This window comes from Marinilabilia rubra, from assembly GCF_003121985.1.
Taxonomy (GTDB): Bacteria; Bacteroidota; Bacteroidia; order Bacteroidales; family Marinilabiliaceae; genus Marinilabilia; species Marinilabilia rubra.
This window is the reverse complement of record NZ_QEWP01000013.1, coordinates 1-57,671: the sequence shown is the minus strand read 5'-3', so window position 1 is coordinate 57,671 and position 57,671 is coordinate 1. Positions and strand designations below refer to the sequence as shown.

Sequence of the window (57,671 nt, the reverse complement as noted above, 5' to 3'; positions counted from 1 at the left end):
GCCCATCCTTCATGGTAGACATCAGCAGGAATTGAATGAGTCGTGGATGAAGCCGCCATGATATAGGTAATCAAGGCCTCATTGTAGCCTTTAATTTGCATATCCATCTCCCAACCATGATTGGGCGACCAGTGCCAGTAAAGCACATTCTGTCCTCCACGGGTATACCAGTCCCACTCGATGCCATCCAGCAATGCATTAATTTTTTCTATTAATGTACTTTCTCCAGGAGTGGCTTCCTTTAAATACTGACGGGCAGCCATTATTCCGGCAGCCATAAAAGAGGTCTCCACCAAATCGCCACCATCATCGTAGGTACTGAAAGGTGTGACGTCCCCGTTAGCTCCATTTAACCAATGCGGCCAGACCCCATGGAAACGATCTGCCGTTCCCAAAAAGTCAACAATTTTGTTCAACCGGGTCACTCCTTCTTCGCGGGATATAAAACCTCGTTCGATGCCCACGATAATGGCCATCACGCCAAAACCGGAACCGCCAATGGTAACTGTTTCACCGGATGAATCTCGCTCGCGGGCCAGGCCACTTACCGGATGACCAAAATCCCAGAAATATTTAAAAGTTTGCTGTTGTATCTTAGTTAATAGTTCCTCATCAGAGATTTGAGGAAATTTGGGCGTAGAGTCCAGTTGGGTATAGAATTCCAGATTCAGGCCTTCGAAAGGCTTGTTTATGCGGTTTTCTATATCTGACGAGATCGTAAATTGAAACCTCTCGTAATCTTCTAATAATTGATTTACAGAAAGTGAAATTGTATTTTCGTTGACCTGAGTTAAAGAGTATCCAACTGAAGCACCACTATTACTAAGGGAGGAATAATCAGAAAGATCCTGGGCTGTAATAGAAGAATTAAAATAAAAATCGATACGTGGATTTCTATCAATGTCTTTTATTCTTTGGGCCGGGTTAATTTCCGTATCATCAATTTCAATGGTTTCCAGAACAAGCGGAGGGGTAAATGTGGTGAAATTGTAAACCTGCCCTTCGAAGGTTTCATTGCTTTCTCCTTCCAGAGAGCCTGAAATGGTAAGGGTATATGAACTGCTTTCAGCCAATGGAGGATGACTGAGCTTTAATAATTTATTCTGATCGAATGAAGAAAAGGTCAAATTAATCTCCTGATCGGAAGAATTAAGAAGTGTGATATTATCCTCAGCAGAATTGAGATTAACCGGGTTATTGAACCTGATTTCAATGGGTTCGTTGGTTGAAATGCCTGTGTTTTCTCCAGTAACAGAAAGTGATTGTTCTCCTATATAAACATAGGAAACCTGTAGCCGTTCCGGTTGTTCTTCAGCCCCGGGCTCATCATCTTTACATGCCTGAAAAAGCACAAAAACCAGTAATAATAAAAAAGGGAAGTATCGCATTGGATAATAATTTAGAACTCAAGTGTCGATTAGGGATAAAACAAACTCATCGTTGAATGGCATAGATGTCAGCAAGAACAGTTTGATAACAGATGGTAAATTATGCCCCACCGGTTTCCCGGTGGGGCATAGAAGGTTTTATCAGTTGTGCTTTTTTACATTCCGTCGTTCATTAGCGAAGCAACTTGTTCTGCAGTAAGAGCCTTATTAAAAAGATAGAGTTCATCCATATAACTAAGGTCATAAAGATGATTCCATCCTGTGAAATGCGGAGATCCTGACATGATGGACATGATATCGCATCCCGTCCAGTCAATAGGATTAGTATCTCCTTCCAGCGCTAATTCACCATTGATATAAACAGCAGTTTTCGATTCAGAGATGGTAAAAGCCAGATGTACCCATTCATCAACAGAAGGATCAATGGTACCACCATCGTTCCAGGCCTCTCCATCTCCTGTTCCCACATTAAGTTTAAACCGCATTTCAGTGGCATTTCCTTCCCTGAAAAAACGGAAACCAGAAGTACGAACATTCTGTGCATCCGGATTATCAGTATCCTCAGGACCAGCCACTAAAATTCCGGCATTGGTGGGATCAGGATTGCATTTATACCAAAATGCTGCACTGAACTCATTGGAGGTCAAACCATCAGTAGGATAAGTTAAATATGAATCTACAGCTCCGGCATAGGCATTGATCCCCTCAATACTTTCTCCTGCAAAGCCAGGGTTGCCAACCTCAGAAGCCATGGTTTCAGTTATTTTCTCTTCATAACTACCATCAAAAGGCATATAAAAAGTTTCACCCTCATATTGGGCTTCATAAGGCGGAACTTCACCTTCATCGGCCATCACTTCTTTCAATTCTTCCTGAGAAAGCGCTTTGTTAAATATTCTCAACTCATCATATAAGCTTTGATCGGCACCATGTCCCCAATAAGTAAAATTGGGGGCTCCCGAAGCAATGGAAATGCCTTCACAACCTGTCCAGTCAATTACTCCTCCATCGGTTGAATGAACAGGTTCTCCATTGAAGTAGATAATGGTGGCATTTTCTGAAACAGTAAAGGCCATATGTACCCATTTGTCCTCTGATGGATCTAACACATTACCATCGTTCCATATTTCGCTACTACCGGTACCAACGTTGAGTTTGAATCTCTGCTCGGTAGCATCCCCCTCACGGAAGAAACGTAATCCTTTAGTGCGGTCCTCTCCGCTTGGGCTTATTGAAAACAAACCTGCGTTACCCGGATCCGGATTCACTTTATACCAGAACGCTGCTGTAAATGAGCCCGTATTTAAAATGTCAACAGGGAACGACACATATGAATCTGCAGCACCTTCATACGCCTGAAGTGAAATACCTTCATCTACAAAGCCGGGAGAACCAACAACCGTTCCCATTTCCTGAGACATCAATTCCATAAAATCACCATTAAATGGCATGTAGAAGATTTCTCCGTCAAATTTGGCTTCGTAAGGAGGTACTTTCTCAAATGTTACAGAAACTGATGTAGATTTCCCCTCAAGGTCGTTGGCTGTAATAGTAAGAGTATGTTCACCATTACCCAGACCTTCATAGGATATTTCTTCCAAAAAGCGACGATAGTCCTTGAACTCATTAAAAGAAGCAATTTCTGAACCGTCAAGAGAAACAGTAACTGTACCAATCTCAATATCATCGGTAACCTCAAAGTCAATATTTATCGTCGTGGTTGGCTCTGTTACCTGAATTCTTGTACCCTCGCTGGGATAATTCAGAGTCACCTGAGGGGCCGATTCATCAGGCCCCGGATCCATTTTGGAAATTCCATCAATATAATCTTGCTCGCATGCACTAAACAACAAAAGTGTAAATGCAAAAACTATAATTTTACTAATTGCTTTCATGTCAATAAGTTTTTATTGAATTCCTTCTTCCAATTGCGGTAATTCAGAAACCTGATCAGCCGGGAATGGTAAATAGGCATCGTCCATTGTAAAGGTTCTTCCACCATAACTCAGCCCAGAAGTATTTTCGGTGCGCACCATGTCATAAAACCTAATCCCCCACTCAGTAGCCAACTCTGCAAGTTTTTCATCCAACACATTTTCGGTTGTCACGTTAGACAGGTCAGACAAACCAGCTCTTGAACGAACAAGATTAACCGCATCTGTTGCACTCAAAGATATGCCACTGGATGCCCCTCTTGTCAGGGCCTCTGCATACATTAAAAGCATCTCCGAATAACGAATGACAATTAAATTCTTATTACTTCCCGGGGCTGTTCTTCCAGGAATCAGTTCAGTAGAGGGCTGAATAAACTTTGCACTACCAAAATTCAAACGGGCATTGTTGTTAAAGATATCTCCTTCCCGGTTGGTATTACTTATCCATTCAGGGATAGCCCCGTATTCATTCTGAAGTTCGGAGATTCCATCGGGTGTAAATGCAACACTTGTTTCCAAACGAACTGTTTCGTCCCTGTCGAGCATGAAAGTGATGTATTTCAGAGAAGGCTCATAGAATCCCCAGCCAGCTCCTGCTCCGGTTACAACTGGGGTCCAACCTCCAATTCCATAAGGTGCAAACAAGAAGCCGAAACGGTCTCCTTCCCCCTGATTAAAGTCGGAATATTGAAACTCAAGGATATTTTCATTATTCAGCTTTCCGGCTTTCTTGAAAAGATGGTAATAGTCATCATAAAGCTCATACTCTCCAGAACTGATAATAGCAGAAGTGGCCTCTGCTACGCCCTGATAATCCTCCATCTCCTGATAAGCTAATGCCTGGAGTGCATAGGCAGTATATTGGGTCATACCCCCTTTTATATCCGTTCGTTTATTGGGATGCACACCAGGTAAATCCGGAATTACAGCGGACATTTCATCCACTATGTATTGCATCACGGTTTCCTTGTTGCTCAAAGGTGTACTCTGAATATTATCCAATTGATCAACCACAATAACGCCACCGAATGATCGGGCAAGATTTAAATATAAATAAGCCCTAATCACGCGACATTCAGCAAGATATTGATCTGCCAGGGCATCATCACCGGCTCCAGGACGGTATTTCTCAATCTCTTCCATAGCGGTGAAAGTGGTAATAATATCATTGTAATGGCCCTGCCATAAAGCATTCAGATTCCAATGACTTGGCAAGTACGTGTAGTTATCCTGTTCCTGCATGGGGACCTGGTCACCCGCTGCATTTACATCATCACCACGTACACCTAAAGTAATGGGCTCTTCCCAGCCACGGGTATACAATGCCTGATAAGCCCCCAGAAGAGGCAATATCATATTCTCTCCTTCAGAATAGTCCACATCACTGGTAAACGCCTCATCCTCGAATGGCTCATCCAGCTTATCTGTACAGCCAAAAAGCAAGGTCATTGCCAATCCAATTACAATTACTGGCGTACAGTATTTATATATTTTATTTATTTTCATCATTAATGAGTTTAGAATTTAACATTTAAACCAACAGTATAGACTGATGGAACCGGATAAAACTGACGATCAATACCGTTTGGAACTTCGGGATTAAATCCATTGTAGCTAAATACGGTCAGGGGCCTTTCGGCAGTGACAAAAATTCTGGCATTTGGCATTCCCTTACCAAATAACCTAGAACCATTAAGGTTATACCCTAATTGAACATTTTGAATTCGGAAGAACGATCCGTCTTCCACAAGAAAGTCACTGAAGTTTTGGTTCCAGCCCCGCCTCAACCCGGAGGCAGATGGATAACTATTGGAAGTGCCTTCACCATTCCAAAGGCCTGTGGCAAGGTCAGCATCAATATTTGTATCATTGGTCCAGATGATTTCTCCCCGCTTACGGTTCAAAATTTTATTTCCCATCTGGCCCATAACGTTCATACTGAAATCCAAATTCTTATATCTGAGCCCCAATGTTGCTCCATAAGTAATATCAGGAAAATAAGAACCAAGAAATACTTTGTCATCATCATTTATTACATCGTTTCCATCCTGATCTTTAAACTTCAAATCTCCAGGAACCAACCCATTCTCAACAGCAACAGGATCAGATTCAATTTCAGACTGGTTCTGATAAACACCAGCCACCTCGTATCCATAAAATGATAACAGAGGCTCTCCTACCTGAGATCTCTGGCGGAATTCGGCCGAACCACCGTTAATGTAAGACTGGCCAAAAAGGTCACGAACCTCATTTTTTAGAGTTGAGAAATTTACTCCGAGGGAATAGCTTAAGTCATTGGTAATTTTATCATCCCAATTAGCAACAACCTCTAAACCTGAATTCCTGATTACTCCAACATTTCTGGTAACACTTCCTGACTGGAGCTTCAGACTAACCGGAATAGCTGCATTTTTTGTGTCACGAATAAAATAATCTGATTCCAGACTTAATCTGTTATCTAAAAAGCGTGCTGTTATACCAAGATTGGTCTCTTCTACAGTTTCCCACTCCAGGTAACCAAACGTACTGGTAGTTATGGTACCATCCACCTGTGAATCATCAATTGCCAGGAAAACCGGATTGGTTGTATCAGCACCATCCTGTCGGTTGATTTTATCATTTCCTAAGCGGCCCCATCCGGCTCTGAACTTGAAGAAATCTACAAAATCAACACCACTAAAGAAAGATTCTTCCGATACAACCCAGCCTAAACCAAAAGCAGGGAATGTACCCCATGTCTCCTGGTACTTGGAGGTTCCTTCCCTTCGTAGTGTAACGTAGGCAAGATACCTGCTGTCATAGTTGTAAGATATTCGTCCAAAATAAGACAATCCATAAAGTCGTTCTGCCGAATCATCTACCTGCTTTGAGGATTCAGATTGAGATTGTCCGATGTACCATGAGTTTTCCTGCATAGGAATATCTTCGGCCGAGCCCCATAGCCTGTCATACCACTCATCCCGGTAGGATTGCCCCAACATCACTGTTAGGTTGTGGCTATTAAAACTATTTGAGTAAGTTAGTACGTTATCGATAAACTGATCATAGTTCATTACCCTGTCTGTGCTAATAGTGGAAAGGGGTCTGTTGGTTTCATTGGAAATGTAATATGGCAAACCCACATTCCTGTTCTTTAAAAACCTAAAAGCTATATTGTAATTCGTTTTGAAACGGAGTTTATTAGGAATAATGGAAACCTCACTATAAATACCTGTAAGCACTTTCTTAGCATCCTGACGATTGTTTCTGTAGTCAAGACTTAAAAATGGATTTTGTGACCCCCTATACCCGAGAAGTTGTGCACTTGCGTAATGGCTTGCATTTGGTATTTCATTAGCAAGAAGGGATTCGTAGTTTTCCAGGTCATATTTGGGCAAAATAGGTACCGCATGATATGCTTTGAACCAAGCCCCGTCGTCAGCCGTGTATCTTTGCCCGCTGCTCAAATTAAGATTAATACCTGCTTTTAACCAGCTATTAATTTCCTGATCAAGCTTTCCTCTGATATTCAAACGTTCGTAAGAGTTTTTAGACGTTTCCAGCAAACCTTGTTGTTCAAAATAACTAACACCCAAAGAGTAAGCTGTTTTTTCGCTACCCCCGGTTATGGTTAATGAATGGTTTTGCTGTCTGGCGGCTTTTTTCATAATCTCTGCATACCAATCAGTGTTAACAGATGGAATATTGGGATTAATTCGGCTTCTTCCAAAACGTTGCATTGCATTCTCCACAAATTGCATATCAGCTTCCGCCCCTGTTTGATCTATATAATTAACAAACTGCTCGGCATTTGCCATTTTTAAAACATTCTGCGGAACCTGAACGCCAACGTATCCTTCATAAACAACCTTTGCTTTTTCATTTTTGGAACCTTTTTTGGTGGTGATAAGCACAACACCATTGGCTGCCCTGACTCCGTAGATAGCTGATGCAGAAGCATCCTTTAGAACGGACAACGATTCAATATCAGACGGGTTCAGGAAATCAATATTATCAAAATACATTCCGTCAACCACGTATAAAGGCTGAGAGTTACTACTTCCCGGGTATGAACCAATACCTCTGATTCTTACAGTAGGCTCAGCTCCAGGCGCACCGGCACTAACAACCTGCATACCTGCAACCTTGCCCTGCAGAGCCTGCATGGTTTGACCGGCGGGGGTTTTAACCAGCTCTTCCGATTTTACTGTGGTAATGGAAGATGTCAGGTCTTTGGCTTTTATCTCACCATAACCAACCACCACAACTTCTTCCAAATCCACCATGGATGATGTCATATTAACATCAATCACATTTCGACCATCAACCGGAACGGTAACTGTTTCCATACCAACAAAGCTAAACACAAGCGTTGCATCTGATGGTACAGAAATATTATAATTACCATCCATATCGGTAATTGTACCCTGCGATGTTCCTTCTATAACGATGGAAGCACCAGGGATCCCCATATTTTCCGAATCTGTGACAGTTCCCCGGACGGTAATTTCTTCCTGACCGAAGAGAAAGACAGATATCATTAGGAAATAAACTAACAATAGAGTTTTTCTCATGACTTTATTTTTTTTGTTTCGTTGATGTAAAATTAGGGTGAGATATACCACCGAGTAAAGAAAAAGACCACACTAACAACTCTCATTGTTAAAAAATGTGATTTTAATTTTCACATTCACCTCATCGCACTATCCCCAGGACATCCTTAAATCCTGTTTTACTGATTTTTAAAAATGGCCATTTTTTAAAAATGCTATTTGTATTATTTTAATTTTCGTCAAAAAAGTGAGGCATTTTCTGGTATTATTGGTCCATTTCTGGTAATTTAAAACCTGAAACAAGGATTCCGAAAACATTTTTTTGCATAAAATGAACTAATTTCACCCTCCCTGAGAGAAAAATATCTCGCTTTCAAAATCCGAACATGACAAATTGAGATGAAAAGATTCCTTCTAATAGTTTCACTTTTTATTTATTTATCTGCACAAGCTGCTAATAGTCAGGGAAGAACCGTTAATGTATTAAACTTTAACAAAGAGCATTACAATGGGGCCAACAAAAACTGGTCGGTAGCTTTTGATCAAAACGGGTACACTTATTTTGGCAACAGCATAGGGCTAATTGAGTTTGATGGCGTTTCCTGGCATCTTAACCCATCGCCTAATGGATTCGCCATAAGGTCTATTGCCATTGATAAAAACAACCGGGTTTACACCGGCGGTTACCGGGAACTGGGATATTGGGAAAGAAACGACAAAGGAAATCTTGAGTACACTTCGCTAACCCATATGGTCGAAGATTTTTTCCCCAGGAATGAAGAGTTCTGGCACATATTCATTATAGATGAGAAAATTTACTTTCAATCTTTTACGAAAATTTACATCTACAATCAGGGCAGATTTAAAGTAGTAAACTCCAACGGGTTCATCACCCAGGCTAACAAAGTGGGTAACCAATTGCTAATTGCAAAAAAATTTCATGGAATTTATGCAATCACCAACAATGAACTCAACCCTTTTATTGAATCGGATTTCTTTGCAGATAAATCCATCAACTTTCTTGGAGAAATTGGAAAAGACTCCCTTTTATTTGGAACAGAAAACCATGGCATGTTTTTCTACAACCCCGAAAAACAATCATTTAAACCCTGGGCCAATGATCAGGACAGCTGGTTTATTCGCAATAATATTAACAACGGTACCATCACCCATGGCAAAAATGTGATTACCGGAACCATTCTGGGAGGTTTAAAGGTTTTCAATAAAAACGGTGAAATAAAGCATCACATTACAGTAAAATCAGGACTTCAAAGCAATACCGTTCATTCTTTATCCTGCGACAGTTTGGGAAATATCTGGGTAGTATCCGACAAAGGAATAGATTTTGTTTCTTTTGCAGGCACCCCTGAGTCCTATACCCATTTTCAAAATGATGAGCTTGGGGCAGTTTATTCCGTTGCTCTATACAAGGACATGGTTTATGCAGGCACAAACCAAGGGCTTTTTAGAAGAAAATGGGATGCCGACAATGAAACATTTTCTCTGATAACGGGAACTCAGCAACAAGTTTGGGATTGCGAAGTCATCGATGATAAAATTTTTGTAGGTCATAATTCAGGTACATTCCTGGTGGATGATCATAAAACCCAAAAGATATCTGATCACGCCGGCGGATACTCTATTACTACTATTCCGGGGCATCCAGAGTTTCTTTTGCAATGCACCTACAACAATCTTATTGTTTTTTCGAAAGAGGGCGGCCAGTGGAAACCCCGAAACACTATCAAAGGCTTCAACGACCTAATCAGATTTGTAGAATTTGATCACCGGAATCACCTGTGGGCCAGTCACCGGTATCAGGGGGTATATCGAATCAGACTCAACGAAACCCTGGACTCTGCTGAGCAGGTTACTTATTTCGGAAAGAATTCCAAAATATGGAGAAATGATGCAAGTTTAAGAACTTTTAAAATTGAGAACCGGATTGTTTTTACCAATGAAGAGAAACTGTACACCTATGATGACCTGAACAATGAAATTGTACCTTATCAATTTCTCAATGAACACCTGGGGGAATATTCCACCTCATTCAGAATTTCGGAGGGTCCCGATCATCACTATTGGTTTTTAAACGACAACGGTATAGCTTTATTCCGAATATTAGGGACCGACATTGAAAAGATAAAAGAGTTTCCAATGTCTTTGTTTAAAAACGACATCATTCCCAAAGAAGAAAACATCGTTCCAATAAAAAGCAACCAAGCCATACTTTGTCTGGAAAATGGCTACGCTCTGTTGGATGCAAGAGCTTCCACGAGCGGGAGCCGGATTATTCAGAAGAAACCACATCTTCGGGAAGTTTCCATTGAGAGTCAATCAGGAGATAAAGAGGCCTTATCTCCTTACACTTCCAACCTTAGTATTCCTTATGCCAAAAACAATCTGGTTTTAAGATATTCGTTTCCGCTTTTCTCCTGTGAAGACATCAAATACCAGTTTAAAGTTGAAGGACTCTCTGATGAGTGGTCAATCCCCGATGAATCACCCAAATTAACCATTAACCGACTACCTGCAGGCAATTATACAATACTGGCACGAACGATCAATAACTGGGATAATACCTCCCTAACTCACCAGTTACAAATAGAGGTGAACCCACCCTGGTATCAGTCACCCCTGGCGATTGTTTCTTACGCCCTGGTTTTTATGGGTTTATTTTTCATGGGTCGCCAAATTACCGTTAAACGGGTCAAACTTAAAGAGAAACATATTCAGGAAGAAAAAGAACGGGAATTGATTCAGCTAAGAAATGAAAAGTTAAAGAATGAATTGTCTTTCAAAAGCCATCAGCTGGCCAATTCGGCTATGGGCATCATCAAAAAGAATGAATTTCTGATTTCGCTAAAAGATAAACTCAAGAAACAAAAGCAGCAACTGGGAACCAGGTTTCCCGACAAATATTACAATGAATTGATTAAGAAAATTGACACCAACATATCGGGTGATGATGACTGGCGATTGTTTGAACACAACTTCAACCAGGCTCATGAAACATTCCTGCAAAACCTGAAAGGTGAATATCCCGAATTGACGCCAAGTGATCTTCGGCTTTGTGCGTTTTTAAGAATTAATCTTACCTCCAAGGAGATTGCACCATTATTGGGTATTTCTGTAAGAGGTGTGGAAAACCACCGGTACAGGGTTAGAAAGAAATTGAATTTATCGGCAGACACTGATTTAACTGAGTTTATTCTGGAATGGCAGAACGGGAGCAATCAGTAATGAAAGCCTAAGGTGCATCCCCTGCCACCTCATCACAACCCCTGCCGCGACAAAAGTTGCCCCTGCCGCCTGATCAGACGCTCCTGCCGGGTTTTCATACTCTCCTGCCGGGTTTTCACACTCTCCTGCCGGGTTTTCACACTCTCCTGTCGACTGATGACCTTCTCCTGTCGACTGATGACCTTCTCCTGTCGCCTTATCATCCTTTTCTGGTGGGTGAATTGAGCTCTCCTGCCGGGCAGGAAGGTGCAGTTGACCGGCAGGAAGGCGTAATTGACCGGCAGGAAGACGCGATTGACTGGCAGGAGCCAATCGGATAGGAAAAACAGATTAATTCCTCTGCTAATGCGAATTTCTTTGCAAGCAAAGCAGTGGAACCAGCTAATGCGGATTTGTAATCCGCATTTCCTTAACCCAGGATTTCTTTGCAAGCCGAGCGGCAATCCTGTTAAGCAAACCGGTAAAATTAAGCAGCAATCTTATTTGAAAAGAAAACAAAATTTCATTCAAAGGTGGATTGCAAATCCACTGTTAAAAGGTGCGGATTGCAAATCCACACCAGCGGCAGCTGTAAAAACACTAATTCCCAATCAGCACAAAGCCGGCCCAGTCGATGGGCAGGAAGCCTTTTTCAATGCAATCCAGTTTGGCCAGACGAAGGGCTTCAGCATATGTCACCTCTTTTTCCAAAAGATGCTTGTAAAAGGAGATCATCAGCGTTTTTGTTTTCTGGTCGTGTACTTTCCATAGGCTGCCAATAACGTTAGAAGCTCCGGCATAAATAAAACCTCTGGGAAGAGCCATTACACCCTCTCCTTCAAATACTTTTCCGGTTCCCGACTTACAGGCCGAAAGCACTACCAGATCTGCCTTTATTTCGAAATTGTAAAGTTCCTGAAGGCTGAGAAATCCATTATCCTCTTCGTTTTTGGAGAAAAACAACCCGCTGTTAAATTTATCGCGACTGATGCCATGAGTGGCAATATGAACAATGCCCGGATTGGAGAGATTTTTGGCCAGGTTTTCTTTAGTTGCTTTTTTAGCTGTATAAATATGGTTATTCAGGGATCTTTCATTAAAAAGTTGTCCGATTTCCTGAACCTCATCCGTAGAAAAAGGGATGGGTGCCAAAGAAACACCTCTTTCCGAATTTCTTGTAATGAAGCTGTAATCTTCAATCACATCCCGTGTAAGGCTTTGGGAGGAATAACTGTTTTCTTCAGTGAATCCGGGAGCCACTGCCAAAAAATTATTGGTTTGCGGCAATGAATTAACTTTTGAAACCTTTGAAGAATAGGAATAATTGATGGCATACTGGTTAATCAAAAACTGACCCTCTTCGTTTTTTAAAAGCTCAAAGGGAATGCCTTCAAGTCTTTCATCCGACAGTATGGTTAACCGCTCAACCCCTTCCAGCTCTTTCTCAACGGGCTTGATTAACAAATCGTAAAACCTTTGAAGTTCGGCATTGCTAACAGACTGACTCTTTATCCCCCGTTTAAGTTGCAGTATCTTTTCGTGGTAGTTTATCGTCTCAAGTCTTTTCCACCCTTTATGGCTTTCAGTGTAATAAGTGACATACAAATCGGTGAATGACATAAAATATTTAACAACAGCCTGGTCACCTTCAGCAATATCGGGTATAACATCATTATAGACCAGTTGCTTTAGCTCATCCGACTTTTTATTCCAAAGTTCTGCTTTGTATTTTAATAAAGCGAGGCGTTTACGAACATTCCCGGTTTTCAGGTAATCATTTCTTTGTTGGGCATTGGTCAACTCCAGGGTTAGATTACTAATTTTATCAAACGCATCACTTTTTCCCTTATTCTTCCTGAGCTCCATCAGGTAGTTGAGGTAGAAAGAGCTGGCTTCCGTTTTTAAAAGATAAACCCGGTCGACTACATCATCAAAACGGTCCTGGTAATCCCAAAGTAAATCGATGGCATTGCTGTTGCTTTTCTTAATTAGCTTGGTGGCGCGTAAAAGGGTTTCTTCATCAGCAGCTTTCAGAAACCACGACTTAATGAGTTGGTTCGTATATTGTGTTAACTCCAGGACCTTCTTCAACTCCACCGATGCAGGGTCGTTAATGATCGCCATCTTATTGAAGTACTGTAATCTTAAATAGCACAAAACAAGGTTGTAAGTACTGTTTTTGCCATTCATTAGGTCGGGTGGAATTAACTTAAGCGGTTCTTCTACGGAAGAATAATGCTCACTTTGAAGAGTTTTTATGGAGCGTTCCATAAAATCAATGGCCTTGAGATATTTTCTTTGTTTCACATAAACGGCCCCAAGGTATGCATACGGCAATTCCAGATCATAATTCAAATAGGAAGCAGACTCTCCTATCTCATCAATGGCATTCTTAAAGTGAACCTCCGATTCCTCCATTTGACCGTGGATATAGGCCTTCACCCCGTACAACATTTCAGCATATGCTTCAGTTAATTCAGGGTGGTTGTAAAATTGTTTTTGCCCCGTTAATCGATTAATGTAGGTATCGGCCAGCGAATCTTTCCCCAGCCAAAGTAATGATTCGGCAGCAATTCGATAGATGCTTGATGATGCATTACGCTCAGTTATTTGAGAGGCAGGATCGGTTAAAAGGAGGTGTGCTTCGTGACTGTATTGTTGAGCCTTAATATCCAGATCCTGAAACTCCCCGTCATCTTCTACCTGCGAAACCAGAAGATGAACAATGGCATTTAAACAACTATACTCAAGTGATTTGCCACCACCTTGTTGTGAACGCGAAACTTCCAGTGCTTTTTGTAACAAAATAAAACTGGTAAAACCATCACGCTCGCCCAGGGATGTTCCAATGACGAAACAGGTTTCAGCAATAAAATTTTCGAACTCCGGATGATTTAAGCAGGTATTCCATTTTCGCCAGGCTTCCAGAGGACGGTTCTCTTCTATTAGTTCTGCCCCCTCCTTCAGGTTCATAAAAAAAACAATAGCTCCCTTGTTTAAAGCAGAGTATTTTTCCATGGCGGATGGAGCATAATTTACATTGGTAAAAACACTGCGCTTCACAAAGTCAACAACCTCATCGCCTTTATTGGTATAATCTGTAGTGGCTTCAGACTGGAAAATGGAAAATACGCTGTAAACAACAGCAATTAAACATACAATGCAAAAAAGAAGAAAACCCGACTTTTTATTCATTAAAACCCCATCTTAAAGTGATCGAATACCTGAAATATTTGGACCTGTAAACATTGTTTTCGAACCTGTCCACTTAAAGGTTACAAAAATAGTAAGTTTCAACCAGAATAGATCGTTAGATTTTTCCCGAACCATCGGGATTAGATTTAAGTGACCAAAAGGCAGAGCTGAGCGGCAAATCCGCACCAGCGGTAGCGGAAGATAAACATCTGTTTTTCAAACGAAAAGATTCTTCAGTAAGCTCAGAATGACATCCAACTTCGCTAAGGCGGATTTCTTTGAAATTAAAGCGGCAGAGCCGAGCGGCAATCCGCCTTCCTTTAACCCAGGATTTGTAATCCTGAAGAACAAGGCTAACATCCACAATACGTATTCACTCATCCAATATTGATGGCTTGCAAACCTGGTGCTTAAATGGAACAGATTCATTGTAAACAAATTAGCAACCACACCTCTGGATAAACCAAGCCACAACCTACCAAAACTAATTACCTATCAGAATAAACCCTGCCCAGTCGAGAGGCAGCTCTCCTTTACGGATGGCTGCCAAACGCGCATCCCGAAGAGCATCGGCATAAGTTTTTCCATCAAGCAGCGCGTTGTAAAAGGTTACCATCAATTCTTTGGTCCTTTTATCGTGCACTTTCCACAAAGAGGCAATGACATTTGGGACGCCAGCCAGCATAAATCCGCGAGGTAATGCAAGTACCCCTTCACCTCTGACTTTATCACCGGTATTGGTTTTACATGCGCTCAACACAACCAGGTTGGCATTGGTTTTAAGGTCATAAATTTCGTTTAACCGCAGAAAGCTTTCAGCACCTTTTCCGGCTGAAAAGAACAAGCCCGAATTCCGGTAATCGCTGACATCAGAATATCCATGTGAGGCGATATGCAAAATATCGGTATTCCGGGCCATTTCAAAGAAACGTTGTTTGGTGGCATTTTTTAGTTCCACGCTGGCCACTTTATTTCCCTCCTGTTTAAACAACTTCTCAATTTCCAGCACCTCTCTTCTGGCCTGAGGAAGTGGCAGCAAATGCTCTCCGTCTCTCATTATATCAGGATTGTGAGCCATCAGGGAGTCGGCGGTGGCATCAATATTCTCAGAAATGATCATACCCTGATTACCTGAAAAATCTGGGGCCAGGGCAGATAACGATTTAGGATTCGGATCGGCATTGGATTGGCTCCTTTCCCACAACCCCAGTGAGTAATTGTAACTGGTTGAAAACTTTTCGCAAAGCCATTTTTCATCATTGCCATAAGGCAGACTTTCAAAAGAAATATCAGATAACTCTGCATCAGGAATAATCACCAGGTGGGATTTTTCTTTCAATCTGCTTTCAAAGGGGGCCAACAGCCTCTCAGACAAACGTGTTCCGTTCTTCTTTAACCGGACGAGATCTCCTGTTTTAAGTCCTCTGAGGGTGCCTCTAATAAGCGATTTAAAATTCTCGTCAAAAGTTGATGAAGAAACCAATACGCCCTGACTGTCCATCAGGAACGCCACTAACTTTTGATCTGATGACCTGTCAGCCTTTTGAAAAAACTCACTGTCGTCGCGGAAATCCACAATATGGTAAAGCAAAACAGCACTATTCTCAGGCATATCTGCAGTTAGCTTTTTGACATTTACCGCTGGTATCTCAAGAGTCTGCTTTTCTACCGTTTCATGATTAATATCCGGATTCAAGACAATCTCTACCAAATCAGACTTTAGAGCCATCAATGAATCATTAAATAACCTGGCATCTTTGGCAGGGAGATCTTCATCCAAAATTTCATTTTCAATACCTGCAATTTTTTTCCGCAAGGCCTTTTCTTTATCCGAAATATGCTTTTCCGACCGATCGGCCATCAAATATCTTAAGTAATTGGCTTGTGACCGGTCGGCAAATTCGATAGCTTTAACCAGATAATTCTCATCACCAGTTCTTCTGTACTTCTCCAGCGCAAAAAACAAAGCATAAGAAGCAACGGCTTTTGTTCTTACAGAATTCCTGATCCCTGAAGTCTCTTCCAATGCTTCATGATTCAGATCATCAATTAAATCAAAAGCTTTCCGACAGTGGTTCAATGCATATTCAATAATGGAAGAATCGTTGTTATGCCTGTAAAGTTGATTATACGCCTCCAGCTTAACCACAAGCGAGTTATAATATCTCACTGTTTTGTCCTTATTGGCCAGAGGAGGAACTTCATGAATCCCGAAAGTATCCTTCTTCAGATCATAGGTGAGTCGCTTTTGAGCAAGAAACAAAGCACTGTCCGGTTGTCCTGCATTGGCATACATCCGGCACATTTCACCATACATGGTAAATTCATGCGGAAAATGGCCATCCCAGCCTTTTTTCCCAATATCCCAGGCTTTGTGAAAGTAATCGGAAGCTTTATCATACTCTCCCCTATAGCGGTAAAGTCGTCCCAAATAAAGACTTGATAACAGATGCTCGAAGGATTGATGCCCAAATACCTCAAGAATTAATGTCTCTGCTTTTTTCAGATATTTCAGAGATTCATCATATTTTTCAAAACTCCGGTAAACATCTCCAATGGCGAAGTACAAACCATATCTTTTTGCTTTGGAAAGATGATTGTCCAGGGCATATTGCTCGGCACGGTTGCAATAACTCACAGCTTTTTCAAAGTCACTCTGGAAGCTGGAAAATTGCTGAGACAATTTCATCAAGCTGTAATAATATAAATAATCGGAGGTATGATTGCCGGATTCAAAGTACCGGACAGCCGCCTTGTAAAAATCAGCCTTTAAAAAAAGCTGAGTCAGATTCAGACGCTCTGCCTGCACATAATAAAAAACAGCCCGGGCATAATCATCATCTAAACCCTTTAGAGCACTGAGAGCTTTATTCAGATAAATCTCTTCATCCCCGGTGCGCATCATTTTATTGTAAAGTTTGGAAGACATAAATGCTACCAAAGCCTCCATTTCCGGGTATTCTCCGGAAGCCTCAAGCAATTTAACAGTTCTTCTCAGGTACGTTTCACATGTCTGATATTTGTTTACCAATGTAAGCAGCCTTGCGGTAAGAAAGAGATTTTCTGCATACTCGGCACTCTTCATCGTGTCGATGTGCGTAATCGCCAGCTTTCGCGTTTTTGCTAATTCCTTTATGGCCTCAGATGGCTTGCGAACTTCCCCAAGCAACTGCCCGCGAAAATTATTTATAAAAAGAAATTGGCCCCACTCTTTGGAGGCCAAAAATTCCTCTTCTGCCAATGAGGCAAAATGAAGTGCTGTATCCAGTTGTTCTGAAGCATGAAAATTAAGCGCTTTCTGCCAATTGATGTTACTCTCAGGAATAGAACGATAATGCCTGTAACGATCAGGATACTGGGCAAAAAGAGTGGTTGTTAAAGTCAGAACAAATACCAGTAAAGCAGAAAATTCTTCATGCTGAGTTTTCTTGAGATTTGGCCCTCAAAATTAGAAGAATTAATGATTTATTCTACCTGCTAACGGGAATTTCCCGATAACGCGGATTTGCCGGAATTATTTCCCCTACTGTTTTTCCTCCTCCGGAAGGGAAATATCGCCATTGTATCTGATCGAACTGCGATTCTGACTAATAACATTCAGCGAAGCATCTCCATTGTATGAAAAATCAAATGATATCTGGAAATAATCATCATCCTTCACTTTAAATGAAAAAGAGATTCGCTTCCTTTCCTTGTTCGCTGAATATTCCAATTCCTCCATTTTACCGGAGAATTCAATGCCTCCGCTACCGCCATAATCAACACTAAAAGCCCGGCCAAAAAATGGCAGATCGCCAACAGCTGTGGAATCTTTTTTTATTTTCAAAAATCCGTAATTGGTAGTCAAATCGATAGAAGCCCCACCCTGTGGAAAAGCCCTGTCGGCTTCAAAAATAAAATTCAAGTTCTCAATCAGCTGAACGGTCTCTTCAAATTTCTCCTGTCGCTTTTCCTCTCTGGTCTTTTTATCCTGGGCCAATACAGAAGTCACGGTCGCGAACAAAAAGACGAATGTCAGAAGAATTGTTTTTGAATGTTTCATATCTGTATTTATTTTGCTTTTCATCCTTAAAACATCCAAAATATGTGCCAGAACCATTTCGTTTAGAATCGATAACGCCATGACACCCCAAAATGCTGTTCGCCCATCGACAATGAAATATTTTCCATAAAATCCATCCGCTGAGCATGCAGTACACCATATAAAACCAAATCAAAAACCAACAGGAAGCTACCCTGCAAAATAAGGGAGTTTCCATAACCGGTCAATAATTCTTTTCGTTTGTCATATTTTGAACTCAAATTCTTCAACAGAAATCCAACTCCGATATACCCCAGATCCAGACCACTGTTTATTAACAAAATCTTTTCAATTTTCCGGGCTTCTGACAATGCATCCTCACTGGCAATTGCAAGGGGATCAACCTGAAGATTGTTGTAAATGGCAAAACCTGCGATACCAAGATTCACAGTATTCCAAAAAAGATTCATCTGATGGAAATACTTTTTTTTCGCCATCGTAGCTACCCCAACCCCAGGCGCCTGTAGCAATATTGACGATCGCCCATGAACCAAGAATATACATCCCGGTATTCTGGGTCTGAATATGCCTTGCATAAAATTCATCAGAACTTATCTGAGCATCTGCATCAATTGCAAACATCATCATAAAAGCCAACAAAAAAAGCCATCGCCAAGTCGGACAATCTTTCATCTGTTCATTATTTATATCATAAAAACTAAACAAACCCTTACCACAATTAACACTCCAACCTATTTCTTAGTTCAACAGAATCTCTATTAAAACAAAAAGACCAAACACCATCAAAAGGTCTCTCCTAAAGAATGGTAAATAACCCCCAAATATTGGTCTTTTACCACTTTTTTTCAACAAGAGTATTGACAACACATTTATTTCGATCTACATTTGCTTTGTTTAGGTTTTTAATATTTTTTTTAAACACTAAAGATAAAAGGTCATGAAGCATTTTACCAAAAATTTAAGATTCAAAATCCCTTTTGGGATTTTAACTATTGTGACACTTTTCCTGGCTTCCTTCCAGGTTAAAGCACAAACTGTTGTCGACATCATTGTCAACAGTGAAGACCATACCACACTGGAAACAGCTGTGGTGACAGCCGGATTGGATGACGACCTGAGCGGCGACGGTCCTTTTACAGTATTTGCTCCCACCGATGCCGCTTTTGACGCACTTCCGGCAGGCACTTTGGACGATTTACTGGCCGATCCCCCGGGAGAATTAACCAATGTGTTACTTTACCATGTTGTTGCAGCAGAAGCTCTATCCACAAGTCTTTCAGATGGTCAGATTATTACGACCATGCTGGGTAAAGACATCGAAGTGACCATTACCGGCGGAGATGTTTTTATTAATGATGCCCAGGTAACTGTTGCTGACATTGATGCCACCAACGGTGTGGTACATGTTATTGATGCTGTACTTATTCCTCCCACAACTGTTGTGGACATAATTAACGACAGTCCGGATCATACAACACTGGAGGCAGCACTTCAAGCTGCAGAGCTGGACGCAGCGCTCAACCAGACAGGACCTTTTACAGTGTTTGCGCCTACCGACGCGGCATTCGATGCTCTTCCGGCAGGAACACTTGATGATCTGTTACTTGATCCCACTGGAGACTTAACTGATATTCTGCTCTACCATGTGGTTGCTGCTGAAGCTCTATCCTCCAGTCTTTCCGACGGACAAGTCATCACCACCATGCTTGGTAAAGACATCGAGGTGACCATTACCGGCGGAGATGTATTCATTAATGATGCACAGGTTACCGTAGCGGATATTCAAGCCGACAATGGAGTGGTTCACGTAATTGATGCCGTGCTGACACCTCCAAACACCGTTGTGGACATTATAAATGACAGCCCGGATCATACAACACTGGAAGCAGCACTTCAGGCTGCAGAGCTGGACGCAGCGCTAAATCAGACCGGACCCTTTACTGTGTTTGCGCCTACCGACGCGGCATTTGATGCTTTACCGGCAGGTCTTCTCGATGATTTACTGGCCGATCCCACCGGAGAACTTGCAAACATTCTGCTTTACCATGTAGTACAAGCTGAGGCTGCATCCTCAAGCTTAAGCGATGGTGATGTCATCACCACCATGCTGGGCGATGACATTCATGTAACGATCAATGTAGACGGCGTATTTATAAATAGTGCAGAGGTTACTGCTGCAGACATCCATGCCGACAATGGCATTGTGCATGTCATTGATGCAGTATTAACGCCCACATATGACGTAAATATTTCCGAAACTGTTGATTACGGAAAAATCCTGACCGATGCAGATGGCAACACTTTGTATTTCTTCACACTTGATGCAGACGGAACCTCGGCCTGCGTTGGTGGTTGTCTGGATAACTGGCCGGTATTCTACTCAGATGATATGATCATTCCCGCAGAATTGGATGAATCTGATTTTGGGTCCATAGATCGCGGAAGCGGGGTTATGCAGACCACTTACAAAGGCTGGCCTTTGTACTACTTTGTCAATGATCATGCGGCTGGTGACATCAATGGTGAGGGCGTTAACGCAAAATGGTACGTCGCCAAACCGGATTATACCGTTATGCTGATTGACGACCAGCTTACCGGCCTGGATGGTAATGACTACACCAGCACCTACGAGCATGGTACTGAAATAACGCAGTATTTTGTAGACGACTATGGAAATACACTCTACACCTGGGTGAACGATTACGACATGCGAAATATGTTTACCGCCGAAGATTTCTCAAACAATTCAGTCTGGCCCATTTATGAAGAGACGGAAGCTGTCGTGCCATCCGATCTCAATGCTTCAGATTTTGGAAGCATTGATGTTTATGGCAGAGATCAGTTAACATTTAAAGGATGGCCACTCTATTTCTTTGGTCAGGACACGGAACGGGGCGAAAATCAGGGTGTCAGTGTTCCCTCACCGGGTGTGTGGCCGGTAGGAGTAAATGGAATGATGACAGCACCGACTTACACCGTTGTGGATGTCATTGTCAACAGTCCCGATCACACCACACTCGAAACAGCTGTATTGGAAGCAGGGCTTGAAGTCGCTCTGAGCGGCGAAGGACCATTCACTGTGTTTGCGCCTACCGATGCAGCTTTTGACGCGTTACCTGCAGGAGTTCTTGATGGCTTATTGGCAGATCCGACAGGAGCACTCACAGAGGTTCTCTTATACCATGTAGTGGAAGCTGAGGCCCTGTCTTCAAGCCTCTCCGACGGGCAGGTCATAACAACCATGCTTGGTAAGGATATTGAGGTGACTATTACCGGTGGAGACGTATTTATTAACGACGCACAAGTTACCGTAGCAGACATTGAAACCGACAATGGAGTGGTGCATGTGATTGATGCTGTACTTACTCCCCCCACAACTGTTGTGGACATAATTAACGACAGTCCGGATCATACAACACTGGAGGCAGCACTTCAGGCGGCGGAACTGGATGTTCCACTGAATCAGACCGGACCATTCACTGTATTTGCGCCTACCGATGCGGCGTTTGACGGTCTTCCTGCAGGAACACTTGATGACCTGTTACTTGATCCCACTGGAGACTTAGCTGATATTCTGCTCTACCATGTTATTGCTGCTGAAGCTCTGTCCACCGATCTATCTGACGGACAAGTCATCACTACCATGCTTGGTAAAGACATCGAAGTTACCATTACCGGCAGTGATGTATTTATTAACGGTGCTCAGGTTACCGTTGCAGATATTCAAGCAGACAATGGAGTGGTTCACGTAATTGATGCCGTGCTGACACCTCCCAACACAGTTGTGGATATTATCAACGACAGCCCCGATCATACAACGCTGGAGACAGCACTTGAAGCTGCAGAACTTGATGCTACGCTGAACCAAACAGGACCATTCACTGTGTTTGCGCCGACTGACGCTGCATTTGATGCTCTTCCGGCAGGAGTTTTAGATGCTTTACTGGCTGATCCCACAGGAGATTTAGCTGATATTCTGCTCTACCATGTGGTGGCTGCTGAAGCCCTTTCTACCAGTCTTTCCGACGGGCAAGTCATCACCACCATGCTTGGCAGAGACATAGAAGTAACCATTACCGGCGGAGATGTATTTATTAACGATTCTCAGGTTATCGTAGCAGACCTCCAGGCCGATAACGGCGTAGTGCATGTAGTTGATGCCATTCTGACACCTCCGGTTATAACCGTTTTCGACATCATTTCCGCCAGTGCAGATCATACGACTCTTGAAACTGCACTGATTGAAGCTCAACTGGACGACGACCTCCAGGGCGAAGGACCATTCACTGTTTTCGCACCAACCGACGCTGCATTTGATGCATTGCCGGATGGCGTACTCAGTGATCTTCTCAGTGACCCAACAGGCGCTCTTGCAGATGTACTGTTGTACCATGTAGTTGCAGGAACTGCTATGTCAACCAGTTTAAGCGACGGTCAGAGCATCACAACCCTGCAGGGAGACGATATTGTGGTGACTATTTCTGAGGGAGATGTTTACATCAATGATGCCATGGTTACAGTCGCTGATATTGAAGCCGACAACGGCGTGGTTCATGTTATCAATGCCGTTTTAGATCCGGGATCATCGACCAATGTGGCCAATGTTTCAGCCAACGTTGAAGCCATCAAGATATTCCCCAATCCATCAAGCACTTATTTCAATATCACTTTCATTTCAGACAAAACTCAAGCTACGTATATGGAAATATTCAATATGCTTGGGCAGAAAGTATTTGAAAAAGACTTCGGCATACTGTCTGCCGGTGAACACACATTCAGGCAGCCGGTAAACGGAATGGACAGCGGGGCATATTTTGTAATCATCGGAACCAATGATTCCCGCAATGTAACAAAACTGAAAATTACCAAATAAGAAATCAAGGGTCAGATAAACTAAGCTGAAATAAGAGGTTGTCTCAAAAGTATAAAAAACCAAAGAAGCATGTCATATTGGGCTTGTCGAAACATCTGTTTATCAAACGAAAAGATTCTTCGACAAGCTCAGAATGACATCAAATATGGACTTTTGAGACATCCTCTTTGTTTTTTGGATCAATATCTCATTATTTCTGATTTTCGCCCAATCGCTCAACTTTCCTTATCCAATTTTCCCGTTTTTTATCATCTGAAAGTTTTACCGGTCCAAATGAAGTCACATTAACGGGCTTAATGCCGCAGAAACCCAAAATCCCCTTTCTTATAGAATTATGTCCCGGACTTTTATACACCAAAGAGTAGTACCACTTAGGAGTGTCCATGGTGACAATTAATCTGGCCGACTTACCTGTCAGCAATTTATCCCAAAACAGGGAGTTTTCGCGATATTTAAAAGCAAATTTGGGAAGAAATACCCTGTCAAAAAAGCCTTTGAGCAAAGCCGGATAGGTTCCCCACCAGTTGGGATAAACGAAGACCAGGTGATCGGCAATCAGAATTTTCTCCTGGATTTTCAGCAAGTCCGGTTCTAACTCTGTTCTTTTGCGGTATCCGTAATGAAGTATGGGGTCGAAATCCAGTTCATTCAGATGAACCAGCTTACAGTCACCTCCTTTTTTGTCGGCCCCGCGTTTGTAGCTACGGGCCAATTCGGTGCAGAGGCTTTCTGAATCGGGATGCCCGTTAATAACAAGAATTTTTTTCATGCTTTTATTGCTTATTATTATATTTTTCCGGTTGTAGACAAAACTTCCTGCAAATATAAGATAGTGGCAATTACGCCCATTCCACCCTCTGCTCCAAAAACGAGATCCACTAAATGGCCATTTGCATCTATCACAGGAGATTCGCTTCTTCCTGCGGGATCTAAATTCTCAGCAAGAGTTTGTACATAGCAACATTTGTCCAGGTTTTTATTTGGTTACCCTGACAGGCAGCAAAGAGCATTAAGGCAACTGCTGTAACGACTTAAAACCTCATAAGCTATTGTGTTTACAAATCATCATTAATCAGACTATACCGATACTCATCGCGAATCACGCCATTTTTTATCAGGGCCTTTTCTGAAATACACTCTAACTCAAAGCCCGCCTTTTCCAAAACTCTTTGCGAAGCTTTGTTGAAGTCAAATACCCCGGTAAAAATCTTCACCAACTTCAACTTCTTAAATCCATAATCTACCATCAAGCGGGTGGCCTCTGTGGCAATCCCTTTGTTCCAGAAAGGTTCACCAATCCAATACCCAATCTCGGCCGAAAGTCGATAAACATCCTCCTGCTTCAACAAACCTATACAACCTGCTAATTGGCCTTTGAAGTCGATGGCAAAAGTCATTGGAGGATCCTCCGCCAGGCACCATTCGAGGAATTCCCTTGCATCTGCCTCTTTATAGGGGAAGGGGATTTTATCCCGAACATTGTCCCATATCTTTTTATTATTTAACAGGCGAGCCAAATCGGGGACATCCTTTTCATTTAGTCTTCTTAAGACCACCTCGTTTCCTGTTTTTTTCATAGTGTGAAGTTTGAGAACATGTAAAACCCAATCCCCCTGTCAGTCCGGTTTTATGCAAGTTATAAAAAACAACTGTTTTTAAGCAGGGGCGTTGAAAAACGCCGATAACACGAACAACTAAATTATTACAACAATATCATTCAGATGCAAAGCTTTTTAACGCAACATACATATAACCTTGCATTTGAGACAAAAAAATCAGCTAATCAAAATGGCTAAAAAGGCAAACGTCCTCAAAATTAAAAAGAGTAACGACTTACCCCCACAAGCCATTAACAAAACCTGCTCCTATCATGCTTTGCATCTGCTTCCCATCCTGCAACGCAACAACTCCGGGACAAACTAAATTTCAAGCTGTTTTTAAGTCATTCTAAAGTCTGATTAAAGACTATTATAATCGAATTTAATTCGACTTTAATACGACTTTACAATGAGTTTAAATTGACTTTATAATGGAACTGTACCGAAGGTGGTACGACGCAGGTATGGAATAGACCAGAAAACAACCAGATTACTACCTGAAAAAAACCCCTTCACCCCGTTATAAATTGGGGAGAAGGGATTTTGAAAATGTATTGAGAAAACAGATTAATGCAGTTCTAATTGTTTTACTTTACCATAAGCATCACCACGGATGGATTTAAATGTTTCAATCATCTCCTTAAGCTTTTCCGGTTTTTCCTTTGCAAGGTTGGTTCGTTGACCTACATCTTCTTTAAGGTTGTATAACTGGTATTCATCAGAATTACCAAGTTCTATATTAACCAGCTCATTAACCGCAGGCCCTTCGTAAGGTGGGATCATTATCCAGCCGCCCTTCCGGATAGCTGTACGGGAAGTAGCTTCAAGAATAACCTGATCACGTCCTTTATCACTTTTCCCCAGAAAAACGTCCAATAAGTTTTTGCTGTCAGGACCTTTAAGATCACTCCCTACCAGCTCAGATAAAGACGAAAGAATGTCAATCTGACTAACCAATGCATTTGAAACAGTTGGCTTAATGGTTCCCTTCCAATAAGTAATGAACGGCACTCTTGTTCCTGCTTCAAACAAACTGTATTTGCCTCCTCTCAGCGGCCCCCACGGTTTATGGTCTCCAAGTTTTTCTACAGCATTATCGTAGTAACCATCATTCAATACCGGACCGTTATCACTTGAGAAAATTATCAATGTATTCTCTAATAATTCTTCCTCTTCGAGAGTTCTGATAAATTGTCCGATACACCAGTCGGCTTCCACAATAACATCTCCTCTTGGTCCCAAACCGGATTTACCAACAAAGCGTGGATGGGGGGTACGGGGAACATGTGGCTGTTGCATAGCGTAATAAAGAAAGAAGGGCTCATCCTTATATTTTTTAACATATTGCTGTGCTCTCACCAGAAAAGTATCAGCCATGTTTTCATCTACCCATTTGGCTGATTCACCACCTTTCATGTAGCCGATGCGAGGAATGCCGTTTACTATACTACTGTTATGACCATGATGCCATTTCATTTTTAACAATTCCGGATTGTCCTTCCCGGTAGGTTCTCCTTCAAAGTTCTTCTGATAATTAACCTGAATAGGATCATCTTCATTAAGCCTGACAACATTACCGTTTTCAATGTATACTGTTGGCACACGATCCTGAGTGGCAGCCATTATGTAAGAATAATCAAAGCCTACTTCATTGGGTCCCGGAGCAATCTTTGAGTTCCAGTCCACATTTCCGCTTCCCAGACCAAGATGCCATTTTCCGACCACAGCTGTTTGATAACCTTCAGCCTTCAACATTTCAGGCAAAGTGATCTGTGCTGTATCAATCAACAAAGGTGCTGTACCGGGTAAAATATTGGCATCCTCGTTGCGCCAGGGATATTCGCCGGTAAGTAGAGCGAATCTACTGGGAGTACAGGTTGCAGATGATGCATAGCCGTTCGTAAATTTCACGCCTCCGCTTGCAAGACCATCAATATTGGGTGTTTCTAATTCATGGGCTCCATAGGCTCCAACGTCACCATAACCCAAATCATCGGCATAAATAACAACAATATTAGGTTTTTCCTGAACATCAGCATCTCCTACACAGGCATATGCACCCAACAACAAGGGAATCAATAGTGTTTTAAATTTTGTTTTCATAAAATATTATTTTTTTAATGCTTTCCTAAAAAACATATTCAAATTAAAATTACCTGGAATTCCGATTTCATCTATGACAGGCCACAGGCTTGCTAAATACTCATTTTACAGGCAAGAATTAGTTAAATATCCAAACCGGTTTTTTTCACATATTCGTTGATATTTCTGCGCGAATGCACAAACGCTAAGAAATAACGAGATAGTAAGTAACCTGAATTTCATTTTAAAATAATTGATATGATTTAACCCGGATTATTCATAAATAATCCCTGTCGCCAACAGCGACTAAGGTTCAGTAAAAACATTCTTCAAATGTTTAACTTCATCTAAGTCGGGCTTAACCTGCACTTTATCCATAAGGGATATAATTTATGAATAGTTCATGTTAAAATATGTATCTAATTCTTTTGTCTTATGAACACAGCTTTATTGACCAGATAAAATGGTTTGATTTTTATTGTATTTACTTTTCCATAAGAAAATGGTTCCCCTTTTTTGCATTTCTAAATTCCTCGTGTGAATCAATCACCGCACCCGGATCGCCTTGTTGTTTCATCCACTTATCAAGCTCAGCCGACAATCTATTTTTTATGGGTTGCATCTCTTTATTTCCGGCGAGGTTGCTCATTTCGTTGGAATCGTTTTTTAGGTTGTAGAGTTCTTCTGAAGGCCTTCTCATATAGCGCATTACCAATTCGTGAATTTCGGAATTACTGGCCGATTCAAAAATCCACGATGGCCAATACTGGTTTAAAGGCATCCGTGCCATTAAATGCTTTTCGATGTACAGGTTTTTGGGTGTCAGGTTTCTAATGTAATGATGCTCACCGTCAGTAATGGAACGGATTGGATAGGGCGGCCCCTCAGGCACATTATTGTGCATAAAATAAGCGTATTGTCGGTGGGAGTTCTTCTCACCCAAAAGAACGGGCAAAAAACTTGAACCGTCAAAATCACCATTCGGTTTGCCGTCTAAGGCATCAATTAATGTTGGCAAAACATCGGCATATTGAACCAGTGCATCGGTGCGGCTTCCAGGTATGACTTTTCCTGGCCAGCGAACAATAAAACCGGTGTGCACGCCATTTTCCCAGTTTGTCCATTTACAAAACGGAAGTTGAGCCCCTTGTTCAGAGGTGAAAATGACGATTGTATTCTCTTCAATATTTGCTTCCTTCAATAAATCAAGTGTGGCCCCCACCTGTTGATCAAGTACTTCGATTTCGGCCAGGTATCTTGCAAAGTTTTCACGGGTTTCTTTGGTGTCGGCCAGATACGGCGGCAACTTCAGCTTTTGGGGATCGAAATGTGAAGCATCGCCAACAGTCCAGGGAATGTGCGGAACTACCAATGCCGTTACCAAACAAAATGGTTGATCAAGATCTTTGCTAATAAACTCCTTCAATTTATCGCCATCGTAATTGGCTGTTTCCGAAACAGAATTACGTTCCACACCTTCAACCATATCGAAAGGGAAAACATCCTTGGGACTTGCATGCACTTTTCCGGCAATTCCGGTACGATAACCCAAATCGGCCAAATAATGAACAATGCTTTTGGTGCCGGTACGAGCAATGGAATGGTTCCAGCAAACCCCGTTGTGAGCCGGTTGCATACCTGTGTAAAGTTCGGCACGGCATGGCACACACATCGACATGGTAACGTAAGCTTTGTTAAAAGCAATGCCCTGCGAAGCCAGTTTGTCTATGCGCGGGGTTTTTACATTTTTGCCTCCATACAAAGGCAAATCGCTGAACGTGCAATCGTCGGCCATAATTATTAAGATATTGGGCTTCGATTTTTTAGCAAAAACAGTTGACGAAGCAGTTTGAACAACGAAAATAAGCAACAGAAATACAAGGTGTTTCGTTAAATTTCTCATAATGTATCAAGATATTTTCTAATCGTTCTTTTCAAATCTTTTAGCAATCAATGATCCGGCTCTTTAATATTTATTATCCTACCAACTCAAATAAATTATCATAAGCCCTCAACAAGTTCTTCTCTTGGAATGGCACCTACTTTCTGTGCCCACCCTTTATATTCATTAATTAAAGAATCGACAAGATCCGGATAATTAATAGAAAGCTCTTCCTGTTCCCACCTGTCATCTACAACGTTGTATAATTCCCATACCTGTTCCCTGGGAGGAACGGGGTACCCCCATCTTTTAAAGTATCCGACATCCTTACTATAACGGGATATTAACTTCCATGGCCCTTTTCGGATAGCTCTGTTGCCTTCATGCTCCCAAAAAACGGTTCGATTAGCATTTTCACCATATCCCTTAATCTCGGGCAAAAGGCTTTGACCTTCCAGTTCCGACTTCAAACTTTCAACATCTGCTCCGGCCGCATCTAAACATGTTGGCAAAATATCAATCAAGTGTCCGTAACTCTCATTCTCCACAACCCCATTTCTTTTTAGCGGAATGCTTTTTGGCCAATGAATGATGCAAGGCGTAGAAATACCCCCTTCATAGAGAAAATGTTTGTATCTCCGAAAAGGCGTATTACTTAAATAAGCCCATGGAAGATTATATGAAGCATAAGAATCAGGGCCACCAGGGGCAACTCCTTCGTGCTTCCCGATCAGTTCAGCGCACCCGCCATTATCCTGAACATAGATAATCATGGTATTTTCAAAAATCCCTTTTTGCTTCAAAACTTTAATAATCCGGCCAATATTTTGATCCATACAATCAATCTGGGCCGCATAGACTTCCATTTTTCGGTTCCAATCCGACTGGTCCTGTAATCCTGACTCAAAAGAATGATAGCCTTTATTAATATCTCCCGTGGGTATACTATCCCACCTTGGAACCAAAGAATTCTTAATCTCTTCCGGCTTCTTATAGCTTACAAGTCCTAAGGAGTCAATTCGCTTAATCCGCTCTTTTCGAAGTTGGTCCCATCCATTGTTGAAACGATTTTTGTATTTCTGTATGTCCTCCTTTTTAGCATGCAAAGGCCAATGAGCAGCATCAAAAGCGAGATACATAAAGAATGGAGGATCATTTTGAGTTGCCTCCTCAATATATTCAATGGCTTTATCACCTTCAATATCTGTCAGATATTTTTTTTCGTCCCCGGTTACTTCTCTAAAATCCCCATTCTCATAAACATGATCAAAGTTCCAATAATTGACCCTTTGTATTCGGGTCCAGGTTTTGTCAAACCCCCGTTTATCAGGCAACACTTGGTTTTTCAGGTTTCCAACATGCCATTTGCCAACATGCATGGTTATATAGCCCTGATTTTTCATGTATTCACCAATAGTTTTAACATCCTCTCTCAGATGCCCCTGATACGCTTTAGTTGTTCCCAAAGCTCTGGTCATATAACCAACACCGGCCTGGTGGGGATATTTTCCTGTGAGCAAAGCGGCTCTTGAGGGACAACAACGTGCAGTGTTATAAAATTGACTGAATCGAACCCCGTTATCGGCAAGATAATCAAGATTTGGTGTTTCAACTTCACCACCATAGCAGCCAATATCTGAGAATCCAATATCATCAGACATAATTACTATGATATTGGGTTTAGATTTAAGGTCATTTGCAAAGGACAAATTAATCTGACATACAAACAGAACTAAAAAAAGTGCAATAAGCGATTTTTTCATGACTTGTTTTTTTAATGGTTTTTGTTTCAAAACTCACCTTTTTTCAACAGATGAGGGAAATAATCGTGGTCACGCTTTACGAAACCAACGCAAAAACAGTTTAATTAAGGGAATAAGCGAAAATTGAAATCCATACTCATTTAGTAATAAACCTCATTGCTTTCCAATAAACCCCCAGTTACCGTCCACCGGTTTTAGATTCTCTGGTGGTATAACCTTCGCATTACGGTCAAACCAAATCTTTCCATCTTCGTATTTTAATTCTGCGACCTGAACAAAGCAAGTTTCAGATTCGGGATGATTATCGATTTTTCGATAAGGTTGATTAAAATAAAATAGAAAAGCCCTATCCCCCATTACCGCAACACTTGGGTGGCGGGGCCACCCCTTTTGCGTTTTGTGGTGTCCGTTTTTCTCTTCAAAAAGAGGACCTACATACTCCCATTCTTCCAAATCTTTGGCCCGATAAGCTGTTAAAAAACTGGCTGTGGGATCGGTAAGTAACCAATAGTAGCCTTTCCAGAAAAAAACGTATTGGGCTTCCTGATAATTAAAGCCATGGACCGACTTATCATTCGGATCCCCTGGAACGGCCCCTAAATAGTTCCATGTATTACATTTGCTATCCAAATCATCGGTGGTTACCCTGTAAGTATTGACACCTTTCTTTCCGGGTGTAATATCACGATGAAAAATGTTCCAGGTATCCTTATGTTTTACAATTGATGCATCGATGGAAGAGAAGGGAACATGCATGATTCCTCTTGTGGTCCAACCATCAATTAAATTGTCTGGAGTTGTCGTCAGATGCAGAATAATACTTTCAGGAATTCCCCAACGGCTACCCCCTCCGTCTCCTTTTTTGAAAGTAAGAAACATATGGAAAGTATCTCTGTCTCTAACAATTCCGGGCGCCCACATGATATCCGGTCCTGTGGGCTCACCTCCAATACCATCAACTTTAATATAGCCACGGTGTTCCCAGTTGATAAAATCTTTGGAGGCGGCTACCCCAATAGCTAAAGCGGGCAAAGGACCACCCTTGCAAACCGAGCGGCGGGAGGTATAAAAAAACATCCATTCATTGTTCTCCTGGCTATAGATGACCTCAGCATCAGCTGCCCCTTTAAAGTTGGGATCGGTATATAAGGGAACAGGACATACCTCCTGAGCACTTATGTTTTGAAAAAAAACCATAAAAATGGCGCAAACAACATGAAATTTTCTCATTTTAATTTTTTTTATTTTTAATAGGTAATGGCATTGCTATTCAAGTTCGGGCAACTCCTTTCTCCAGGTCAGCAACTCCTTTTTCATTTGGCCGGCCAAATCAGGATATTGATCCTTCAGGTTAACAGTTTCACCGGGGTCTTCAAATAAATCGAACAATTCCAGGCGAGTGCCGTCATCATTTATCAAAACCTTCCACTTTCCTATACGCATTGCAAGGTTCGGACTTCTGTTTGCTCCTTCAGGATACTTAAAGAACCGGGTGTTATTTCTACCGTATTCCCAAAAGAGTGATTTTTCACGTGTCGAGGGTTTACCCTTGAAAACCTCGCTCCTGTCTTCTCCGGAAGACTCATAATCCTTGGGTATTTCCAACTGAAGTAGATTTGCTAAAGAGGGGAACAGGTCTAATGCACTCACAACCGACATACTGTCAACTGTATTTTTGGGAACCACCCCCGGATACTTGATGATAAAAGGCATGCGTATTCCGGCTTCGTAAAGAGACCATTTCATCCCACGCATTCCATGAGCACGATCAGCATGATCCACAAGTTCCGGTCCGTTATCGCTGGTAAAGATGATGAGGGTGTTATCTACAATCCCCAGTTGTTCAATACCCTCAATCAAGCGTCCCATTTGATTGTCGTACTCTTGCATAACCAGTTTAAGGTTTTCATAGCTCCATTTGGTTGTCCTGGGGGCGGAGTAATCATCAGAAGAGGCAACCCAAGGGGTATGGACGTCATCGGGCCAAAGATTTACAAAGCAAGGTTTGTCTTTATTTTCTTCAAGAAAATCAAGTGTTTTGGTGACAAAACAGGCAGTCCTGTTCCACCTTTTAATACTATCCTCCGGTGACCAGATCCAGTCTTTAGCAGTTAGAAGAGGATCAGGATCAGGACTCTCCCAGGTACTGGAATATTCATCAAATCCATATTCAGTAATCATTGGGGCATTATCAACATCACGTCCACCACCAAGATGCCACTTTCCAAAGTGAGCAGTAGCATATCCTGCGTTTTTAAATAACCGGCCCATGGAAGGAGCATTAGGATCGAGATAGTTGACCATTTCCCTTTCTCTGTTGGCCTTTTTTGTATGTAAAAATGAAGTGATATTCCACCTGGCAGGTTCCATTCCGGTAAGCAAACCGGCTCTTGAGGGGGAGCAAATGGGAGAAGCCACATAAAAATTGGTCAGTTTCAAGCCCTCTTCTGCAAGCTTATCAATATTTGGGGTTGGCAGTAAATCTCCACCAAAAGACGATACATCACCATACCCCATGTCGTCGGTGTAGATAATAATAACATTAGGTGAGGAAGCACCGGCAGACTTTTCCTGATGGCACCCAACCAGCATTGCTAAAAGCAAAAAAGCTATAAGTAATGATGAAAAGCAAAACTTTTTTTGTTTAATCACACACATCAAAATTTTATTGTTTAAAGATTAAAAGATTACCAACTCCTCTTCAAATTCACTTTCCTACTAATTAAATCAAACGGTTCTCAATGCCCTTTGAGGAAACTCTGAATTAAAAAAAAAGAAAGGCCCTTGCGACCTTTCTTTTTGCATAGTCCTTAACAGAAGCCAGGATCACTGATTAAAATGGGATGTTCCTTGTTTTGTGGCAAATATAAATCGTGTCAAGGGAGTTTCGAAAGACCATCCGCACTGAAAAGCCTCTCTATTATCAGCATTAACTCATACAAGTATTGATTTGATGGAACGCGCATAAAAAGACCTCACAAATTGAGTCTTGCAAGATCCTTTGCCATACCCGCTTCATCAGCCCTAACCCCGACGTTGCTATAACTAATCAACAATAAACTTTACATTGTTGATCCTGGTTTCTGAACTCACCTTAAGGATATAAACTCCTTTCTTTAAATCAATATTAAACCGGTTATCAGACAGTGAAACCCAATCGGTCTTTTTAACAAGCTGTCCGCTCATTGAGTATACAGCAAGCTGAGCTTTATTCCCGAAATCATCATCAGTGCGAAGATTCAATACACCTTCATGGTACCAGGCGTCAAGTTTTCCGGCCTCAGCCATATTGTGAACAGAAGTCCCTGAAGACATTGCAGCCGCAACACCATTTGTCATGATAAAATCAATATCAGCAGCATCCAGCACCTCCGAAGTAATCAGGAAATCATCCATCATACCCATGGCGTAGGCCCCACCTTCTCCTTTGCCGGCACCAACAACAATTTCGCCTGTATTACTTTCAGGAGATGGAACAGAACCCGTGGAAACAAGGACGCCGTCAACATACAAATACAGTTCACCTTCATTGGCATCAAACACACTGGTTACGTGATACCAGGTATCTGCGACAATAGCATCTTCAGCATCATTTCGAATGCCACTGGTAAAAGTTCCGATTCGATCACCCACCTTAAGGACTTCAAGGTGAACCCGTCCGGGGTTTTCACCGGCCACATCCTTTTGGTGAATCCATGTTTGAGCACGATCCAACACAGATGACAGTTCACTGTGATTAATCCAGGCAGCAATAGAAAAGCTGTAAAATGAATTAAACCCTAAACCTGAAGAAACAACAGCCATGTTGGAGAAAACACCGGCGTTACCAAATTGTCCGGTTGAAAAAGTCATAGGGTCTCCCTGAGTTTGGTTGTAGGCTACCGCAGTAGAACTACCATCTTCCAAATCACCTTCAAAGTCCAGGTAGGAGATTACCAGAGAGGGATCAATCTGTTGGGAAAAACCAACACCTAAGGAAAGGGAAAAAGCAAAAAGTAGTAAAAGTAAATTTTTCATGACAGATAGTTTTGAAGTTAAACATAATAAAGAGAAAAATACAGGCCAGAACACTGACCTGCACTTATGTTTAATTAATAACCTTCATTCTGCTCAATAGCCATATTGGTATCCGCCTCATTTTGAGGTATTGGAAAAACACGGCGATATTCGACAGCTGAACCAATCCCACGTTCCTGAGCATTAGACACTAACATGTTATGTCTCAGCAGATCCTCTCTTCTCTTTCCTTCTGAAAGGAATTCCCAAACGCGCTCTTGCAAAATAGCGTCTCTCAATTCTTCTTTTGAAGCAAAATCACCTAAAGTGTATTGTGACACCCCAGCTCTGACGCGTACATCGTTCAACAGATCTACTGATTCAGAATTGGGTCCGCTCATCTCGTTTAAAGCCTCTGCTCTCGACAAAAGAATATCAGCAAAACGAATATAGGGGAAATCATTCCCATGAAAAGCGCCCTTTGCATTTGGATCAAAGAACTTCATGTTACGGGCATTGTCCGGTCTTTGATCCCTGTAATTCTTGGTTTCTCCATTAGTGGCAGTATACTCATCAACAATCAGATTTTTACGGGTATCACCCTCTTCAAAAGAGTCAACCACCCAGTCGCGTACTGAGAAATTTGTAGGCCAGGGTGTGCCAACAGGCAACACTCTTTCAAATTGAGGTATCTTTGGAGAACTCAGAAAATCCTGAGACATAGCTCCGTTAAACCAGTTATTCTGATACCCTCCTGTATTGGCCTCATTGGTACAAGGAAAAGGGACTACCATTTCGGGGCTATTTTCATTTTGTACCATAAACATGGTCGGAAAATCAGGAAACAGCTCATAGTAATCAAGATCCATTAGCCTTTGAGCAGTCTCTGCGGCCTTCTGCCACTGCCTTGTATTCAGATAATGTTTGGTAAGGTATCCCAGGGCTGAACCCTTGGTGGCTCTTCCGTATTCATACCCCGAAGGCCGGCTGTCAGGATGAGGAAGGTCTTCAACAACAGCATCGAGTTCTGTTTCAATAAAGGAAAGCATTTCCTCATCGGATGCTCTGGGCTTATCACCAGGTTCTGAAGGAGACATTCTTAAGGGAACCGGACCAAACAGATTATACAACATTGCATAATTAGCGGCTCGCAGATAACGTGCTTCAGCCAAAATTCTGTTTTTCACCGATTGCTCTGCATCCAGACCATCCACATTAGCAATCACCAAATTGGCTTCACGAATGGATCTGTAACGTGAAACCCAAAGACTGTTATTGATCCAGGGCGTAGTATAATCCCAGGTCCAATTGGAAAATGGAGCTACGTTTCCGGCTTCACCACCTTCTCTTATCAAAGCCAGGTCAGTCATACATTCTGATATATTTACCCAGTCTTTAGATTGGCCTCCAAAATACTGATAGTCGTAACTGGAATACAACAAGGCCTCAATTCCTTTCTGGCTGGACAAAACATTATCCGGAGCCAGTTCTGCGTATGGTGGGGAATCCAGAACATCCTCACAACCAAAGGCAAAAACTACCATTAAGGCCAACACGAAATTTTTTATATTTAATCTTTTCATAATACCCAAGATTTAAAATGCAACATTTACACCCATATTGTATGTACGGGCAGTAGGATAAGAATTAATATCCATGCGGATAAGATCACTACCAAATGAATTGGATGCAGGATCAACTCCGGAGTAATCGGTAATTGTTAACAAGTTTTGACCGGTTACAAATACAGAAGCATTGGAAAGGAATGTTAATCCCAGCTTCTCAACCGGCAGATTGTAGCTTAAACGTACAGATTGCAACCTGATAAATGATGCATCCTCTACTGTTCGAGAGTTAACCATGTTTATGCCCTGAGAATTGGGATTAACAAACGACGCATATTCATTGGTTGGATTATCAGGAGTCCAACGGTTCAGGTACGGTTCAGCAATCCTGTTTCTTCTGAATTCAAAAGGGTAGAATGTTTCTGCCATATTGTAATTAAACAGCTCCATTCCATGCTGTCCTTCAAGTGAAGCACTTAGCTTAAATCCTTTATAGCTAACTGTATTGGTTAGTCCCCATGAAAAATCAGGGAAAGGATTGCCTAGAATTTCTTTGTCTTCATTGTTTATTACACCATCTTCATTCTTATCCTTGTACTTCCAATCTCCAGGCTCAACAGGCTGAAGGGTTGTAGAGAAATCATCGCCTTCCTGCCACACACCTTCAATTACATGACCATGGTATGAATACAGAGGTTCACCTTCGGTTACAATGGTTACATTTTGAGCAAACCCACCATAATTTCCTGCATAAAAGGTTCCAACAGGCCCCAGATCCAGAACTTCGTTTTTCAGGGTACTGAAGTTGGCATTGATATCCCAGGTAAGATCTGATGTATTTATCACAGCTCCGGTAAGAGAAAACTCAAGTCCCTGGTTCTTCACACTTCCTGCATTTTCAAGACGAACGTTGAATCCGTTACTTACAGGCTGAGGCACATTCAGCAACAAGTCTTTGGTTTTGCGTACATAATATTCAAGGCTTCCATAAAACTTCCCGCTAAAGAGACTAAAGTCCATTCCTACATCAAGTTGCTCCGAAGTTTCCCATTTCAAATCCTGATTGGCAGCTCTTGAAGGAACTAACAAAGGTCTGAACTCTTCGCCCATGTATGCAGGTCTGTTCCCCGGAATGCTGAATGAAGTAAGATATCTGTAGTTACCTATTTCCTGGTTTCCAATGGTTCCAAAACTACCTCTAAGCTTAACATCTGAGATGATGTCGTTCTCCATCCAGAAGTCCTCTTCTGAAATTCGCCATGCCAGGGCTGCCGATGGGAAAAATCCATATTTATTATTTTCTCCAAAACGGCTTGATCCATCAATTCTGCCTGAAACGGTAAGCAAATATTTCTGATCAAAAGAATAGTTAACACGTCCCAGATAAGACATTAATTTATACTGGTTTCGACCACTTCCTACGTATTGCAGAGAGTCAACACCTGAGCCGATGGCATTGTATTTAAGGTCGGGATATAAAAATCCTGATCCGCTTCCATTATTGTTAAACTGATTAAACTCCTCATAGGTGGTACCAGCTACGGCATTCACTTTATGCTTTCCCATTTCCTTGTTGAAATTTAAAAGAAACTCAGCCAAAACATTGCTTCTGGTGGAGTTGATAATGGAAGCAATACCTCCCGTTGGTTCGCCACGAATGGTAGAAGGATCTACCCAGACATCCCGCCTTGAATTGGTAACATTTCCTCCAATTTTGGCTTTGGCAGATAATTCGGGCAAAAGGAAATATTCCCCCGAAATATTACCATAGGTTCTATAGGTATAAGCAGTGGCATTCATGCCATTGGCAAGAGCCATTGGATTGTCCATAATAATATGCTCAGATAGAACATACCGGCCCGTGAAAGGATTGAAAACCCGTGAAATTGTAGGATCGTAATTCAATGCTGCAAATAGAGGTCCGCCATTGTCGTTTACCCCAATACCATTTGACAGAAAATCGTCTTCAATGTAAGTTGTATTAAGATTTAGATCAATCGCGTATTTCTTTTCTTTCTGTGTTTTCAGATTCAAGCGGGCATTTGCGCGCTCCAGACCGGAGTTAATAAGAATACCCTCCTGATCATAGTAGTTCAGAGACACAAAATAATTAGATTGCTTATCACCACCATTAAAGGACAGGTTATGTTCATGTGTCATCCCGGTTCGGTAAAGCAGATCGGGCCAGTAAATACCATCACCCTGAAAATCATCCACTCGCTCTTCTCCAGGAAAACCGCCATCATCCAATATACCATTCAATACATCCTGATATTGATGAGCATCCAGCATCTCCTGTTCTTTGGCAATTTCCTGAACGCTGTAAGAATAGCTGTAATTCACATTCATCTTGTCGCCGCTTCCACTTTTCGTGGTAATGAGTACAACTCCATTGGCTCCACGAGAACCGTAGATAGCAGTAGCCGATGCATCTTTAAGCACCTCAATAGAAGCTATATCATTAGGGTTCAATGCATTCAACGGATTTCGCTGGTTAGGATTATTGGTAAATCCCTGCCCTGAACCGGTAATCGGCGATACCATGTCAAATGGCATACCATCAATAACATACAAAGGTTCATTACCAGCATTTACTGAGCTTGCACCCCGAATTTTGACACTTATGGCACCTCCGGGTTCTCCACTTTTGGATTGGATGGTAACACCGGCTGCCCGTCCCTGCATCAACTGCTCAATGCTGACAGCTGAGCCTTCGGTGAGGTCATCACTTTTGAGAGACACCACTGATCCGGTAAGGTCGGAACGCTGAACTGAACCATACCCAACAACCACAACTTCGTTTACCAGACTAACATCCGGAGCAAGCTGGACATCAATATTTGAGCGGCCGCTTACAGAAACCACCTGGGTTTTAAACCCTATATAAGAATACCGAAGTGAAGCATTATCAGGCACTTCCAAAGAATACTTTCCTTCCGCATCGGTCACTGTTCCATTGGAGGTTCCTACCTCAATAACCGTTACCCCGATAAGAGGCAATTTGTCATCGGTAGATATTATTGTTCCTGATACAGTTGTCGTTTCCTGAGCATACATGATGCCTGAAAAGACAAACAGAAAAGCTGTTGCAATCAAAAAAGTAATTCTTCTCACCTTTGATTGCGGTCTTTTATGGATTCTAAAATTTTCCATATTTAATTTTTTTCAATTTCAACATTTGGTTAATATGGCTAGCGAACTTTACGGGTGGTATATAACCCTACATCAAACGAAGCATTTTCCTCGTCTTTGCTAAGTTCAATTGCAATGACATTCTTCCCGTTCTTAATTTGATCGGAATATTGAGAGATATCCACATCGGTATAATGTCTTTTTCTTCCTCCCCGGTCTTTCAGGTCAGCAATTAATTGACCATTCAGATAAATGCGGGCACTCGCTTTAGGCATGTAATGCCTGAGAAACAATGTTTCAGGTACCACATTGGTATGGAAAGTTTTTCTCAGATAGATTTTCTCATTGGTCCATTCAGTATTATTGGAGATAAAAGTATTATCGTATGAGCTGAAAGGAGCCGGTTTAACATCCCAGGCGAAATCATCAAAAGAGGTCTTTTTCCAGTCTTCAGATTCAACAGCATTACTTACTTTCCATTCATGAGGATTAACCTCGGAATCTTTTACCAGGCTGAAAGCATCCCAATACTCCTGATACAATTTTGAGTGAATATCAGTAAGCTTGTCCGGGGCGATTTTTACTACTTCCCGGTCGTAAGTAATAAGTCCGTTAACTTCTCCTTCAACGTCAGTTGTCTGTGTATAGACAGCTGCAGATAAGCCTTTACTCACAGGACCTATAAGGGCATCCATCAAGTCATCGTATGCCTCGACAAATTCGTCTTCGGAATGATAAGTAAGATATCCCCAGTTTTTCTTATCCCACCAAAGATGGTCTTCTACCGGATACCCAAGGCCTCCGAACTCACCCAAAACAGATGCACGATCTGCTTCAGCAGGTTCCATACCCGGCCCCGGATAAAGATGAATATCATACATGTCGCCCACACCTCTGTCAGCCCAACCACTTGGGCAATCAACCAAACGAGATGGGTCGTATTGTTCCGTCCATTCGGCAATCCTCTCAGTATCATACTGTCCCCAACCTTCATTAAGTGGTACCCAAACCAGGATACTTGGAAACAGGTGGAAGTGATCCATCATAGCTTTGAGTTCTTCCTCAAACTGAATGGCAGATTCGAGAGGTCTCTCGGCATCTTTCTCTTCCCATGCTTGAATTCTCAAATCCCTGAAATAATTACCATTGGGCATGTCCTGCCATACCAGAACTCCCATTTTATCGCAGTGATAATAGTAGCGTGCAGGCTCTACCTTAACATGTTTGCGAATCATGTTGAATCCCATCTCCAGGGTTTTTTCAACATCAAATAGCATCGCTTCCTCAGTTGGAGGGGTATAAAGTCCGTCGGGCCACCATCCCTGATCAAGCAAGCCCCATTGGAACAAAGGCTTATCATTAAGCAAGATCCGGGTATATCCCTTTGCGTCTTTTCCCAGAGATATTTTACGCATACCAAAATAGCTTTCCACCTCATCCAAAAGCGTTCCATCTGCACGGAGTAACCTAATATTCAAGTCGTACAAAAACGGATCTTCGGGCGACCACAGCCGGGGCTGTGGAACAGAAAGCTTTAGCAATCCTGATTCAGAGCCAGCTCCATATGACAATTTTTCCCGGGAAATGGCTTTACCTTCCTTTAAAACCTCCACATCTACTATGAGATTCTCATTGGTTGCATTGGTCAGTACTTCCACCGAAACATTCCTGGAATCTACATCCGGAGTTGGTTTCACCAATTCAATTCGCGATTGGGGCACCTTTTCCAACCACACGGTTTGCCAGATACCTGTTACCGGTGTATACCAGATCCCGCGCGGGCTGTCAAGCTGTTTTCCTCTAGGCTGAGTTCCTTTATCAGTGGGGTCCCAAACTCTCACGACCAACTCCTGATCTCCTTCCTCCAGAAACGGGGCAATATTAAAGCTGAATGGATCATATCCACCTTTGTGTAGGCCCACCTCTTTCCCGTTAAGGAATATTTGGGCTTCCCAGTCTACGGCTCCAAAGTGAAGGAGTAAATCCTCATCAGCCCTTAATAAAGGAGCTTTAAAAGAGGTTTTATACCATAAATAATTGTCTTCATCCACCATTTTCTTCACCCGGCTAAGCTTTGATTCAATAGCAAACGGGACAAGAATTTCACCCTGGAATTTTTCAGGAACCTTTTTATTATCGGTGGGTAGGATGGCATATTCCCACAACCCGTTAAGGTTTTCCCAATTATCACGCACCATTTGAGGGCGGGGATACTTATCCCAAACATCATTGGGTGAAACCTCGTTCGTCCAACGGGTTTTCATTTCATACTTCAACACATCTTCCTGTGCATAAGACAAGAAGGGGCAAAGTAATATAAATCCTAAAAAAAATAATTTCAATATATTCATCTCTATCTATTTCCGTCGTAGGCATATTAATCCCCGATAAGCATGGATGGAAAGGACTTCAACCCTTCACCTAACCAACTTATTGAACAGGAAAACTTACCTATATTAATTATTTAAAAAGATCTTCCCAGGTATTGGCAACACGCAATCCATCAACAACATAATCACCAGGACCCGAATTATCTCTCAACAAACTGATAGCTTTTATCATTTTATCGCCCCATGAGTCGGGCTTAACATTAGTCAATGCACCTTCAGCAGGTTCTTGGGAAGGAATCACGCCATCTTCAAAAATGTATAACGATGCCGTGTTGTTAACATTATCCGGATCGGTATCCGTGACAGTGTGCTTCAGCACAATCAAATAAGTCTTGCCAATTTCGGGAGTTACATCTGAAAGAGCTCCATCCGGCCCCCACTTTATTCCGAATTTCACATCACCTCCATTATTAGCCACTTGTATCGCAGAAGAAAAATCGCCAGCGCCGTTTGCTTCCACCCAGTCAATAAACATCACCGGACGGTTGAATTGACCTTCGGCAGGATAACCTTCTACTTTAAACATGCAGGAGACATAATAAGAGCCGGTAAACTCTTCATCCTGCTGTTCTGATAAATTGTAGGCATACAGGTTGCTATTGGATCCTGGAGGTGTGAATTTCATATCCACTGCATTACCAATGCCCGAACCGGGATATCCTGGGTATTCCAACCCCGGTGCAATAACATCGATAGGGGTATTGGCAGTTCTGATTTTTATCCAGTCCTCCATCAGTGCGTTCTGAAGTCCATCCCCGGTCCGATCGGTAGATGGTAACTCGCCAACAGCATAATCAAAGTCGTCACTCATTAAGAGTTTTGCAATTTGGCCGGGATCCGTAATTCCCTGTCCGGACAACTGAACTGTGGGCATTGAAACCACACCTGAAGTGGAATGCTCAATGGCTCCTTCAAAGTTGCCAAGCTCGTTGGGCATAAACTTTACATATACATTAAAAAGTCCATCCACAAACTCATCGGGTTGAATCTCCAATGAATTCGAAAACTCACCTGTAGATGTTTTAGATACTGAAAATGCAGAACCGGAAACATTCACAGAGACAGAACCTGTAAGTTTTGTTCCTGCAATTCGGTAATTAGCAGATGATGAGGCATCCAAAATGGTTGGATCAAAATCAACAGTAGCAACTTCTGTTACCAAATCCTGATATACAGGATATGCCGGATCCTCCGTAGAGCATGACTGAAAAAGCCATAAAAAACCTATTGCACCGGCAAACGCGGCCAAAATTCTTTTTTTCATAGTCAAATAATTTAGACTGTTAAAATGCTTATTTTTAATAGTTTCGCTTATTTCCGGGTAGCATTCAACCAATCAATAAAATCCTCAAAAACAAGCGGATTAGATGCATAATCCCCATTTTCCATCCTGATCAGGGACTTTTGACAATACAGGGGATTAATAAACCACATTGGAGAATTTGGTGTCATGTTCTCCGGACATGATTGCTGCAGCAGCGGAAATGTAGCAAGTACAACTCCGTATTTGGTAAATCTTGATTGGTATTCCTTTAAATAATGGGGCGGAAACCACGATCGGGACATGAAAAATGCTTCCCATTCTTTTCTTGATACTCCTTTAGTGTTGGCAATCTCTCCCCATTCATAAAACTTCATAGAGGGATCTCTACCAAACTTCTTTGCGAAACTTCTTCCCACCGGAGTGCTACCAATAGAATCCATCGATTTTTCCTGATACAACCGGTGTAAGGAAAACTCAGGAATAATAATCGGCTTGTCGGGCATCAGATCTCTCACAAACTCAAAAGATTCATCAATTTCATCCAGAGAGGAAATATGCAAATGAACTGCCAACCCTGTTATTCGATCATCGGAATGAGCCATACGAATAAGCTCCATAACCCCGGGAATGGTTCGTTCGTCTTTCATGAACAAACGGGGAAAAGACCCGATATAAACATCCGGGGTTTTTATTTTGAGTTCGTCTTCGAAAAAGGGTAGTACCACTTCCTCAAACTGTCTTTTTGTAAAGCGAACCAAAGGGATGCTCCCATCCTCTTGAGGCATCATATCAGACTTTTTAGTCTCCAGATTAGGCTCATTACCCAGCTTAAAAACATCAACATATGGCCCAACTCTCCTGAGAATTGCTCTCTCGGTTTCAAAAAGTTTCTTTTCTTCTTTTGACCCGGGTTTGGGAATGTCCATCCCGTATTTTTTAAAACCCCATCTAAAGCCAAAGGCCAACTTATAGCCCTTCTTTCCGGCTTCAACTACTTTATCTATTGCTTCATCATTGTTCAAATCTTTATCACCATAGACATAGTCAAGAATCCTGGGAGTGGTTCTCACCCATTCAACCCCAATCTTTTCCAGATATTTGAAATCGATTATTTCGGGATTATGGTTAAAATTGCACCCAATTTCCTGGGCAGATGATAACCTGACCGAAAAAAAGGCCATTCCCATTACAATCAGAAAAAGAAATATGGCTTTATTTGTTTTCATCTTACTATCTTTTAAATTTCATTTTTGTTTGAAGAGTATTCAGAAGGATTTACCCCAAACTGCTTTTGAAAAGCCTCTCTGAAATATCTTAAATCATTGTAACCTACAGTGTAGGTGACCTCGGCAATACTCATTTTGCTTTCCGTAAGGAGTTGCGCAGCTCGTTTCAACCTGCTTTGCCTGATAAAATCCTTTGGGGAAATGCCGGCAATTTGTTTGAACTTCCGGTAAAGAACGGTACGACTCACACCCATCTTTTCTGCCAGATCATCGACAGTAAATTGGGAGTCCTCCATTTTATCTTCCATTATTCTGCGGGCTTCGGTTAAAAACATATCTTCTTCAGAAGCCAGTGCAGGCAGAGATGGATCCATTAATAATTCATGTCTGATGCGATCTGTAAGATTTTCCTGTTTCTCAAGTAAATTCTTAATCCATTGGCGTAACAAATCGGCCTGAAATGGTTTGGTAAGGTAAATATCAGCACCTGTTTCAGCACCTTGAACCTGCTTCTCAAAAGAGTTGTAAACCGTTAATATGATCACCGGAATATTGCTGGTTGTAAAATCCTTTTTTAATTTACTTACCAGCGTTAAACCGTCCATTACCGGCATGGCAACATCTGAGACTATTATATCAGGTGCCATCTTTTTCGCTGTCTCAAACCCTGAAACTCCATTTTCAGCCTGAACCACCTCGTATTCACTTGATAGACTTTTGCACACAAAATCCCGCATCTCGGCATTATCATCTACAATTAAAACCATGGGCTTTCCGCTATCCTGCATAACAGTTGCCTCACTTCCAACCTGTTTGTCAATAAATACACTGGGATCAATCCTTCGGGTAATTCGTTCCTCTCTGGCACGTTCCATCACCTCTGTGCTCAACGAAGGCTGTAAAGTAGATTGCACGGGCAGGGTGATAACGAAAACAGATCCTTTATTTTCTTCTGATTCAACAGAGATTTGACCATGGTGCAGATCCACAATTTCTTTCACAAGCGCCAGACCAATACCAGTATTAAAGCCTTTACTTCCCCGTGGGCTTGAATAAAAGGGTGTGAATATTTGTTTTTGGGCATCATAAGGAATTCCGGGGCCTTCGTCTTTTATCGAAATTCTGACCTTCCCGGAAAGTCCTTTCCTCAGTCCAAAACGCCCCTTTACCGGAGCCTGGGTAATTGTGTCAAGTTTTATTGAAACAGTACTTTTCTCCGGAGCAAATTTCACTGCATTGGATAGAAGGTTAAAAAACAGCTCTTCCATCTTTTCTTTATCAGCATCAACAAATAAAGCCTCAGATGAATAATCCAATTCTAAATTAATTGCCTTCATTTCAGCAGCTCCCATAAAAAGCTCCTTAACTTCTTTTAAAAGATTTACCAGATCAATATTTTCGGGGTTTAATGAAATGGCCTTCTTTTCATATTTTCTAAAGTCAAGAATTTGATTCACCAGGTTCAACAACCGATAGGTATTCTTCTGAATAATTTTAAGAGTAAGGGTTTCAGATGAATCTTTTACATGGTTTATGTATTCCTCGAGTGGCCCGATGATAAGCGTTAATGGAGTTCTTATTTCATGAGAGATATTTGTAAAAAAACTAAGCTTAGTTTCATAAAGCTCTTTTTCCTTCTCCCGCTCTATTTTCTCCAACTTCAGGGCATTTTTTTTATGAGCCCTGTTTATGGTATATCGCTGGAAGAAATAAAGTAACAATGCAAAAACCAAAAAATAGCCTGCGAAAGCCCAATTGGTTTTCCACCACGGGGGAGTAATAACAATGCGAAGAGTTTCTGCTTTTTCAAACTTCTCCTTATCCAAAGCTTCCTGCGTAGTTACCTCAAATAAATACTCTCCGGGATCAAGATTATTAAAGGTAACCCTCCGCTGTTGGCCATTCGAAATCCAGGAATTGTTTAACCCCTTCATCCGGTAGAGGTAGTCCTCTGATTTGCGACGGGCATATTGAACATTAATGAAGTCAAGAGAAATATTATTTTGAAAATACTTTAACTCTACCTGAGAGGTTTGATGAATAGGTTCACTCAGAATTTTATTGCCAGATGAGGCAGTCACTTTATTGAAATTCACATACAAATCACTCAGAATTATTTTACCCGACTCCTGAGTATAAGAAATTACACCGGGTTTAAAAAAACTAAATCCATTAATCCCTCCTATTAATATGCTTCCATCAGACAGGCAAATACCTGCATCCCTGTTAAAAGAAATATCCAATCCGTGATGTTGATAAAAGGATGCTTCTACCTTACCCTTCATATTCACCCTGAACAAGGATTGATTGGTAGATACCCATACATATCCATCACGATCTTTTACAATTGCATTGACAATTTCATAGGGAAATAATCTTTTTTCAATAATAAACCGATCATCCGAAATATGTCCAATTAGTAATCCTGATCCTGAGGTGGCCAGCCAGATTTGTCCATCTTTCATATGGGCAGCGGTATTAATAGTCAACACACTTCCATCCGTAATAAAAACAGGTGATACAACATCATTTGAGGATGACAATTTCAAAATATTATTATTCTGAATTAAGATTTTACTTTCGTCCGCAAAGACAAGATCCACAACATTCAAATCCGCTTCAAATTCATGAGGGATTCTTTCAAAGGACTTTTTATCTTCCTTGAATAAATTCAGCCCACGATTGAAAGTTCCTATCCATACATTTCCATTAGGGTCTTCTTTTATAAATGACACCACATTACTACTCAATGAATTTATATCATCCGGTTTAAAGGAAAAATGAAAAATTTCTCCCTTATCAATCATTGTCACTCCACCCCGAAATTGCCCAATCCATATTCGGCCTTTGCGATCCTGAAGTAGAGACTGAATATTATTATTAACTAAAAAATCACCGGAAGAAAGATGCCGCCATGCTCCACTTTCCTTATTTACTATGCTTATTCCTGAGTCTTCAGTTCCAATCCAAAGCTCTGTATCAGTTTCAAGAAAGCTTTTCACTATTCTTCCTCTTAACTCCTTTCCTGCCAGGTCTTCGCCAATCACCCTATAACCTGCCATCGACTGATAATGAACATTCAATCCCCCAAAATATGTTCCGGCCCATAAATTATTTGCCTTGTCAAAATGGAGGGAATAAACATACCTGTCACTTAAACTATAAGGATTCATTTTTTCTTTACAGAAAGATTTAAACTTGTCCTCTTCCAAAACAGCAATGCCATTACCCGTTGCGAACCATAATCTTCCGTCGTTATCGATTTCAATATCCCTGATAACATTATGAGGCAAAGAATTTTCTTCATTCGGATCATGAGAAAAAATTCTAAAATCCTCAACCTCATTTCCTGACAACCTAAATTTGATTACTCCTTTATGGGATCCTGCCCAAAAAAATTCTGAGCTCTTATATAAACACCTGGTATTTCTCCCTGCAGGTTCTTTAATACCCATTTTTTCTGACAGGTTAATGCATTCATCACTAAAAGGTTTTGATGAAAAAAAGACTCCATGATTTGTAGCGATCAAAAGATTACCCCTCTTATCGGGTAAAATATCGTTCACAAAATGAACTCCCCCGGGAAGAACAAATAATTGTTTTAACTCTTTGGTTTCAAAGTCAAACTTAGCTATTTTCCCATCTCGGGTTCCCATATATACAACTGAGGAATCTGAATAGTGAATGGCAGAAACCTGCTCCCAAAAAGACAGCTGCTCCTTTTCATTCGTAAATGGAACTATATTTTCTGATCTGGAATCATAGCACAGCAAACCATTTCGATTAGAAACCAACAACAAGTCTCCTCGCTTAAAAGGCTGAATCTGAGAAACCGCCCCTAAAGGCTCATTCTCTCCAAGTTTATTAATTTTCTTGAAATTAATAAACTCATGTCCATTGTATTTACTCAGACCGGACTTAGTCCCCACCCATATAAATCCAATAGAATCCTCGTTAATTGACAGCACAGAAGCTTGAGCCAATCCGTTATCAACACTTAAATGGTGAAAGTCAATATTGGCCTTCTGCTCCCGAACAAGAAAATTATTCTGCCCTGGAACAAAAATGCTTTGAAGCAAAATCACTATGTTAAAAAACAAGTTCATTTTATTTTTTTTAATTCAAGACAACAATCTTAAAGATACGATGCTATTTCCTGAATTATCGTTTCACCATGCAATGGGATCCAAAAATTGGTTCTAATGTGTAGGACCTTTGGCATCCGGGTCATATCCTACTTCATCAGCATACTCATGCCACAATTCAGCCATCTCCTTTACCCGCTCCAGATATTGCCCTGCAAGGTTATTGGTTTCAGTAAGATCTTCCTTTAAATTGTAAAGTTCCCATTCAAAACCTCTCCAAGCCACCAATTTCCAGTCACCTCTCCTTATAGCTTTTCTTTTAGCATGTTCCCAAAAGATAGCATCGTGTCCTTCCCATTCTTGTCCTTTAATGACAGGCAGCAAACTTTTTCCATCCAATTCAGGGATATCAATGCCTCTGACAGAATCCTGATATTCTACCCCTGCCACATCCAGACAGGTAGGCATAATATCCATTACATGCCCCACAATTTTTTTATTAATAGAGCCAGGCTTCAACTTAAGCCCTTTTGGCCAGTGAACAATAAAAGGAGTGGCAATACCGCCATGATGGGAAGCAACTTTCCAATACCGGAAGGGAGTATTGACAGCCCCGGCCCAGGCAGCCCCAATTCCGGCAAAAGTAGTCTCCTCCCAGGGAGTCTCATACCCATCGTTCTGGTAACTTATTTTACGGCCGTCACGTGTTTCTGCAGGCCTGTCAAATCCTGGTCTTTTCACCCTTTCGGGTGATCCCCCATTATCCGACAAAACCATTATCAAAGTATTATCAAACTCACCTTTTTCTTTCAGCTTTTCAATAATCCGGCCTACCCCCTGATCAACACGGTCAAGCATTGCTGCATGGGCTTCCATATGCGAAGCCTCCCAGGCTTTATCCTCAACCTCATCCCATGAACGCCCTGATTCATTCCATGAATTTGGAGCTGTCTCAGGACCAACAAGGCCCAACTCAACCATTCTTTGGTAACGACTCTGCCTTAATGCATCCCATCCATCATCATAAACCCCCTTATATTTGGCCACATCTTTTTCTAATGCATGTAAGGGCCAGTGCGGCGCCTGATGTGCAACATATAAAAAGAACGGATTCTCGTTTTCAGAAAACTGATCAATCAGGTCAACAGCTTTATCTGAAATAAAGTCAGTCACATAGAAGTCTTCAGAAACCTCTTCAATTGGTTCCTCATTGTGCACCAAACTGAACGGATCGAAATAGTTGGCAACCCCCCAAATAATTCCATACATCTCATCAAAGCCACGATTAGATGGATAAGTTTCAAGGGGAGCAAAATCACTAAAATCTGCCTGATTGGCAATCCACTTCATATGCTCCTGCAGGTTCTCTTTTTCATAGGTTTGGGAAAGATGCCATTTACCTGACATCCCGGTTTGATAACCTTCTTTTTTCAATGCTTCAGGAATGGTGATACTTTCCTGACTTAAACTATGACCATTAACCTGCAGGCCAACACGATGCTGATATAATCCTGTCATTAAAGAAGCCCTTGTCGGACAACATCTCGAGGCATTATAAAATTGAGTGAAACGCACACCCTCACTTGCCAATTTATCAATATTGGGTGTAGAAATTTCACCTCCATAGCACCCAAGATCAGAGTAACCCATATCGTCGGTCATTATTACCATTATATTGGGTTTTTGGTCATCTACTTTTTCTTTTGGTTTTTTTCCCATTTTGCATCCAAAAGAAAATAGCAGTAAAAAAGAAATAGCCGCAGTAATTAGTTTTCTGTTCATCCCTACAATAATTAAATTAGCTCAAGGGTTCCCGTAAAAAGAGGGAACTTATTTTATTGTTTTACTTATGCTGTTCAATACTCCGTTATCCCGACGGTTCGGGATTGCAAATAATTGATAAAGAACTATTTAAGCAATAGCAATCATTAATTGCAACTCTCTGATAATAAAAACTTTGCGTCATTGCGTCTCTGCGTTTAGGTTTTTTTTAACGACCTATTGACTATTATGAATCCACGTGAAAATCATATTTAACATCAAACAAACAACAATGATTGTTAATTTTGATATTGTAATTCAAAGGTAAACACACCACCCTCTTAAAAAATGCTAAAACGTTCCAATCAACGGGGGTTTTTAGATCACTCCACACAGGAACCTATCAACCAACACGTTAAGCATTGGATAACATCCTATATTATTACTAAGCAAACCTTCCCGAACCAAAACATTTAACAAAACACAACAAAAACAATATAATTCTCTAATAGAAAACACCTTAAGCAGGCAAAACCTCTCCTCAAGCACTTTGAAAGCGGGAAATGAGAGAAATAAAAAAACAAACACACAGAATCAAATAAACAACTACCCCACAACACATTACACATCCAATGAATTACTCTTGAATAATTAGCCCCCCTCTTTTTGTACAAAAAAGACTCCCAATAAACGCAAACACTTCTTAATTTGTAAAAATATTTATAGTCTAACTTTAAAACAAAGTAATCATGATAAGGCGAAGTCATTTTTTCTGGTTGATATTCTTTTTATTATTTATAGGATCTTCCGCTTGTAGTGAAGACAAGAATGAACCAGATCCCGATAAAAAGGAAGATCCATATACACCTCCGTTTCACCATGAAGGAATTAGGCTGGGAGCCAATTTCAATGAAAACATTGCTGATATTAATATTAACAACCTTCAATATGCAAATATGCAATGGGTCAGAGGATTTGTTAATATCAGTAACTTCCTAAACATTAGTCAATCCGGCGAAATAACAGGAATTAACGAAAACCGGTTTAATTCTTTTACCGACTTAAATGCTCTGAAGAATCTGGAAAACTATACTGCTTCCAATGGTGAGCCTATGCGTATCATTTTCAGTCTCAAACTGGACTTTAAGCGAAATGACATGGGTGTACCGGAACTCGGAACCCCTGGTGCAGAATACATCATCCAGGTTATTGAGCGGCTTTTAATTACCGCAAACATTGCATCAAATATCGACATCCTGGTTGTTGGCAATGAGCCTATGTGGGAAACACCAAATTCAGATGTAGAGAATTTTAAACTTATGCTCAGATATCTTATTAATAAGGTTTATGATTGGCGAAGTCAGAAATCGGATTGGAACTACCAGATATACACCGGTGCTCTCAACCGCGTAAGTGAATTAGCAGCCACTAATCCTGTTTTGCAGGCCGTTTTCGAAATCGCCAGTAATAATGACAAAGTCGAGGGCATTGATCTTCACCCACATGTCGACACCATTGAAGATGGTGAAGCAGATGTTAAGTGGATAAGAGATAATGGTTTCGATAAAGAGATAATTGTCACTGAGTTTTCTTTACACCGCCTGCTTCAAAGCAAGCTTCGTCAAAACCTGGGCGACTGGGGTACCCAAAACGGCTATTCTTCAGATCTTAAAATGTGGGAATGGCTAAACATTCTGCTTCAAAATGCCAATTCGGATCCTATAGATCCCGTGGTATTCAAAAGCTTTTTCCTTGCCCGGGATTGGTATCCCGACAAGTGGTTCAGTAGTTTTTACTCGGCTTTTTGCGAGTACGATGTAAAAGTTGCCACTTATGGTTTCCGGCGCCCTATTGAAAGCCCGGTATTTCAACTTAGTTCTCAAAGTCCGGCATGGGTACTGAATGCTTATCTCAATGATGCCCTCCTGGGATATAACGAGGATGGATTCCCGGTAAAAAATCCTTTATTTAAAGATGAATGGGAGCAAATAATAAATGGAGAATTTGATTGTCCCTGAAAATTCACACTAAACGACTGATAACAATTTTATTTTGAACTCATAAACCTTAAATCATTAATTTAGGATCGAAACAATTAAAAAATGAGAAAATGAGAATTTATAAAATCACAGCAGCACTCATCCTTTTACTTATTTCTTTGTCAGGATGTTTCCATACCATTGACCGTTCGGTTCCTTCCTTTAAAACCCTGAAAAAAGAAGATTTCCAAACACGGATAAATAATAAAAAGACAGACTTGTTCTTTCTTCGTAATGGAAATATATCCATGGCTGTAACCAATTATGGAGGTAGAATTGTTGGACTTTTAACGCCTGACCAAAAGGGAAATTATGATGATATTGTTCTGGGTTATTCCTCAATAAAAGAATATATGAATTCCAATGAGGTATTTCACGGGGCACTTATTGGTCGTTTCGGGAACCGTATTGACGATGGAAAATTTATCTTGGATGGCATTACTTACGAATTACCAAAAAACAATGGCCCAAATCACTTGCATGGTGGTCCAAAAGGTTTCCACAATGTTGTGTGGGAAGTAGAACAATCTACTGACTCAACCATAACCATGCATTATCTTTCCAGGGATGGAGAAATGGGATATCCCGGGAATTTATCTGTAGATGTGGAGTATGAATTAGCCTCAGACAACTCTCTGATTATATATTACAAGGCCCACACAGATAAAAAGACTGTGATTAATTTAACAAGCCATCCTTTTTTTAATCTCAAGGGAGAAGGCAATGGTACCATCAATGATCATATTTTAAAAATTAATGCCGATTACTACACTCCAGTTGATTCCACGCTGATCCCGACAGGAGAAATTGCAAAGGTCTCGAACACTCCCTTTGATTTCACCTACAAAAAAGCCATTGGAAAAGACCTTAATAAGGGAAATGACCAATTGCGTTTTGCTAACGGATATGACCATAACTTTGTTCTCAACAAAGAAGACGGGGATTTATCATGGGCTGTATCAATCTGGGAACCGAAAAGTGGGAGAAAAATGGAGATACTCACCGAGGAGCCTGGTATGCAATTTTATGGTGGAAATTTCATGGATGGAAGTGCAATAGGTAAAAGTGGAAAACCCTACAAATTCAGGGAATGCTTTGTTTTTGAACCGCAGCATTTTCCGGATTCACCAAATCATCCTAATTTCCCTTCAACTGTATTAAAAAAAGGGGATACTTTTAAATCGAAGAGTATTTATCGCTTTTCAACCGTTGCGGCTGATGATAATGAATAAATAAATTTAAAGAACGGGACATTGATGTTAAATGGGCATCTGTGTCCCGTTTGTTATAATAAAAAATATCAATTCCCCTGCAACGAAACAGTCCTCCCTTCCTCCGCACTCCTAATTGCTGCATCCAGAATTTCCACAACCAACATATTGTTTTCCAGTGAAGACAGAGAATAAGGCTCCAGAGTAACCTCATCTTTAATAACAGCAGTAAACCATGAAAAAGGATCATCATAAGGTGCTGGTCTGTCGTCCAAATGATATTTCTTTTCGTTATAGCCATCATATCCCTCAGAAATGCGAACTCTCAAGTCATTCCGGTTATCGGAATATACAACCCCGTCAACACCGTAGATCTCCATATCCTTTCGGCCAATCGGCCAGTTCCAGGATCCCTGGATAATAGCAACAGATTGATCGTATTCCAGAATAATTATGGCTTCATCATCAACATTGGGATTATTTTCAGGTTGAAACTGCCTTGTAACGGCGGTCACTTTATGAGGTCTACTGCCATCCATTAGCCAGGTAGAAAGATTAACCCCATAACAGCCAAAATCGATAATAGCTCCTCCCCCATTAAGTTTGGGATCGGTCAGCCAATCCAGAAATTCAGAATCAACACCTATCTTTTTGGGACCTTTGTGACCGTCTCTTACCACTATTTTTCGAATATCTCCAATTACCGAATCATTCTTAATCATATCATAAGCTTCATGATTGGTAGGATACCAGGTAGTTTCATAATTGGTCAGTAAATGTATGCCATATTTTTTTGCCAAAGCTTCCATTTTCCGGGCGTGATCCATATTGACCGCCAGGGGCTTTTCAACCATCACATGGATCCCCTCGGGTGCACATTTCTCAACTACCGCTAAATGTTCATATATGGAGCCAAAAGCAGTTACACCGTCAAGGTTCTTTTCAGCGATCATCTCGTCCAGTGAATCATAAACCATGGTCATTGGAAAGTCATATTGATCGGCATAACGTTGGGCCAACTCTTTGTCTGGTTCAGCAATGCCCACTATTTCAATCTCTCCCCTTTTCTCACTCCCAAATATCCAATGAACGTGGGAGTGTGTTAATCCGGCGATGCCTATTTTTACTGGTTGGTCCTGTCCAACCCCAGGCAGAGAAATGGACATAAACAAGAGAATGAATGAAACAACAAGACTTTTCATAGCTGGACTTTTTTAAACATACTCAAGAATTAAACAAAAAAAATGAAAACTGCTTAGTATGGGTATTCATCAAAACTTTTTCATTTGATCAGGGAGGCAATGTTCATTTTGAAGATGATGAGGGAATGCCTGACGAAACAGTGGAAGCCAATGCCATTTACAGGTACTGATAGAAATAGTAATTAATACTTTGCTAAGAAAGGGGTTGTCTTAAACAATAGATCGTTAGACTTTTAGATTTTAGACAAAAAATATATCGTAAAATGCTGACGATGTGCATTTTAATACAAACAACCCTTGATTTGCAAATAACTAATTAAAAGCATATTGCAAAAGATTAGCGGAGTATTGTTAAAAGGATAAGATATAAAATGCATGTCATGTTGAGCGGAGGCGAAACATCTGTTTTTCAGAAAAAAGATTCTTCGACAAGCTCAGGATGACATCAAAATCGGACTACTAAGACAGCCTCTTTCTTAGTTTACTGAAATTTATATTACCTCTTCTAACAACACTTCGTTATTCTTTACAAAAGCCTGATGATCTATTGCTTACACAGCCAGCAACACAACAGACAAGTCTCTCATAATAAAACCTTTGCGTCAATGCGCCTCTGCGTTTATGCTTTTTTAACGAACTATTGTTCTAAGAGAAGATATATAAATTAAAACTCAAAATCAGGATACTTGGCCGGCATTTGATCTTTAGGTTTATCTGACTTAAGATAATAATCAAACCAATCCATTGTCCTTACCAGGTAATCGTATTGATTAAGATTTATACGGTTACCATGTCCTTCGTTTCCATACCAGATTAGTCGCACGGGAGATTTGCTGTGCAATTTAAGAGCCCGGTAAAGTTCAAGGCCTTGGGACGGATGCACTCTCGGATCGGCAGTTCCATGCAAAATGAGTGTTGGGGTCTCACTTTGATGGGCATACTTAACGGGGCTCACATCGTAAACACTTTTCCAGTCCTCATGTGTCCAAAACCCCCAGTGCACATAGTAATCTTCATACGGTATATCGGTCGTAAACCGTTTGGATACCTGATCTGAAACTCCGACAAACACAACAGAGGCAGCAAATCTTTCGGTATGCCGGGTGGCCGACCAGGCTGAGAAATAGCCGCCATAAGATCCGCCGCCAATACCTACTTTTTCAGGATCTACGAAACCTTTGTCAATCAATGCATCTATGCCATCCAGTACATCATTGTATTCTGCGCCAACCAGATCCCCAAAGCCGGCCATCGTAAAATCAATACCTCGACCTGAACTGGCCCGGTAGTTGGGCATAAATACAAAATAGTCTCTGGCTGCTGCCACCTGTCCCCAGGTTGAATACCTGGTAGTCCAGCCATTTTGTACAGCCGCTTCGGGTCCTCCGTGAATGTATGTTATAAGTGGATAGCTGTTTCCTGCCATATAATTAAGGGGATACAATAATACCCCTTCAATCTTTTTCCCGTCTCTGGCTTCATATTCAAACTTTTGCTGGCGTGCCAGATCCACTTCATTTAACCAGGCGTTATGATGCGTCTTTCGTTCCAAAGATTCATCTTTTAAATTGAAAACAAACAATTCTGATGGGTGACTGGAAGTATTTCCCGGGAATGCAACCAGATTCTCTGAGACATCGAATCCGCTGAATACTACCTTTCTGGGATCAATAATTTTGGTTCTGTCATTTGAACCTACTTTTTGTTCACTCAAGACAATATCAACACCCTCTTCTGCAGCATATAAGACAGTTTTTTCATTTTTCCACCCCACATCAATTACCGACAACTCCTTATCTGCTCCATAGTTTTGAAGTTCATCAAAGCTTTTACTGTTGGGGATATCCATAACAAATAAGCTTCCGTCCACAGCATCGTTTCGACTCGAAGCTGCCTGAAAAGCCAGTTTTTTCCCATCAGGACTCCATGCCAGTTTGCCAAGTTTTCCGGCAATATCCACCATCAATTCGGTCTTTCCGGTTTCCAAATCCACCGTGTAAATGTCTTTAAACATGTACATGTAATCGGTAAGATTTTTCGAAGCTATGGCAGCAGCAGCCGTCTTTCCATTGGGAGAAACAACAAAATCATAAACCGTCTGTCCATTGGTTAATTTACGTGTTTCACCAGTACCAAGATCCACCGAATACATACTGATATGTCGCCACTCCTCTTCATAGATATCAATATCGAAACCTTTTTCATTAAAATCTTTGGCATCTTCACTCAGAGAATCGGTGGCTGTAAAAATGACCGTATTGCTGTTGGCAAACTCGTATTGTCTCACTGATTGCGGAAACTCGAACAAAACCCCGGCCTTTGAGCTGTCAGGAGCTATTGAAAATACCTGAGTGTGCTTAACATCATCCATCCTGGACCTGAATGTAACTGCTCTGGAATCAGGTGTCCAACCAAGTGATGATACAACTTCTTTTCCGGCAACAAGCTTTCTAACCTCATCGGTTTGCAAATTGTAAAGATGTAATTCACGATAATCTGATCCCGGCGAGTCTGAAAAGGAACGCGGAACGGAAACAGTATATGCCACATAATTTTCGTCAGGAGAAATCGCAACATCTCTTACCTGTTCAAGGTCCAGCACTTTCCCGGGAGAAAACACCTTGGCCTTTTGAGCAACTAAGTTAGAAAGGCCCAAGAAGGACATCATCGTTATTAACACTGTAAACTCAATCAGTCTTTGTTTCATATCTTATTTATTTTGATTAGTAACTCAAAGGGTTCATTCAGAAACATCTTCTCTTTCATTCAATCGAAAGAGTAATTATAATAACACTATAAACTGCCTTATGGTTTTAATTTCAACCTGGGTGTAAATCAATGATATTGCTTTGCTTCCCGAAGAATCCGCGAACCCCGCCTGGCCGTTGCCATCCTACTTTGAGGCTGAGTGGCTTTTATCTAAACCGTCTGTTTTTTCAAAAGGCAGTAGTTTATATTTGCAATGATATTACCATTTAGATTCTTCCTGAATTACGTGTCTTTACATGATCTAAGTTATGATAATTCATCAAGTCCCTGAAAAGGAACGAACTTATATAAGCTCGGGTTGTAGATGTCAAGAATGTATGGTCCCTGATAAGGGGCCAATTCGGATAACCCCGGGGCAACTGTCCCGGGGCTAAGCCAGGAGCAAAACCTCCGGGTCCCCGGAGGGCATAGCCGTCAGGCTTACAAAGCCTAAGTGCTTGATTTGAAGATTGGTAAGCAGACGCAACTCACCCCTTTCGGGATGATAGTCGAATTTTCTTCATATATTTGCTGTGATTTA

31 protein-coding genes (1 of these 31 running past the window's edge) are annotated in these 57,671 nt (G+C 41.3%); 4 read left to right on the top strand and 27 right to left on the bottom strand.

Annotated elements, in window-relative coordinates; all coding sequences use genetic code 11:
- The 4 genes from DDZ16_RS14905 to DDZ16_RS14890 form a co-directional block, all read right to left on the bottom strand.
- Positions 1-1,388 carry the 5' portion of a glucoamylase family protein gene (locus DDZ16_RS14905; RefSeq protein ID WP_109265285.1) on the bottom strand. The gene continues 586 nt to the left of window position 1, outside the view, so the window shows 1,388 of its 1,974 coding nt (coding positions 1-1,388); its start codon is at positions 1,386-1,388; its stop codon lies beyond the left edge, outside the window.
- Positions 1,389-1,543: 155 nt separating this feature from the next.
- The gene (locus DDZ16_RS14900) at positions 1,544-3,283 is read right to left on the bottom strand and encodes a LamG-like jellyroll fold domain-containing protein (RefSeq protein WP_109265284.1); all 1,740 of its coding nucleotides are present in this window, start codon (positions 3,281-3,283) and stop codon (positions 1,544-1,546) included.
- A gap of 12 nt (positions 3,284-3,295) precedes the next feature.
- Entirely contained in the window at positions 3,296-4,828 is a 1,533-nt protein-coding gene (locus DDZ16_RS14895; RefSeq protein ID WP_109265283.1) for a RagB/SusD family nutrient uptake outer membrane protein, read from the bottom strand.
- A gap of 11 nt (positions 4,829-4,839) precedes the next feature.
- Positions 4,840-7,875, bottom strand: a complete 3,036-nt coding sequence (locus DDZ16_RS14890) for a SusC/RagA family TonB-linked outer membrane protein (RefSeq protein WP_109265282.1) — start codon at positions 7,873-7,875, stop codon at positions 4,840-4,842.
- A 378-nt stretch (positions 7,876-8,253) separates the two neighbouring features.
- On the opposite strand from DDZ16_RS14890, the gene DDZ16_RS14885 reads away from it, so the two are divergent.
- Positions 8,254-11,097, top strand: a complete 2,844-nt coding sequence (locus DDZ16_RS14885; RefSeq protein ID WP_109265281.1) for a triple tyrosine motif-containing protein — start codon at positions 8,254-8,256, stop codon at positions 11,095-11,097.
- On the opposite strand, the gene DDZ16_RS20635 is transcribed toward DDZ16_RS14885, so the two are convergent.
- The 6 genes from DDZ16_RS20635 to DDZ16_RS20630 all read right to left on the bottom strand — a co-directional run bounded on the left by DDZ16_RS20635 (position 11,053) and on the right by DDZ16_RS20630 (position 18,985).
- A complete protein-coding gene (locus tag DDZ16_RS20635; protein WP_146192244.1) occupies positions 11,053-11,409 on the bottom strand; it encodes a hypothetical protein in 357 nt (118 codons plus the stop codon). The genes DDZ16_RS14885 and DDZ16_RS20635 overlap by 45 nt on opposite strands.
- Before the next feature lie 267 nt (positions 11,410-11,676).
- A complete protein-coding gene (locus DDZ16_RS14875; protein WP_109265279.1) occupies positions 11,677-14,271 on the bottom strand; it encodes a CHAT domain-containing protein in 2,595 nt (864 codons plus the stop codon).
- A 484-nt stretch (positions 14,272-14,755) separates the two neighbouring features.
- Entirely contained in the window at positions 14,756-17,512 is a 2,757-nt protein-coding gene (locus tag DDZ16_RS14865; protein WP_109265277.1) for a CHAT domain-containing protein, read from the bottom strand.
- A 282-nt stretch (positions 17,513-17,794) separates the two neighbouring features.
- Positions 17,795-18,313 (bottom strand): DUF4251 domain-containing protein, encoded by a 519-nt coding sequence (locus DDZ16_RS14860; RefSeq protein ID WP_109265339.1) that lies wholly within the window; start codon positions 18,311-18,313, stop codon positions 17,795-17,797.
- Positions 18,314-18,375: 62 nt separating this feature from the next.
- A complete protein-coding gene (locus DDZ16_RS14855; protein WP_109265276.1) occupies positions 18,376-18,762 on the bottom strand; it encodes a DUF6992 family protein in 387 nt (128 codons plus the stop codon).
- Positions 18,692-18,985 carry a hypothetical protein gene (locus tag DDZ16_RS20630; RefSeq protein ID WP_146192243.1) on the bottom strand — a complete coding sequence of 98 codons (294 nt, stop codon included), beginning with the start codon at positions 18,983-18,985 and terminating at the stop codon, positions 18,692-18,694. The genes DDZ16_RS14855 and DDZ16_RS20630 overlap by 71 nt, the downstream gene beginning before the upstream one ends.
- A gap of 265 nt (positions 18,986-19,250) precedes the next feature.
- Here DDZ16_RS20630 and DDZ16_RS21095 point away from each other — a divergent pair, with 265 nt between their 5' ends.
- Positions 19,251-23,186 (top strand): fasciclin domain-containing protein, encoded by a 3,936-nt coding sequence (locus DDZ16_RS21095; protein WP_109265275.1) that lies wholly within the window; start codon positions 19,251-19,253, stop codon positions 23,184-23,186.
- A gap of 190 nt (positions 23,187-23,376) precedes the next feature.
- Here DDZ16_RS21095 and DDZ16_RS14845 read toward each other — a convergent pair whose 3' ends face one another.
- The 15 genes from DDZ16_RS14845 to DDZ16_RS14775 form a co-directional block, all read right to left on the bottom strand.
- Positions 23,377-23,955 carry an NAD(P)H-dependent oxidoreductase gene (locus DDZ16_RS14845; protein ID WP_109265274.1) on the bottom strand — a complete coding sequence of 193 codons (579 nt, stop codon included), beginning with the start codon at positions 23,953-23,955 and terminating at the stop codon, positions 23,377-23,379.
- A gap of 286 nt (positions 23,956-24,241) precedes the next feature.
- On the bottom strand, positions 24,242-24,763 hold the full coding sequence (locus DDZ16_RS14840) for a GNAT family N-acetyltransferase (RefSeq protein ID WP_109265273.1): 522 nt from the start codon (positions 24,761-24,763) through the stop codon (positions 24,242-24,244).
- Between the two features lie 588 nt (positions 24,764-25,351).
- A complete protein-coding gene (locus tag DDZ16_RS14835; protein ID WP_109265272.1) occupies positions 25,352-26,887 on the bottom strand; it encodes a sulfatase family protein in 1,536 nt (511 codons plus the stop codon).
- A gap of 463 nt (positions 26,888-27,350) precedes the next feature.
- Complete coding sequence (locus DDZ16_RS14830) at positions 27,351-28,769, bottom strand: sulfatase family protein (protein WP_109265271.1); 1,419 nt, start codon at positions 28,767-28,769, stop codon at positions 27,351-27,353.
- A 98-nt stretch (positions 28,770-28,867) separates the two neighbouring features.
- Complete coding sequence (locus DDZ16_RS14825; RefSeq protein ID WP_109265270.1) at positions 28,868-30,511, bottom strand: arylsulfatase; 1,644 nt, start codon at positions 30,509-30,511, stop codon at positions 28,868-28,870.
- A 153-nt stretch (positions 30,512-30,664) separates the two neighbouring features.
- Entirely contained in the window at positions 30,665-31,741 is a 1,077-nt protein-coding gene (locus tag DDZ16_RS14820) for a family 43 glycosylhydrolase (protein WP_109265269.1), read from the bottom strand.
- A gap of 36 nt (positions 31,742-31,777) precedes the next feature.
- Positions 31,778-33,163: a sulfatase family protein gene (locus DDZ16_RS14815; RefSeq protein WP_198416730.1), complete on the bottom strand. Its 1,386-nt coding sequence runs from the start codon at positions 33,161-33,163 to the stop codon at positions 31,778-31,780.
- A gap of 393 nt (positions 33,164-33,556) precedes the next feature.
- Positions 33,557-34,528: a LamG-like jellyroll fold domain-containing protein gene (locus tag DDZ16_RS14810; protein WP_109265267.1), complete on the bottom strand. Its 972-nt coding sequence runs from the start codon at positions 34,526-34,528 to the stop codon at positions 33,557-33,559.
- 74 nt (positions 34,529-34,602) lie between these two features.
- Positions 34,603-36,090, bottom strand: coding sequence for a RagB/SusD family nutrient uptake outer membrane protein (locus DDZ16_RS14805; protein WP_109265266.1), 1,488 nt, complete (start codon positions 36,088-36,090; stop codon positions 34,603-34,605).
- Between the two features lie 12 nt (positions 36,091-36,102).
- On the bottom strand, positions 36,103-39,225 hold the full coding sequence (locus DDZ16_RS14800; protein ID WP_109265265.1) for a SusC/RagA family TonB-linked outer membrane protein: 3,123 nt from the start codon (positions 39,223-39,225) through the stop codon (positions 36,103-36,105).
- Between the two features lie 38 nt (positions 39,226-39,263).
- Positions 39,264-41,555, bottom strand: a complete 2,292-nt coding sequence (locus DDZ16_RS14795) for a glycoside hydrolase family 2 protein (RefSeq protein WP_109265264.1) — start codon at positions 41,553-41,555, stop codon at positions 39,264-39,266.
- A gap of 109 nt (positions 41,556-41,664) precedes the next feature.
- Positions 41,665-42,858, bottom strand: coding sequence for a lipocalin/fatty acid-binding family protein (locus DDZ16_RS14790; protein ID WP_109265263.1), 1,194 nt, complete (start codon positions 42,856-42,858; stop codon positions 41,665-41,667).
- Between the two features lie 47 nt (positions 42,859-42,905).
- Positions 42,906-44,084, bottom strand: coding sequence for a hypothetical protein (locus DDZ16_RS14785; RefSeq protein ID WP_109265262.1), 1,179 nt, complete (start codon positions 44,082-44,084; stop codon positions 42,906-42,908).
- A gap of 11 nt (positions 44,085-44,095) precedes the next feature.
- Complete coding sequence (locus tag DDZ16_RS14780) at positions 44,096-48,190, bottom strand: hybrid sensor histidine kinase/response regulator transcription factor (protein ID WP_109265261.1); 4,095 nt, start codon at positions 48,188-48,190, stop codon at positions 44,096-44,098.
- Between the two features lie 93 nt (positions 48,191-48,283).
- On the bottom strand, positions 48,284-49,951 hold the full coding sequence (locus tag DDZ16_RS14775) for an arylsulfatase (protein WP_232526730.1): 1,668 nt from the start codon (positions 49,949-49,951) through the stop codon (positions 48,284-48,286).
- Between the two features lie 728 nt (positions 49,952-50,679).
- Here DDZ16_RS14775 and DDZ16_RS14770 point away from each other — a divergent pair.
- Both DDZ16_RS14770 and DDZ16_RS14765 read left to right on the top strand, forming a co-directional pair.
- The gene (locus DDZ16_RS14770) at positions 50,680-51,948 is read left to right on the top strand and encodes a hypothetical protein (protein ID WP_109265260.1); all 1,269 of its coding nucleotides are present in this window, start codon (positions 50,680-50,682) and stop codon (positions 51,946-51,948) included.
- A 92-nt stretch (positions 51,949-52,040) separates the two neighbouring features.
- The gene (locus DDZ16_RS14765; protein ID WP_109265259.1) at positions 52,041-53,201 is read left to right on the top strand and encodes an aldose epimerase family protein; all 1,161 of its coding nucleotides are present in this window, start codon (positions 52,041-52,043) and stop codon (positions 53,199-53,201) included.
- A gap of 68 nt (positions 53,202-53,269) precedes the next feature.
- Here DDZ16_RS14765 and DDZ16_RS14760 read toward each other — a convergent pair whose 3' ends face one another.
- Entirely contained in the window at positions 53,270-54,382 is a 1,113-nt protein-coding gene (locus DDZ16_RS14760; RefSeq protein ID WP_109265258.1) for a Gfo/Idh/MocA family protein, read from the bottom strand.
- A 664-nt stretch (positions 54,383-55,046) separates the two neighbouring features.
- The gene (locus DDZ16_RS14755; protein ID WP_109265257.1) at positions 55,047-57,089 is read right to left on the bottom strand and encodes a S9 family peptidase; all 2,043 of its coding nucleotides are present in this window, start codon (positions 57,087-57,089) and stop codon (positions 55,047-55,049) included.
- Positions 57,090-57,671 lie beyond the last annotated feature (582 nt).

What these genes read in the sequence shown, in the direction of transcription:
- DDZ16_RS14760 (WP_109265258.1), bottom strand. Translation starts at nt 54,382, where the DNA reads ATGAAAAGTCTTGTTGTTTCATTCATTCTCTTGTTTATGTCCATTTCT.
- DDZ16_RS14835 (WP_109265272.1), bottom strand. Translation starts at nt 26,887, where the DNA reads ATGAAAACAAAATTTAAAACACTATTGATTCCCTTGTTGTTGGGTGCA.
- DDZ16_RS14755 (WP_109265257.1), bottom strand. Translation starts at nt 57,089, where the DNA reads ATGAAACAAAGACTGATTGAGTTTACAGTGTTAATAACGATGATGTCC.
- DDZ16_RS14875 (WP_109265279.1), bottom strand. Translation starts at nt 14,271, where the DNA reads ATGAATAAAAAGTCGGGTTTTCTTCTTTTTTGCATTGTATGTTTAATT.
- DDZ16_RS14855 (WP_109265276.1), bottom strand. Translation starts at nt 18,762, where the DNA reads ATGAATCTTTTTTGGAATACTGTGAATCTTGGTATCGCAGGTTTTGCC.
- DDZ16_RS14775 (WP_232526730.1), bottom strand. Translation starts at nt 49,951, where the DNA reads ATGAACAGAAAACTAATTACTGCGGCTATTTCTTTTTTACTGCTATTT.
- DDZ16_RS14825 (WP_109265270.1), bottom strand. Translation starts at nt 30,511, where the DNA reads ATGAAAAAATCGCTTATTGCACTTTTTTTAGTTCTGTTTGTATGTCAG.
- DDZ16_RS14890 (WP_109265282.1), bottom strand. Translation starts at nt 7,875, where the DNA reads ATGAGAAAAACTCTATTGTTAGTTTATTTCCTAATGATATCTGTCTTT.
- DDZ16_RS14790 (WP_109265263.1), bottom strand. Translation starts at nt 42,858, where the DNA reads ATGAAAAAAAGAATTTTGGCCGCGTTTGCCGGTGCAATAGGTTTTTTA.
- DDZ16_RS21095 (WP_109265275.1), top strand. Translation starts at nt 19,251, where the DNA reads ATGAAGCATTTTACCAAAAATTTAAGATTCAAAATCCCTTTTGGGATT.
- DDZ16_RS14820 (WP_109265269.1), bottom strand. Translation starts at nt 31,741, where the DNA reads ATGAGAAAATTTCATGTTGTTTGCGCCATTTTTATGGTTTTTTTTCAA.
- DDZ16_RS14830 (WP_109265271.1), bottom strand. Translation starts at nt 28,769, where the DNA reads ATGAGAAATTTAACGAAACACCTTGTATTTCTGTTGCTTATTTTCGTT.
- DDZ16_RS14805 (WP_109265266.1), bottom strand. Translation starts at nt 36,090, where the DNA reads ATGAAAAGATTAAATATAAAAAATTTCGTGTTGGCCTTAATGGTAGTT.
- DDZ16_RS14810 (WP_109265267.1), bottom strand. Translation starts at nt 34,528, where the DNA reads ATGAAAAATTTACTTTTACTACTTTTTGCTTTTTCCCTTTCCTTAGGT.
- DDZ16_RS14795 (WP_109265264.1), bottom strand. Translation starts at nt 41,555, where the DNA reads ATGAATATATTGAAATTATTTTTTTTAGGATTTATATTACTTTGCCCC.
- DDZ16_RS14765 (WP_109265259.1), top strand. Translation starts at nt 52,041, where the DNA reads ATGAGAATTTATAAAATCACAGCAGCACTCATCCTTTTACTTATTTCT.
- DDZ16_RS14770 (WP_109265260.1), top strand. Translation starts at nt 50,680, where the DNA reads ATGATAAGGCGAAGTCATTTTTTCTGGTTGATATTCTTTTTATTATTT.
- DDZ16_RS14800 (WP_109265265.1), bottom strand. Translation starts at nt 39,225, where the DNA reads ATGGAAAATTTTAGAATCCATAAAAGACCGCAATCAAAGGTGAGAAGA.
- DDZ16_RS14895 (WP_109265283.1), bottom strand. Translation starts at nt 4,828, where the DNA reads ATGAAAATAAATAAAATATATAAATACTGTACGCCAGTAATTGTAATT.
- DDZ16_RS14885 (WP_109265281.1), top strand. Translation starts at nt 8,254, where the DNA reads ATGAAAAGATTCCTTCTAATAGTTTCACTTTTTATTTATTTATCTGCA.
- DDZ16_RS20630 (WP_146192243.1), bottom strand. Translation starts at nt 18,985, where the DNA reads ATGAAAGATTGTCCGACTTGGCGATGGCTTTTTTTGTTGGCTTTTATG.
- DDZ16_RS14860 (WP_109265339.1), bottom strand. Translation starts at nt 18,313, where the DNA reads ATGAAACATTCAAAAACAATTCTTCTGACATTCGTCTTTTTGTTCGCG.
- DDZ16_RS14900 (WP_109265284.1), bottom strand. Translation starts at nt 3,283, where the DNA reads ATGAAAGCAATTAGTAAAATTATAGTTTTTGCATTTACACTTTTGTTG.
- DDZ16_RS14785 (WP_109265262.1), bottom strand. Translation starts at nt 44,084, where the DNA reads ATGAAAACAAATAAAGCCATATTTCTTTTTCTGATTGTAATGGGAATG.
- DDZ16_RS14780 (WP_109265261.1), bottom strand. Translation starts at nt 48,190, where the DNA reads ATGAACTTGTTTTTTAACATAGTGATTTTGCTTCAAAGCATTTTTGTT.
- DDZ16_RS14845 (WP_109265274.1), bottom strand. Translation starts at nt 23,955, where the DNA reads ATGAAAAAAATTCTTGTTATTAACGGGCATCCCGATTCAGAAAGCCTC.
- DDZ16_RS14840 (WP_109265273.1), bottom strand. Translation starts at nt 24,763, where the DNA reads ATGAAAAAAACAGGAAACGAGGTGGTCTTAAGAAGACTAAATGAAAAG.